Source organism: Lelliottia sp. GFLA7, from assembly GCF_056490165.1.
Genome location: NZ_JBWLAQ010000004.1, coordinates 115,344 through 173,014, shown reverse-complemented (window position 1 = coordinate 173,014; position 57,671 = coordinate 115,344). Strand labels below are relative to the sequence as shown.

Sequence of the window (57,671 nt, the reverse complement as noted above, 5' to 3'; positions counted from 1 at the left end):
GACTGGATCCCTCCAGCCTTTGGCGGTCATCTCACATTCTTAAAGATGAGCAGGATCAGCATGGTAGAAATAACGTAACCGAATAGAGAAACTTCAAACAGTCTGTCGTAATACAGATCAAATTCAGCAACCACAGCATTACAGGCTTCAATGGTGATCGTCTTTTCGCTGAGTATGTCAGTGTATTTTCTCGTTATCCCATAATCTAATACACTGACCAAAATGGATGCTATGTAAACGAAAGAGATCGTGATTATGCTTCCCCAGCGGACGAAACATTTTGATCTACTTGTTAAGGTCATATGAGCCTCCTAAGAATCCCCCGACCGTACCGCCAGAATAACCTGAAGCTGAACCTAATGTTGAGGCTCCCGCCGCAAGGTTTTTCTCCATAGCGTTTTCTTCACCAGCAGTGTAATTGTCAATGTTTGGATACTGCACTTTGAATTCACTCGTAACTTCAGTTACTTGCATTGCATTTAGGCTACTGCTTTTGCGCATAAGGAAATTTTGCAGAGATAAAGGCACAGCAAAATCTTCCTTGCCTTCTATCGGTAATTGCGTTGCAGTGGATGTAAAGCTTGTTTCGAAAATATTTGAGCCCGATTTACGAATTACCTGAACAGTATGAGTTGTACAGTTGCTACCCGTCAGGTCATAGACGTCAATCACTCTCCCCCTGCGTTTGGTTCTTTCACCCATGTTTTCAGTAGGGATCGGCTTTGCTCCTGAGCTCCAAAGGTTTTCGAACAATGAGCGAGTCTCCACTATGGATGCATCATCAATCATGAATACCCGAGCATTAACTTTATAAAGTTCTTCACGATAGTAGCTACGAGCATCCTCTCCGATAAATAAGTTAAGTATTCCATCTCCAGTTAAGTTAGCTGGTCCTCTTCGACCAAAGCGCCCGTAGGTGTAAACGTAGATCGAGTTATTCTCATGCACAGAAACGAAAGCATGTCCTGCATCAGTGATTTCAGTCCAGATGTAAACGCCGTTCAATAACGGGTTATCTTCTGGCTTGCAGGTGTCAGCAAAGCTGTTTTGCTTTTTCGTTGCCTGGGCGTGCTGATCTGGTTCTGACTCAATCGGGCCAGGCAAAACAGGAAAATCTACCTTTTGATAATAGTCTGTGGCTGTTGTTGACTGGCTCTCAAGTTCATAATCATCAACGAAGTTTGAAGGAACGAATTTCGATTTGCATGGGCAGGAACTATAGCTGTGCAGCGTACCGGCAACCCTTTTTCCATGTATGTCGTCGTTATTAAGACCGCCACAAATACGGTAATACCCTGGATGTTTACCACAGGTCACTTTATGGCCTTCACAGGCCATGTCTTTATCAAAAAACTGGTGATCGGTACATCCTTCAAGGATTCTGCCACCGCAAACAGTCTTATCACCCCGGAACAGATAATTACCCTTGGCTCCCATCAGTGCATACTCCCTGGCATGATCAGAAATCCTTCCGGGAGAGTGTCACTTTCACGGAATACCAGTCGGTTGCTAAATTGTGGCGTTGAGATTATTTCATCGTCGTTATAAAGCATACTTCCAACCAGTGCAGCGGATTTGCCCTGCATTATATGTGCTTCGCCAGCACCTGAAATAATTGTGGTCTCACTGCCATCAGAATACATGACCTTATCACCAACCCGCTCCACCTGAAGCCCTACGGCGGAACTCTTTTCCGATGATTTTTGAAGTATGCCGCCGTTACGGGTACGGCTTCCGACTGTTGCTACCTTGAACATATATTTAGCAGGGCGGGTGACTACTTTGGTGATCATTTCTAATACTTCATGCTGCACGCTATCGTTAAAAGTGGCGATGTCTTCTGGGGTAAAGGGTGGTTGAGCACATGTTTTTATAATTTCAGTAGTTAGATCATTGGTATAATTTTTCATAAATCCATTTATTTATTGTGTGTATAGTCGGTGAGGTCATTTTACAAGCAATCACCACATGCGCAATAAGTGACGGGCTTAAGTGAAACTTCTTTTCGTAACAGGTGGTTATCCTGGAAATTATTGACTCTTACTCTTCTCAAAACCTCAGGCAGGGGATGCTATGCAAGATATGTTGGCAAGCACGGTTACGATCCGTTTTAGTATTAAGACTTTGACCGCTTGTGTTTCTGCGGATCGACGTATGGTCGTTGAGACTAAAGACAAATAAAACTTTGAGTGAATACAAAGGTCGGCATTTCGGTGATCGTTTTATATCTATTCTCATCCGGTATCAATCGGTTGAAATATCATATCTATTTTCTGTAAGCCGGCCTCATTTCTATCTTTAGAATACTGCTGGTGGACCATCGCCAGATGTCCAAATTCGGCGGAGATGCATAGAGACGTTATTAACGCCGCTTATTTTGCTTACTCGCAAATTTCAGCGCTATGCTTATTGGCGTAATGATAAAAAGAACCGAGGCAATGTCATGGATCAAGCGTTACTGGATGCCGGTTATCGAGCCTATACCGGTGAGAATATTGATGTCTACTTCAACACTGCGATCTGCAAACATTCAGGAAATTGCGTGCGCGGCAGCGCTCAGCTCTTTGATCTGAAACGTAAGCCGTGGATTATTCCCGATAAAGTGGATGTCGAAACGGTGATAAAAGTGATCGATACCTGCCCGAGCGGTGCCCTGAAATATCGCCAAAAATAAGCGAGGAACCATGGATATTCTGGAAGGCCATAACAAATTTTACGTTAACGATGCGCAGGGCAATCAGGTGGCTGAGATAGTCTATGTCCCCACGGGCGACAATCTCAGTATTATCGAGCACACGGATGTCGATCCGAGTCTGAAAGGACAGGGCGTTGGCAAACAGCTGGTGGCGAAAGTCGTTGAGAAAATGCGCGGTGAGAACCGCAAAATCATCCCGCTTTGCCCGTTTGCTAAACATGAGTTTGATACCACGCGCGAATACGATGATATCCGGGCTTAAGCCTGATAACAGGGACGTTATGATTGAAACACCACGATTGATTCTTCGGCAATGGATGCCAGCTGATTTGGCTCCTTTTGCGGCGCTCAACGCCGATCCAGACGTCATGCGATTCTTTCCGGCTCCGCTTACCCGAAAGGAAAGCGACAATCTCGCCGCCCGATTTAGCGACGGAATAACCGAAAGGGGCTGGGGATTTTGGGCTGTTGAGGCGAAAGAAAATCATGCTTTTATCGGATGCGTGGGGTTGCACCCGCAGCCTGACCGATTTGCCTTTTCTCCCTGTACCGAGATCGGCTGGCGTCTGGGCAAGGCATTCTGGCATCAGGGGATAGCGAAAGAGGCGGCCACGGCGGCGCTGAACTATGCGTTTGAGGTTCTGGCCCTGGATGAAATCGTCTCGTTCACCGCAGTTTTGAACACGCCATCAGAGAATCTGATGAAGCGACTAGGAATGAAACGGGCCGGGGAGTTTGCCCATCCGGCACTAGCGCCTGACGATCGGCTTTCACAACACGTTCTGTATCAAATTCGACGCCCAGCGTGAGACCGGGCGTCCTCGGTTTACCCCACAAACATCACCGATACGCACAACACGCCAACAATCAGCGTGATCAGGCTGCCGATGGAGCGATACGGTTTGAGTGCCGGAATTAAATACGTGGAGAGCGTTGGCATGATAAACAGAATCATGGCAATCAGCGGACCACTGATCGCATAAATCATCGAAATAGCGTTCGGGTTAATGCAACACACCACGAAGGTAATGAACGAGACGGCCATTATCGACAGCGCGCGGTTAAAGGCGCGGCTTTTCTTGATTCCCACCTGATTCAGCGATGACTTCACGATCTCCGTCGCTCCCTCAATCACCCCAAAATAGGTGCCGAGAAACGATTTCGACATCGCCACAATGGCTACGATGATGCCAGAAATACCCAGCCAGGCTGGAGAAGATGGCATCATTGAAAGCGCAGACAAAATGGTCACACCTTCTTCTTTTGCCGCCACAATATACGACGGCGGAATCGACAGCAGACAGCTGAAGACAAAGAACAGCACGCTCAGACAAATAATCAGGTACGCGACTTTCATGATTTTTTTGCATTTACCCATGGCCGCATCGCCATACTTTTCTCGTCGGTCGACGGCAAAAGTTGAGATGATCGGAGTATGGCTAAAAGCGAAAACCATCACTGGAATAGAAATCCATACCTGGTGCAGCGTGTGTTGATTCACCGCCATCTGGCTGGTGAGCAATGACGGCTGCCAGCTGGCGGTAAGATATAGCGAAACAAACAAAAAGTAGGCGATCAGCGGAAAGACCAGGAAACCCATCACCTTGATGGTGATATGGCGACCCGTCAAAAAGATCAGGTTTAATACCATCACCACGCCCAGACTCACCATGATCCGCACGGTGGTGTCGACCGTCAGACGCTTGGCGAGCTGTTCGGTTATCGAGTTAGTGATCGCTACAGCATAGATCAGTACCACCACGAAAAAGGCGACAAAGTAGAGCGTGGTAATCAGGTTGCCGATTTTTTTCCCGTAATAGTGAGTGACCGCGCTGGTGATCCCTTCGCTACCTTTGGCATTCGACGAAAGGATAAATTGTGCGAGCGCTCTGTGCGGCCAGTAGGTTAACGGATACGCCACAAGGGCGGTTACGAGCAGGACGATAGCGCCTGCGGAACCGAGCTGAATAGGCAAGAACAGCGTTCCTGCGCCCACGGCAGTGCCGTAAAGGGCGAAACTCCAGAGAGTCTCTTCTTTTGACCAAATTTTCGACATTAGAGCAACGTATCAACTATAAAACGAACAAAAAGAAGTGCAATTTACCATAGTTATGGTTTTAGGGCGCAGTTGACGTGATCGTTAAGGGCCGGAAGGGCTTCCGGCCCATGCAGGTATTAGTTGGCCAGGGCGCGTCGTTGCTGGCGACGTTTGATATTTTTCTCGCGCAATTTATCGTACGCCCAGTTATAGAACATGGTGTACGGCAGGAAGAACAGGAAGAAACCTATTTCTAATGTAAATGCCTCAAGCAGCGTGACGCCGAGGACCGCGGCGACAATGGACACGCCGATTACGATAAAGCCACACTCAAAGCCCAGCGCATGCAGCGCGCGGACTTTTGCGGTACGGGTGACGCGTTGAACCGGCCAGAAACGGTCAAATCCAAAGTTATAAATAATGTTCCAGAGCATCGCCGTAGTCGCCAGAATAATGGTTAATCCGCCCATTTCAACCACCGAGCGCTGCATCAGCCAGGCGGCCGTTGGCGCCAGAATGGCGGTGGCAATCCCTTCGAAGCAAACCGCGTGAAAAATGCGCTCCGGCAATTTGCGGTGATGTACATCGTGTTGCATAACCTGAACCTCATTAATTCGCCGTGATAGGCGTTGATGGGCTCTATTTTCATCGTTAAAGATGATATATAAAAGATAGTAACCATCGATAAAGTAGATAGATCATGCGCTATTCTCCCGAAGCCCTTAATGCGTTTGTCGAAACCGTCGCCACGGGGTCTTTTTCCGCCGCGGCGCGCCGTCTGCGCAAAAGCCAGTCCACTATCAGCACTGCGATTGCCCATTTTGAGGCGGATTTAGGTTTTGCGCTTTTCGATCGTTCAGCGAGGCAGCCAGTGCTGACCTCGCAGGGAAAACAGGTTTTGGGCTACGTGCAGTCGATTCTGGCTGCAAGCGCGCGACTGGATGAACTTGCCGTGTCGCTGACCGCGCAGACCGAAGCGCGGCTGGCGTTTGTGCTGTCGGATACGCTGCACCCGGACGTGCTGGAAGATCTGATGATCCAATTCGACAAACGTTTTCCCCATACCGAATTTGAGTGTCTGATTGGTGAAGACGAAGATGTCGTCGATCTGGTGCAAAAAGAGCGGGCGCAAATCGGGCTGATCGAAGCCCGCGAAAGCTATCCCACGGATATCGGCGTAGTACGCCTGCCGCTGCAAACGCGCATGGCAATTTATGTCGCGCAGGCGCACCCGCTGGTATCACAAAATGTGGTCGAACGGGACGAACTGCAGGGCTGGCGCGAATTACGGCTCAATACTTACCTTGAACGCGAGCCGACGCTGACGGCAGGCCCAGTGTGGTCTGCGCCGAACTATTTGCTGTTGCTCAGTATGGCGGTTCAAGGTTTCGGCTGGTGCGAGCTGCCCGTCGCGCTGGTGGAAGAGTTTTCCGCAGCGAAAACACTCACCCAACTGAATGTTCCCGGCTGGCCACGCTCGATTGCCATTGACCTGTTATGGAACAAACGGACGCCGCCGGGTGTGGCCGGAAGTTGGCTACGTGAGTTTTTGCAGGAGAAGCACTGATCCTTTGTGATTAAACTCACTTATTTTAAACAATTACGTTAATAGTTGATAACAATGCCTCTACTATCAGCGCTGATAATTTGCGCTGAGGTAGTGATGAAAGATGTCGTGATAGTGGGTGCGTTACGTACGGCTATCGGCTGTTTTCAGGGGGCGCTGGCACGGCATTCTGCGGTGGATCTGGGCAGTGTGGTGCTTAAAGCTCTGGTAGAGCGCAGTGGAATTGCCGCACATGAAATCGACGAAGTGATTTTGGGCCAAGTGCTGACGGCAGGCGCCGGGCAAAACCCTGCGCGTCAGGCCGCACTCAAAGGCGGGTTACCCAATACGGTGTCGGCCATTACGATTAACGATGTTTGCGGATCGGGTCTAAAAGCGCTGCATCTGGCGACACAGGCGATCCAGTGCGGTGAAGCAGATGTCATCATTGCAGGCGGCCAGGAAAACATGAGCCGTGCCCCGCACGTTCTCACCGACAGCCGTACCGGCGCGCAGCTCGGCAACAGTCAGCTTCTGGACAGCCTGGTGCACGATGGTTTATGGGACGCTTTCAATGATTATCACATGGGCGTAACGGCCGAAAACCTGGCCCGCGAATACGGCATCAGCCGCGAATTACAGGATGATTACGCGCTCAATTCGCAGCACAAAGCGCGCGCCGCAATCGACTCCGGTCGCTTTCGTGATGAAATTGTCCCGGTAAAAACCGCGCGTCAAAATGGCGAACCGCTGATTGTAGACACCGACGAACAACCGCGCACGGATGCCAGCGCAGAAGGGCTGGCGAAACTGAATCCTGCGTTTGAGACGCTGGGCTCGGTGACGGCGGGAAACGCCTCTTCTATTAACGACGGCGCAGCTGCCGTGATGATGATGAGCGAAAGCAAAGCGGAAGAACTGAATCTGCCGGTGCTGGCACGTATCAAAGCCTTTGCCAGCGTCGGGGTCGATCCGGCTCTGATGGGCATCGCGCCGGTTTACGCCACGCGTCGTTGTCTGGAACGTGCGGGCTGGCAGCTTGGCGATGTCGATCTGATTGAAGTCAACGAGGCGTTTGCCGCTCAGGCTTTATCCGTGGGGAAAATGCTGGAGTGGGATCCTCGCCGTGTGAACGTCAACGGCGGGGCGATTGCCCTCGGCCACCCAATTGGTGCCTCCGGCTGCCGTATTTTAGTTTCACTGGTTCATGAAATGATCAAGCGCGATGCACGGAAAGGTCTGGCGACGCTGTGTATTGGCGGCGGTCAGGGTGTGGCATTAGCCATCGAAAGATAAGTTCCATTCAATCTATTTCCTGAAAAAAGGCTTCCCTTGAGGAGCCTTTTTTTGTGTGAGCGAAATCATATTTTTATTCCCTTAAGTTAATTCTAAAGCGACAAATTTAGCGCGCCCAAAATACATCCCTTCGCAATATAATTTTTATGTGATCTCAATCCTGAAATTTACCCTTAATCTTCTGTGTTTGTTGATGCCTGTCACGTCGATTCTTGCCAAAAAAAATGAAACAAATAATTACGATCCCGATCACTAAAATATTGTTACATTAAAAATAAAATGCAGTTCCATAAAAACGAAATGACATTTTAATTGAGGGTTTTTTCATGTTAAAGAAATCTCTGGTCCTTGCGTCTCTTGTTGGTGCGTCGTTCGCAGCTCAGGCTGTTACTGTTGATTTACGTCACGAATACATCGATAGCGGTTCCAACGCCGATCGCGTTGCTGTCTCGCATCGCTTTGCAAATGGTTTTGGATTCTCCGTTGAAGCTAAATGGAAATCAGGCGGCGACAAAGCTGACCGCCCATTCTCAGATATGGTAGGTAATGGTCACGAAGATCAAATTAGCTGGCGCTGGAAAGCAACAGATAATATCTCGCTGACACCAGGTTTTACTCTTGAGAGTAATGACAGCCGCACCATTTATAAACCTTTCTTGCATGCGCAATATAGCTTTGATAATGGCTTCTATGTAGCCGCGCGTTATCGTTATGATTATACCCGCTACCCTTCAAGCGCTGAGAAAGATGACGATAAAGTCAACCGTGGTGATGCATGGTTAGGTTGGGTAATGGGCGATTTCCGTACCGAGCTGAATTATGTCTATGCGAAAAGTTCAGAAGGAACCATTCGTAGTAATAACAAAGATTACTCCGAAGAATATAACGCGAAGCTGGCGTACAAAATTGATAAAAACTGGTCTCCGTATGTTGAAGTAGGTAATGTGAACGGCAGTAAAACAACCGACGAGCGTCAAACGCGTTTCCGTTTAGGTGTAGCATATTCATTCTAATATCAGTATCTCCGGGTAAAAACAGCCGGCTCATTCGAGCCGGTTTTTTTATATCTGTATTATTTGGCAGAATTCCACGCAAAAAAAGCCCTCCACAGGGGAGGGCAAGGCCAGTTACAGAAACACTAACTCAAATCATGCTTGCAACATTTCAGGTTGCTCGGGGAGTTTCGCGATATAGAGGGCAGGTTTGCCGTCTTTATCGGAACTGAACAGAACCGCTTTATCATCCGGGGTAAAGGATGGATGCGGGTGGGTTACCTGACGGCTGTTCGCCACGGTTGCCCAGGAGGTGTCGTGACGGGCGATGCGGAAGTGCGCCTTTTTCGCCACATCAAATGCGTACAGGTAAGGATCGTTATCGATCGTATACCCGCTGATATCTTTCACGTCTACCGGGGTGCCGGAGCCATCACCCACAAACAGCGAACCGTCAAAGTTGCTCATCAAATGCGAACAGGCTGGCATCTGCATCACTGCTTCGTTCACGCCGGTATCCGGATTGAAGCTGTAAATGGTACGGCCCTGCTGACCTTTCAAATAAGAGACGTAAACCAGAGCGGAGCCGTTTGGCACCCAGAACTCATGCGTGCAGCTTTCGCCTTCGGCGTGTTCTTTCACTTTACGCACATTGCTGCCGTCTTCATTCACCATCCACATGCGCGCATCAACCAGGTCGTGCGGGCCTTCATGGCAGAACGCGACGGTGTTGTCGTCGAAGGGGCGGTAGATCGGATGACCCAGCCAGTTCTTCTCTTCATGAATCGTTGCGCTTTCGCCCGTTTTCAAATCGACGCGCAGCAGGCGGCAGTGCGGCCCTTTATGGAAGAAGTCGTGGAAAATTTTCCAGTCGTTGAGCGGCGTCCAGTCACTTTTCGCGATTTCGATACCGACCAGTTTGGTGCAATCACTGTTGGCAACCCAAGTTCCGTAACCGACCCAGTCATCCGCAACACGGTAGACTTCGCGCTCGGCCAGCGTTTCCAGATTTACTTCCAGCAGCGTGCGATCGTTCTTCACGTAATAAAGAGACTTATCGTCCGGCGACAGGAAGCCGCCAAAGGTGTTGTCGCCTGCGCCTTCTGTCAACTGCACGGCTTCTGCTTTGTTCAGGTCCAGCAGGTAATAATTCCAGTGACCGTCGAACTCCCCTGCGAACAGCAAATGGCTGCCGTCATTAAAGAAGCACTTCTGATAGAAGTAGTTTCGGTGACACGTTACTTCCGGTGGAGTCAGGCGGGTGATTTCCACGCCTGTATCCGGATCGCGGCTGACCTCATAGTTCAGCTTGACCCGCATACCTTTAGCCATGATGCGCTCCTTTGTATCGACGGCTGGACACAGTTCCGGCAGTCAGATCTCAATGTGAAATAAGTTAAAAGCCAAGTGTTAAATTATCAAAACGACGTTTCAATGTGTGTGACTGATGGCGCACTTTGTGAGATTCATTACGCAGAATGATGATTATCTTTGATTTTTAACGCTGAATGAAATTTATACGGTCAAATCTTCAAGGTTTTATAATCGATTGTTTACTATGATAAATCTGATTTCCATATTTTGACGCGTTAGCCACTCCTTTGCCGTCAACTCTCAACAATCGTGATCCGAACTGCATTTCTGTCATTAAGATGCAGGAAAACTGAAACAACGTTTTAAATGTAATTGAAAACCCATTTCGCAGCGGATACTATGTGCCCATAAAGAAATCGGAACATTGTTTCGTTAATTTTCCAGGCCTTCGGGCACGATCATTTGGAGGTAAATGTGGACGTCAGACAAAGCATCCACAGCGCGCACGCTAAAACGCTGGATACTCAGCAGCTGCGCAATGAATTTTTGGTTGAGAAAGTGTTTGTTGCCGATGAGTACACCATGGTGTACAGCCACATTGATCGCATCATTGTCGGCGGCATCATGCCGGTTGCAAAAACGGTGTCAGTGGGTGGCGAAGTGGGCAAACAGCTCGGCGTCAGCTATTTCCTGGAACGCCGCGAACTGGGTGTGATCAATATTGGCGGCCCAGGCACCATTACGGTTGACGGTCAGTGCTTTGAGATTGGCCATCGCGATGCGCTGTACGTCGGCAAAGGCGCGCAGGAAGTGGTGTTTGCCAGCGTAGAGAGCAGCAAGCCTGCGAAGTTCTACTACAACTGCGCACCTGCCCACATGAACTATCCGACCAAAAAAGTCACCCCTGCAGACGTTTCGCCGGTCACGCTGGGCGACAACCTCACCAGCAACCGTCGCACCATCAACAAATACTTCGTTCCGGATGTGCTGGAAACCTGCCAGCTCAGTATGGGTCTGACCGAGCTGGATCCGGGCAACCTGTGGAACACCATGCCGTGCCATACCCATGAACGCCGCATGGAAGTGTACTTCTATTTCAACATGGACGAAGACGCCTGCGTTTTCCACATGATGGGACAACCCCAGGAAACTCGCCATCTTGTGATGCACAACGAGCAAGCTGTGATTTCACCAAGCTGGTCGATTCACTCAGGCGTTGGAACCAAAGCCTATACCTTCATTTGGGGTATGGTCGGTGAAAACCAGGTCTTCGATGACATGGACCACGTCGCTGTTAAAGATCTGCGCTAGTCGCGGGCAGTTAAGCATAACCCTGCCTGTTCGTGACAGGCGCTGAAAGATTAAGGAATAAAAATGATTCTGGATGCATTTTCTCTGCAAGGTAAAGTTGCGGTTGTGACCGGCTGTGACACTGGTCTTGGCCAGGGTATGGCGTTAGGTCTGGCTGAAGCGGGCTGCGACATCGTCGGTATTAACATCGTTGAGCCGACTGAAACTATCGAGCGCGTTACCGCGCTGGGCCGTCGCTTCCTGAGCCTGACTGCCGATCTGCGTAAAATCGACGCAATCCCTGAGCTGCTGGATCGTGCGGTGGCAGAGTTTGGTCATATCGATGTGCTGGTTAACAACGCGGGTCTGATTCGTCGTGAAGACGCAATCAACTTCAGCGAGCGTGACTGGGACGACGTTATGAACCTGAACATTAAGAGCGTGTTCTTTATGTCCCAGGCGGCGGCGAAGCACTTTATCGCGCAGGGTAATGGCGGCAAGATCATCAACATCGCTTCTATGCTCTCCTTCCAGGGTGGCATCCGCGTGCCGTCATACACCGCTTCCAAAAGCGCAGTCATGGGCGTGACCCGTCTGCTGGCGAACGAGTGGGCGCAGCACAATATCAACGTCAACGCGATTGCACCGGGTTACATGGCAACAAACAACACCCAGCAACTGCGTGCCGATGAAGAGCGTAGCGCGGCCATTCTGGAGCGTATCCCAGCGGGCCGTTGGGGTCTGCCAAGCGATCTGATGGGACCGATTGTGTTCCTGGCGTCTCCAGCGTCCGACTATATCAACGGTTATACCGTTGCTGTCGATGGTGGCTGGCTGGCGCGTTAATCGTCGCGTTCATCGAAAAACCTCTGCCTGGTGCGGAGGTTTTTTTTGTCTCAATTTCGGCATTGTCCATATTGCGAAAATAAGAAAATCCATAGCAATATCCCGTATGATGATAGCGATCACATTTATATTGCTTGTAAATTAACTATTTAATATTAAATGATGATTATTCATTAAAAGTTTAAATTGGAATATCCATCACAGAACGATGTCTTACAACCCAATAATCCATATCTTCGCGTTATAAGACCTGACACTTTCTCTCGCTTTCTCGTAATTTCAGTAAACGTCTTACGCTGTTATGGCTGGAAATAATGACATCATTTAATGACTCACTCTTAATGCCCCGCGCGCTGCGCGATACCCGCAGAATGAACCAGTTCGTCTCGATTTCTGCAGCGGTAGCGGGTTTGCTGTTTGGCCTGGATATCGGCGTGATTGCCGGTGCGTTACCGTTTATTACCGATCACTTTACGCTCAGTAACCGCCTGCAGGAGTGGGTGGTGAGCAGTATGATGCTGGGCGCGGCGCTGGGTGCGCTGTTCAACGGCTGGCTCTCGTTCAAACTGGGCCGAAAATACAGCCTGATGGTAGGGGCGATTCTGTTTGTCGCCGGATCGTTAGGCTCGGCGTTTGCGACAGGCATTGAAGCCCTGTTGCTGTCGCGCGTGTTGCTTGGCGTGGCCGTTGGGATTGCGTCGTACACGGCACCGCTTTATCTCTCTGAGATGGCGAGCGAAAATGTGCGCGGCAAAATGATCAGCATGTACCAACTGATGGTCACGCTCGGGATTGTGCTGGCGTTCCTGTCGGACACGTATTTCAGCTATAGCGGCAACTGGCGCGCGATGCTTGGCGTACTGGCGCTTCCCGCTGTATTGCTGATGGTGCTGGTGATTTTTTTACCGAACAGTCCGCGCTGGCTGGCGCAAAAAGGGCGTCACGTTGAGGCGGAAGAAGTGCTGCGGATGCTGCGCGACACCTCCGAGAAAGCGCGTGAAGAGCTGAATGAAATTCGCGAAAGCCTGAAGCTAAAGCAGGGTGGTTTTGCACTGTTTAAGGCGAATCGTAATGTGCGCCGCGCCGTGTTCCTCGGCATGTTGTTGCAGGCAATGCAGCAGTTTACCGGTATGAATATCATCATGTATTACGCGCCGCGCATCTTCAAAATGGCCGGGTTCACCACCACTGAGCAGCAGATGATCGCCACGCTGGTAGTGGGGCTGACCTTTATGTTCGCGACCTTTATCGCGGTCTTTACCGTGGATAAAGCCGGGCGTAAACCGGCGCTGAAAATTGGCTTTAGCGTCATGGCGATCGGTACATTAATTCTCGGCTACTGCCTGATGCAGTTTGATAATGGCACGGCGTCGAGCAGTCTTTCCTGGCTCTCCGTTGGGATGACGATGATGTGTATTGCGGGTTATGCGATGAGCGCCGCGCCGGTGGTATGGATCTTGTGTTCTGAAATTCAGCCGCTCAAGTGCCGCGACTTTGGCATCACCTGTTCGACGACCACCAACTGGGTGTCGAATATGATTATCGGCGCCACTTTCCTGACCTTGCTCGATGTTATTGGCGCAGCGGGAACGTTTTGGCTCTATACCGCACTCAACGTGGTGTTTATTGGGATCACGTTCTGGTTAATTCCTGAAACCAAAAACGTCACGCTGGAACATATCGAGCGCAGGCTGATGTCTGGGGAAAAACTACGCAATATCGGCGTGTAATTTTCCGTTCATTCGCACAAGGTAAACGCAAAAACGGCAACGTCGGTTGCCGTTTTTGTGTTTTCTCCCTCTCCCGTGGGAGAGGGGTGGGGTGAAAGCATCAGACCGCACCAACCAAAAGAAAATGGCAACGTCGGTTGCCGTTTTGTGTTTCTCCCTCTCCTGTGGGAGAGGGCCGGGGTGAGGGCATCAGACCGCACCAACTAAAAGAAAACGGCAACGTCGGTGGCCGTTTTTGTGTTTTGTCCCTCTCCCGTGGGAGAGGGTTGGGGTGAGGGCATCAGACCGCACCAACCAAAAGAAAATGACAACGTCGGTTGCCGTTTTTGTGTTTTGTCCCTCTCCCCGTGGGAGGGGTTGGGGTGAGGGCATCAGACCGCACTAACCAAAAGAAAATGGCAACGTCGGTTGCCGTTTTGTGTTTTCTCCCTCTCACGTGGGAGAGGGCCGGGGTGAGGGCATCAAACCGCACCAACCAAAAGAAAATGGCAACGTCGGTTGCCGTTTTGTGTTTTCCCCCTCTCCTGTGGGAGAGGGTTGGGGTGAGGGCATCAGACCGCGCAGAGATAAAGCGCCGGCATCCCTTCTTCATCCGACGTATACAGAACCCACTTATTGTCCGGTGAAAACGACGGGTGTGGATGCGTTACTTGGCGATCGCCATCCAACACTTTCCAGCTCGTGTTGTGCTGACAAATAGCTGTTTGCGTTCCGGCCGCAATATCAAACACCCAGATAAACGGGTCATTCAGATTGATATCGCCGGTGTTGTGCAGTGCGCCATCGCCGACAATCAGCGACCCGTCGAAATTACTCATCAGATGTGAGCACGGCGGGATCGCCATCAGCTGGCGATTGTCGAGAGAGTGAGGGTCGGCGCTAAACAGATAGCGCTGCGGATCGTTTTCTTTATGCGCCACGTAATACAGCGCGGAACCGTCCGGCACCCAGAATTCATGAGTAAAGCTTTCACCCGGCGCATGCTGGCGCACCTTACGCAGATTGCTACCATCTTCGTTGATCAACCACATACGGGCGTCAATCGCATCGCGCGGTCCTTCATGACAAAACGCGACGGTATTGTCATCGAACGGGCGATAAATCGGATGCCCCAGCCAGCGCTTTTCTTGCAAAATCACGCGCGGTTCGCCCGTGCATAAATCGATGTTGATGAGGCGGCATTCCGGTTGGGTGAAGTAAAACGCGCGGAACTTGCTCCAGTCGGTCAGCGGCTGCCAGTCGCTCTTTTTAATCTCGATCCCGACCAGTTTTGTGCAATCAGAATTCGCGACCCAGGTGCCGTACGCCACCCACTCGTCATCCACTTCATACACCACATGCTCTTCGAAACTCTCGAGATCAACCCGGCGCAACTCACGGCTGTTTTTCACATACCACAGCGATTTATCATCATCAGATAAAAACCCGCCAAAGGTATTATCGCCAGCCCCTTCAGTCAGTTGGGTAGCGTGTTGTTTTTCAATATCTAACAGGTAGTAATTCCAGTGGCCTTCGAATGCGCCACCAAAAATGATCTTGCTGCCGTCCTGCGTAAAACACTTTTGATAGAAGTAGTTGCGGTGACAAATGATGTGCGGGGGCGTCATCCGTATCACCTCGTGTCCCGTTTCAGTATCCAGGCGCGAGCGAAAATTCAGTGGGATGATTTTGCCTTTCATAGGGTTCTCCAGATAAAAAAATACCCTGCCACCGAAGTGACAGGGTAGGGATCGGACGGAAAAATTAGCGCATTGCGCGTTTCAGGATACGTTCAGCCTGACGCTGGAAGTCTGTCGCGGTCTCTTCCACGGTTTTCTGACCGTAGTCGATGTACTGCAGGGAGGTACCAAACTGCGCCACGATCTGTGGATCGTCAAAGTATGGTGACACGGAGAGTTTGGCTGGCAGAGACTGCGCCATGCGCAGACCCGCAACAGACGGATCGCTCTCTTTGATGGTGCCATCTTCGGTCAGGTACTGAACCGCGACTTTGCTCAATGGTACGCCGCGCTCCAGGCCCAGAGTCTGCACGCCTTCTTTGCTGTTCAGCAGGAAGTTAATCACTTTTGCAGCCGCTTCTGGGTTTTTGGTGGTTTTACCGATAGAGAGCATCTGTGCTGGTTTGAAGAACAGACCCGCATCGGTGGCACCTGGCAGCATTGGGTAGTTACCCAGCTCCAGTTTCGCTGGTGGCTTCAGGTTATCGGAATATTTTTTGATGGTGGAGTTCCACATGTAGGTACCGCCCCATTCACCCTCGATCCACGGTTTCATTTCGTACATGTTGCTCTTACCAAACGACGCGTAGTACTTGGTGTCCGGCATCACGTGGCTATCAACCAGTGATTTGTAGGTCTGGAAGACCTCAACCCACTGCTCTTTGCTCCAGGCGAGTTTTTTCGCTTTCTCGTCAACCGCAGGGACGTTGTACTTCTGAATCATGTAGGAGTTCAGCAGCGCCAGCGTATCCTGGTGTTCCAGCACCACCGGATAGTACTGTTTGCCCAACTTGCTTTCGAAGGCCTTACCGGCAGCTTTCAGCTCATCCCAGGTTTTCGGGTACTCGACGCCCGCTTTTTTCCACACTTCATCGTTGAAGTAGAACACACGCGCCGTTACGGAGATTGGGATCCCGTTCAGCTTGCCGTTAACCGTGGTGGACTGCAGCTCTTTCGGATCAAACTGAGATAAGTCGATCACGTCTTTCATTTTATTCAGATCGTAGAAGCCGTCGCCATTTTTCGAGAAAATTGGCAGCCAGTTCCAGTTGGTCTGCATCACGTCCGGCTCCGTGCCGCCCGCGATTTGCGTGGTCAGACGGGACAAGTGACCGTCCCAACCGGTGTATTCTGCTTTGACGTTGATGTCAGGGTTCTGTTTATGGAACTCTTCTAACGCTTTCAGCGTCACCTGATGGCGGCCATTGCCGCCCCACCAGGACATACGTAAATCAACATCTTGCGCCATGGATGGCAGCGCGGTAAGGCCCAGGGTAGCGGAGATTGCTGCGCTTAAAAGCACTTTTTTCATTTTTATAACTCCAGTTAGAGAGAGATGTTCTGTTCAGTTTTCGCGTCAAAGATATGACACTTATGCATGTCGAACTTAAAATACACCTTACGGTGAAGGCCCTTGTTAATCAGAGGTTTAGCTTCATCGGAAGGAATTCGGGCAGTCAGTTCGTACTCGCCAACTTTCAGGTAAACGAAGAATTCGTGTCCCATGTTTTCAGCGCGAACCATCTCGCCGCTGCAGCCTCCCTCCGCGAATGGCTCATCGGAGATCGACACAAAGTCCGGGCGAATGCCGTAGAACATGTCTTTATCGGCGTAGCTGGCGACTTTCTCTTTCAGCTCTGCGCTTAACGGCATGGTCTGGTTGCCAATGGTCAGAGACAGCTGACCGTCCTGTTGCACCAGTTTGCTGGCGCGGATGTTCATTTCTGGCGAGCCAATAAAGCCGGCAACGAACATATTTTTTGGTCTGTGGTACAGGTTATCCGGGGTATCCACCTGCATGATATGGCCGAGCTTCATCACGCAGATGCGGTCGCCCATGGTCATGGCTTCGGTCTGGTCGTGTGTGACGTACACCGTGGTGGCTGGCTTGCCGGAAGCCTTCAGCTGCTTGTGCAGGTCAGAGATACGGATACGCATTGAGGCGCGCAGCTTGGCATCCAGGTTCGACAGCGGTTCATCGAACAGGAACACGTCTGGCTTTTTCACAATCGCACGGCCTACGGCCACACGCTGCGCCTGACCGCCGGAGAGCTGGCGCGGCAGACGATCCAGCAGCTCATCCAGCTCAAGGATTTTTGCCGCTTCGTTAACCTGCGCTTCGATCTGCGCTTTTGGCAGCTTGCTCAGCTTCAAGCCAAAGGCCAGGTTTTCACGCACGGTCATGTGCGGATACAGCGCGTAGTTCTGGAACACCATCGCAATCCCGCGTTCTTTTGGCGCGAGGTTGTTCACGATTTTCTCACCGATGCGAACTTCGCCACCGCTGATGGTCTCAAGCCCAGCCAGCATGCGCAGGGTCGTCGATTTGGCGCAGCCGGATGGACCGACAATCACCATGAATTCCCCTTCAGCGATTTTCAGGTCGATAGCATGTACCGCTTTGAAGCCGTTGGAGTAAACCTTTTCCAGTTTGTTGAAAATAACTTCAGCCATGATATTTCCCTCTTAACCTTTAATTCCGCTGCTGGTTACGCCCTGTACGAAGTAGCGCTGTGCCAGGAAGAAGACAATGATAGATGGCAGAATGGAGATGCTCGCCATTGCCAGAATTTCGTTCCACGGCGCACCTTCGGTGACGTCGATGGACATTTTCAGAGCCAGTGCAATCGGGTATTTATCCACGCTGTAGACATAAATCAGCGGCCCGATAAAGTCGTTCATTGACCACATGAACTGGAACAATGCGACGGAGATAATGGCCGGTTTCAGAATCGGCACGACCACATACCACAGCACTTGTATGGAGTTACAGCCATCGATCTGTGCGGCTTCTTCCATGTCACGCGGTACGCCGCGCAGGAACTGAATCAGCATGAACACGAAGAACCCTTGGGTGGCAAACGCCAGCGGCAGGTACAGCGGCATATAGCTGTTCAGCATGCCCATTTCGCGGAACATCAGGTACTGAGGAATCAGCAGTACGGTGCTCGGCAGCAGCATGGTCGTGATGAGCGTGGCGAACCAGAATTTCTTCCAGGGGATCTCGAAGCGGGCAAAGCCGTATGCCACGATAGTGGAAGAGATAATGGTCAGAATAACTTTCGGGATCACATACTTGAACGTGTTCAGCATGTAATGGCCGAAGTTGTATTCCGTCCCGGTTTTCCAGCCGTTCACAAAGCCGTCCCAGGTTGCGTTTGTAGGCCACAGGCTCAGCGTGGTGAAGATCTCGTGGTTCGGCTTAAACGACGCCGAGAACATCCACACCAGCGGGTAGAGCATCAACAGGCCAACGAACAGCAGGATTACGTAGCGAATGCTGGCGTTGATTTTCTCTTTGCGCATGGTGCGCGCGACTTCACGTTCCGCGATGCTTCTCGCCGTGGAAAGTTCTTGAATATCAGCCATTTTTGCCTCCCTTATCGGCGGAGTAGAACACCCAGTATTTCGAAGACTTAAAGGCGATAGCGGCAAAGACAGCGACTACCAGGAACAGGATCCAGGCCAGCGCAGCGCCGTAACCCATGTCAAAGTACTTGAATGCGGTGTCGTAGATGTACAGCGAGAACAGATACGTGGAGTAAGTTGGTCCGCCGCCCGTGATGACGTAAGGTCCCGTAAATTCCTGGAACGCCTGGGTGGTTTGCATGATGAAGTTGAAGAAAATAACCGGCGTAATCAGCGGCACGGTGACTTTCGTGAACATCTGCCATTTCGACGCACCGTCGATCATTGCCGCTTCATACTGAGATTGCGGAACGTTCTGCAGGGCGGCCAGGAAGATAACCATCGCTGAGCCAAACTGCCAGACGCGAAGCAGCGTGACGGACATCAGTGCCAGAGAAGGCTCGCCGAGCCAGTTCACCGCGTCAAAACCAAATACGCCAATGAAGCTATTCAGCAGGCCATCAATCGCAAACAGCGCACGCCACAAAACGGCAATCGCGACAGAGCTGCCGAGGATGGACGGAATATAGTAAGCAGTTCGGAAGAATCCTATGCCACGTAATTTAAAGTTCAGGACAAACGCAATTCCCAGTGCAAATGCAAGTTTCAATGGGATGGTCAAAAATACATACGCAAAGGTCACGCCCATGGATTTCCAGAAGAGCGCATCTTCGGTAAACATGTAGCGATAGTTTTCGATGCCGTTAAATACCGGCGGACTCATCAAATCGTAATCAGTAAAACTGAGAAAGAAAGATGAAACAAAGGGGAATGCGGTAAAGAGTATCAACCCGATGATATAGGGTGATATCCACGCAAGCCCCAGCATTTTGTTTTCATTCATACATACCTACCTGGCAATCAATGGTTTAAATCGGAATCTGCTGGTGATGCAGCTGCCCGCGCATTTTTTACGAGACGGGGAAGCGAGTGTTCTGTGTGCGACTCAAAGTGGTGGTTCCTTTTACCTCTGATTAATAAGAACTTTCATGCGTTTTTCTCGACGCGCCCTGTCTGAGTTTTAAAACACGTGAACTGCTGTTCTTGATTTGTAAAACGGCGTTTTAATTTATTCTATTGCTATTTATTTCTGCGTCATTCGGTAAATGATGGAAATGTGATCGCCGTCGAAACGCTGTTTCAATAAAGTGAAGTCACTGGCAATTTTGACTTAAATGAGAAGGCCTTATTAAGAAATATGAGAGGGGTAAGAAGTTGATGGTTCCACCATGCAACTTTAAGTAACGCTTTAGTCACAACTACCAAATATCATAGTGTTGCCTTGATTTAAGTTAATTTTGAGTTCAGATAATTCCTAGGTTCAAGTATTATCACCTTCCCCCGGTACGCCTCAGCAGGATTTAACTGCGGTCTAAATAGAAGAATTGGTATGTCAGCGATGGATTTCAAAAAGAACACGGATCTGGATTTTGCCAGCTATTCACACCCCACGCGTCAGCAAAATGAGATCGATCTCATCGGCTTAATAGAGGTCCTGTTCGCTGCGAGGAAGCGCATCATCGCGATCATTATTGCCTTTGCGATTATGGGTGCGGTGGTTTCATTTCTGATGCCGCAAAAATGGGTCAGTAAAGCCGTCGTTACCCCTGCAGAGCAGACGCAGTGGAACGATGTAGAGCAAATGCTGGTGGCCTTACAGGTGCTTGATGTCGACTTCAATATCAAGCGTGTAGAGACCTTTGAGCTCTTCATAAAGAAATTCCAGTCGCAATCGTTGTTTCAGGAATATATGAAATCATCGCCCTATGTGATGGATCAGCTAAAAGGCACGAATATCGATCCGCTGGAACTGCATCGCGCGATAGTGGGAATCTCGGAAAGAATGACGGCTCAGGATAATGCGGCGGTAAAAAATGCGCCGACCATGCCTTACACCGCCTGGACACTGAGTTTTAGTGCGCCAAAAGCGCAGGATGCACAGCTCGTACTTGAGGGATACATTAAGTACGTTTCTGCCATCGTTGAGAAAGAGACCATGCAAAATGTGCGCAACGCGCTCGCGCTGAAAACCCGCATGATGAAGGAACGTCTGGAACTGGATCGTGTGCGACTAACCAATTTGCACAATATTAATATTCATCGTCTGAATTATTCACTGGAAGTGGCAAATGCCGCAGGGATTAAAAAACCTGTCTTCAGCAATGGTCAGGCGGTCAAAGACGATCCTGATTACTCAGTGGCGCTGGGGGCTGACGGTATCGCGCAAAAGCTGGCGATAGAAAAATCGTTAAAAGATGTGGCCGAGCTGAATGCGGATTTTCAGAATCGCGAACATCATCTTGCTCAGCTTGAGAAACTGTCTATTGCGAATGTGAGTTTCGAACCGTTCAAATATCAGCTTCAGCCGTCATTACCGATGAAAAAAGAGGGTCCCGGCAAAGCGTTGATTATTATCCTTGCTGCGCTGATAGGCGGTATTGTGGCCTGCGCAAGTGTGCTGCTTCGCGAGGCCATGTACTCTCGCTCAGTGTTGTCCGAGCCAGTTACAGCCTAAGCAAAACGACATTAAAAAAGGGCGAATGAAAATTCGCCCTTTTTTTACGTTAGGAGATTACTTGAGGAAATCTTCACGCACTGGCGTAAAGGTATCCAGCAGCGTACCAGGCTTCAGGCAAACGCAGCCGTGCATCACGTGCGGCTCTTTATAGAGGGTATCGCCCGCCGTCACCACATGCTTTTCTTCGCCGATGGTAAATTCGAACTCCCCGGACAGCACATAAGTCAGCTGTTCGTGCGGGTGATTGTGCATCGGGCCGACAGCGCCTTCTTCAAAATTGACCTCAACCGCCATCATTTTTCCGTTATGCGCCAGAATGCGGCGCGTGACGCCATTGCCCAGATCGTCAAGCGTTGTCTCTTTATGGAATCTAAACATTTTTATGTCCTGCTAAGTAGTGAAACATTGTTTTAATTAATTTATCGCACTGCGGGTTAAAAGGAAACGGCAAGCCAAATAACTGGAAACACGATCACAAGTTTGCTTCACTGGAAGAAACATAAAGGAGCGAATATGAAAACGATCGGCCTGATAGGGGGAATGAGCTGGGAATCGACCATTCCTTATTACCGCCTGATTAACGAAGGCATCAAACAGCGTCTTGGCGGTCTGCATTCTGCAAGCCTGCTGCTGCACAGCGTGGATTTTCATGAAATCGAAGCCTGTCAGGCCAGCGGTGAATGGGATAAAGCGGGTGACATCCTGGCGCAGGCGGCGTTAGGACTGGAACGTGCCGGCGCGCAAGGCATTCTGCTGTGTACCAATACCATGCACAAAGTCGCATCGCATATTGAAACGCGCTGTTCACTGCCGTTCCTGCATATTGCGGATGCGACCGGAAGGGCGATTGCGGCGACCGGCATGCAACGCGTGGCGCTGTTAGGTACGCGTTACACCATGGAGCAGGATTTTTACCGTGGGCGTCTGGAGACGCAATTCGGAATTGAAAGCATCGTACCGGATGAAGCGGACCGCGCACGCATCAACCAAATTATCTTTGAAGAGCTGTGCCTGGGCACGTTTAGCGACGCTTCACGCCACTATTATCTGGGCGTGATTGATAAGCTGGCGAAGCAGGGCGCGGAAGGGGTGATCTTTGGCTGCACCGAAATCGGCCTGTTAGTTCCGGGGGAAGAAAGCCCGATCCCGGTGTTTGATACCACAGCCATTCATGCCGCGGACGCGGTGGAGTTTATGCTCTCGTAACGTGTTCTACACCTTTAGTAGATCGGGTAAGCGGTGCGCTATCTGAAGCGAATGCCCGGTTAAATGTGTCGAAAAAGCCTCGACCAGCGCTGAGGCAGGACGATGCAGCGGCCTGATCAGACTGACGGTGAACGGCACTGAAATGCTGAAACGACGAATTACAATCCCGCTATCGGCGTAATCCAGCGCCGTTAACGGGTTAACCACCGCGATACCGACGCCTGCCCGAACCATGGCGCAAATGGAGGCTGCGCTGTGCGTTTCCACAACCATTCGGCGTTTAACCTGATGGTCCGCGAATAAAGAATCAAGTAAATGTCGATAACTGTCTGCTTGCGACAGGCTGATGTAATTCTCGCCGTGAAAATCGGCAGGCGTCAGTACACTTTTACTGGCCAGCGGATGCCCTTTGGGCAACACACACACTTCGTCCAGCGAGAGCAATTCTGTGCGTTCAGTGCCCGCGGGCGTGGCGAGCGTTTCGGTCAGGCCCAAATCGTGGCGCTGCGCGGAGAGCCACTCTTCAAGCAACGGCGACTCTTGCGGCACAATGGTGAGATTGACGTCAGGGTAGCGCGCCAGGAACGGCTGAATAAGCTGCGGCAGGAAGGATTGAGAAAAAACAGGCAGACAGACAATCGATAACTCGCCCTGGCGGAACTCCCGCAGGCTCTCCGCCGCGCTGACGATGCGGTCCAGACCGTACCAGGATCGCTGAACTTCCTCGAACAACCGCAACCCTTGCACCGTCGCGTGAAGCCTGCCACGGGAACGTTCAAACAGCGTTAATCCCAACACTTTTTCAAAGCGTGCTAATTCACGGCTGACCGTGGGCTGCGAGGTGTGCAGCATCTGCGCGGCTTCGGTCAGATTTCCGGTGGTCATCACCGCATGAAAAATTTCAATGTGACGCAAGTTAACGGCGGGCATAAGACACCTTTTATTAGCGGTTATCCATATCATTTTTGCATAGACTCGCGATAAAACGATATTTTTTATTGTCTGTAAGCTGTGGCGTAATGTTAAAAAATGCCGTTATCTGGAGAACACCATGCCACGCCCACTCAACAATACAGAAACTGATCTGAACGCTGAGAATTTGCTGCGACTGCCTGCCGAATTCGGCTGCCCGGTCTGGGTTTACGATGCGCAGATCGTTCGCGAAAAGATCGCCGCCCTGCATCAGTTTGACGTGGTGCGTTTCGCCCAGAAGGCGTGCTCAAATATTCATATTCTGCGTCTGATGCGTGAGCAGGGCGTTAAAGTTGATTCTGTTTCGTTGGGCGAAATTGAACGTGCGTTGGCAGCCGGATACGATCCACAGGCCGACAGCGATGCGATTGTCTTTACCGCAGACCTGATTGATAGCGCCACGCTGTCGCGCGTGCATGAACTGCAGATTCCGGTAAATGCCGGTTCTGTGGATATGCTGGAACAGCTTGGGCAGGTTTCGCCGGGTCATCGCGTGTGGTTGCGCGTCAATCCAGGTTTTGGTCATGGTCACAGTCAAAAAACCAATACCGGTGGGGAAAACAGCAAACACGGCATCTGGTATGCCGATCTGCCTGCCGCGCTGGCGGTATTGCAGCGCTACAATCTGACACTTGTCGGCATTCACATGCATATCGGTTCTGGCGTTGATTACACGCATCTGGAGCAAGTGTGCGGTGCTATGGTGAATCAGGTGATCGAATTCGGTCAGGATCTGGAGGCGATCTCGGCGGGCGGCGGCTTGTCGATCCCGTATCGCGAAGGCGAAGAGGCGATCGATACCGATCACTATTACGGTCTGTGGAGTGCCGCGCGCGACAAAATTGCTGCTCATCTTGGGCATGCGGTCAAACTGGAAATTGAACCGGGTCGTTTCCTGGTGGCGGAATCGGGCGTGCTGGTGGCGCAGGTCCGCAGCGTCAAAGCGATGGGCAGCCGTCATTTTGTGTTGATCGACGCAGGTTTTAACGATCTGATGCGACCGTCAATGTATGGCAGCTATCACCACATTTCGGCGCTGGCAGCGGACGGGCGCGATTTAACGCAGTCCCCGCTGGTGGATACCGTTGTGGCGGGGCCGCTGTGCGAATCGGGTGATGTGTTCACCCAGCAGGAAGGCGGCAAAGTCGAAACCCGCGCGCTGCCTGTTGTTCAGCCTGGTGACTATCTGGTGCTGCACGATACCGGCGCGTACGGCGCGTCGATGTCGTCTAATTACAACAGTCGTCCGCTGCTGCCAGAAGTGCTGTTTGATCACGGCGTGGCGCGACTGATTCGTCGTCGCCAGACCATTCAGGAGCTGCTCGCGCTCGAGCTATTTTGAGACGAAATACGGCCCTGTCGTCACCGAATCACGCAAAACCAGCGTACCGGTAAACGGTGGGATCGTTTCGACCGGCTGGTTATTTGCCAGCCGGATCGCCTGATCGATGGCCGTGACAATCATGCTGTCGATCGGCAAATAAACCGATGAGAGCGCAGGCTCCAGCCATTTTGCGCAGGGCGCATCATCGAAGCCAAACAGCGAAATATCCTGTGGAATACGCAGCCCCGCCTGATGCAACGCCTTTGATGCCCCAAGCGCCATGTCGTCGTTACAGGCAAACAGTGCGCTAAACGGCGCGTTCTCACTGAGCAATTCCCGACACAGTTCATATCCCTGCGTCATGCCCGCATCGCCGTACTTCACACGACGATCGTCCCAAACAATTCCATGCTTTTCCAGCGCCTTACGATACCCCATCAGGCGTGCTTTACCCGTTGGTGTATGAATTGGCACGGTCATACAGGCGATCTCGCGATGACCCTGACTGATTAAATAATCAACCGCTTTAAAGGCCGCGTCTTGTTGTTCAAAGAACACGCAGCGATCCGCCGCCTGAGCGACTTCGCGGTTAATCACCACCAGCGGGGTTTGCACGGTGTGGATCAGCTTCATGATCGCTTTTTCGCTCATGTAGCGGGTGTAAAGCACGATAGCGTCGCACCGGCGATCCGCCAGCATTTGCACCGCTTGTTCTTCTTGCTCAGGTGCATCATGGCCGTCGGTGACAATCAGCTGTTTGCCGTGGGTTTCCGTCTGTCGCGACGCCTGTTGCAGCAGGCGACCAAAATAGAACCCGTCAAATGTCGACACCACCAGACCAATGCTGTTGCTGGTCTGGTTCGCCAGTGATTGCGCGAGAAAGTTCGGACGATAGCCTAGCTCCTCCATCGCTTTAAACACTTGCTGACGCGTACTCTCTTTTACCTGACCTGTGCCGTTCAGCACGCGCGAAACGGTCGCTTTCGAGACACCCGCGCGTAATGAGACATCCAGCATTGTTGCCATTAGAAATTCCTGCTCTCACGTAATCGTCATGAGTTTATCACACAGAGTGAAAGGGATAAGCGGGACGGGGGAGCGAAAAGCCCTATCAGGATCACGCTTTCTGGCAACGGTTCGCCACTTCAGCATAAAACCGGGTAAGTGGTATGCCAAAGTGGTGAAAAATCATGATTTGGAATACCTCTTAGCGCAGTGAGAGCTCAATCACAGAACGATCCGGCGTGGGCGACTATTTTTGGTATGCCAATAGTATCCGGCTGTACACCTTATTCTATAAAAGCCCTTTTACTGAGGTATTACCCTATGGCTTTACAGGAAAAACTGATCAACTCTCTGGGCAGTTTCGCCACCACCTTCAATAGCTTTCGCTACATCATGGCGATCAAATCCGCCTTCATTACCCTCATGCCCGTCATCATCGTTGGGGCATTTTCGGTACTGATTTCCAACATGGTTCTGGATCCAAAAAACGGGTTAGCCAGCTTTGAATCGCTCTCTTTTCTGGCCGCATTAAAGCCGATAACCAGCGCCCTGAACTACGCCACGCTGAACTTCCTGAATATCGGCGCGGTGTTTCTTATTGGTATTGAGCTGGGGCGTATTAACGGAATTAAATCGTTATTCCCAGGCCTTTTGGCAGTGATCTGCTTTATTTGCGTCACGCCAACCACCGTCGAAATGCTGGTGGATGGTGAAATGCACGTGGTGAAAGACGTGCTGCTGCGCCAGTTCTCTGACACCCGCAGCCTGTTTCTCGGCATGTTCATCGCCATTCTTTCCGTTGAGGTTTACTGCTGGTTGGAGAATCGCAACGGCCTGAAAATCAAAATGCCGGACACCGTGCCGCCTAACGTGGCGGCGTCGTTTTCCGCGCTGATTCCGGCCATTATCACCACCGCCGCGATTGCCACATTTGGCTTTGTTTTCCACCAAATCACCGGCATGTACCTTTACGACGCGGTTTATCAGGTGGTTCAGCAGCCGCTGGAACGTGTGGTGCAAAGCTTGCCGGGCATCCTGCTGCTGATGTTTGTGGCGCAGCTTTTCTGGGTGATCGGGATCCACGGCAATCAGATGATCAAGCCGATCCGCGAGCCGCTGCTGCTGGGAGCGATCACCGTCAACATGACGGCATTTGAGCAGGGCAAAGAGATCCCGAACATTATCACCATGCCGTTCTGGGATGTGTATATGAGCATCGGCGGATCGGGGCTAACCATCGGCCTGCTGATCGCGGTGATGATCGGCACCAAGCGCAAAGAGATGCGTGAGATTGCCAAGCTCTCGATCGGCCCTGGGATCTTCAACATCAACGAGCCCGTGATCTTCGGGATGCCGATCATGCTGAACCCGATTCTGGCCATTCCCTTCATCATCACGCCGCTGGTGACCGGTTCGATTGGCTATTTCGCTACGGTGACCGGTTTCGCGGGTAAAGCCGTGGTGATGGTGCCCTGGACGACACCGCCGCTGATTAACGCCTGGCTGTCAACGGCAGGCTCGATGGGCGCTGTGGTCACGCAATTTATCTGCATCATCACCGCTGTGCTGATCTATTTGCCGTTTGTGAGAATCGCCTCGCGCCGCGCGGAACAAGCGGCCCTGCTGGCGCAAAGCCAGCAAGCGACCAACAACGCATGAGGATGTCATGAGCATAAAAAGTATTGCGATACCGCCGGATTTTATTCTGGGTGCAGCAGCGTCCGCCTGGCAGACGGAAGGCTGGAGCGGAAAAAAAGAGGGTCAGGATTCGTGGATCGATCTCTGGTACAAAAACGATCGTCACGTCTGGCATAACGGTTTTGGACCGGCGGTCGCGACCGATTTCATCAATCGCTTTCGTGAGGACGTGGCGCTGATGAAGCAGGCCGGACTCACGCACTACCGCACGTCAATCAACTGGTCACGTTTTCTGACGGACTATGAAAACGCGACCGTTGATGAAGAGTACGCCGCGTATTACGACGCGCTGTTCGACGAAATGCACCGGCAGGGCATCGAACCGATGATCTGCCTCGAGCATTACGAACTGCCTGGCGTTTTGCTGGAAACCTACGGGGGCTGGGCGTCGAAACATGTCGTCGAGCTGTTTGTACGTTATGCGGAAAAGGTGTTTGAACGCTACCACGCAAAAGTCACGCGCTGGTTTACCTTCAACGAGCCAATCGTTGTGCAAACGCGGGTCTATCTGGATGCGCTGCGTTGGCCCTACGAACAGAACACTCACACCTGGATGCAGTGGAATCACCACAAAGTGCTGGCGACGGCGAAAGTGGTGAAGCTTTTTCACGAGAAGGGCTATCACGGAACGGTGGGCTGTATTCTCAATCCAGAAGTCACCTATCCGCGCTCTCAGGAAGCGCATGATGTACGCGCCGCTGAACGCTACGATCTCTTTTACAACCGCGTTTTCCTCGATCCGTTTGTGCACGGGCGCTATCCGCAGGAGCTGTTCACGCTGCTGGAGCAGCATCAGGTGCAGTGGGAATACACGGCGGAAGAGCTGGCGATCATCGCGGAAAACACCGTCGATGAGCTGGGGATCAATCTTTATTATCCCCATCGCGTTAAGGCGCCGTCGCGGGCGTGGCATCCCGAGACGCCTTTCCATCCGGCATATTATTACGAGCCCTTCGAACTGCCGGGACGCAGGATGAATAAATCCCGTGGCTGGGAGATTTATCCGCGCATTATTTACGACATGGCGATGCGCATTAAAAACGAGTATCGCAACATTCCGTGGTTTGTAGCGGAGAGCGGCATGGGCGTGGAAAACGAAGCGCAGTTCCGCAACCGTGACGGCGTGATTGAAGACGATTACCGCATTGATTTTATCAGCGAGCATCTCTATTACACGCTGTTGGCACGGGAAGAGGGGGCAAACTGTCACGGCTATATGCTGTGGGCCTTTACCGATAATGTTTCACCAATGAACGCCTTTAAAAATCGCTACGGGCTGATTGAAATCGACCTGGAAAATAATCGCGCGCGCCGGGCGAAAAAATCCGCATCGTGGTTCCGGCAGCTTCGCGATGAGCGCAGGCTGACGCTCACTGTCGAAGATGAATGGAAATAGGCTCTCTCGGCGAGGGTTCTGGTAAAATAGCGTCCAGAGTGGCCGGGGAAGGATGCCCGGCCTGAGTATTCATTCCTAAGTAAGTGCAGGTGATATTGTGGAGAAGGCCGTTGTTCCGCCGGAAAAAAAGCAGTACCAGGAAATTGGCGAAGATTTACGCACGCAAATCATTCAGGGGCACTATCCTGTTGGCTCGCGTCTGCCACCTGAGCGCAATATTGCCGAGACTTACGGCGTAAGCCGCACGATTGTGCGTGAAGCACTTCTGATGCTGGAACTACAAGGAACGGTGGATATTCGCCAGGGTTCCGGCGTCTACGTAATGCGTATTCCCGAAGAACACGAAAACGAAGAAGAGCGTTTTTTAAGTAGCGATGTCGGCCCGTTCGAGATTTTACAGGCACGTCAGTTGCTTGAAAGTAATATTGCCGCCTTTGCGGCGAAGATGGCGACGCGCGCGGATATCGACAATTTGCGCCGCATTATTGAACAAGAGCAGCGCGCGATTGCCGCCAACGATAATAGCCAGGACAACAATAAAATGTTCCACCTGGTGTTGGCGGGCGCTACGCAAAACCAGATGCTGCTCGCAACCGTGGAAAGCGTCTGGCATCACATGGACAGCAGCCCGCTGTGGCAGCAGTTTAACGTCCACATCGCCAGCCGCGCGTATCGGCTGAAATGGCTGGGTGACCGGCAAACTATTCTGGCGGCGCTGCGTCGTCGCGACGTGATGGGGGCGTGGCAGGCCATGTTCCAGCATCTCGAAAACGTTAAAAAGAGCCTGCTTGAACTGTCCGATGAAGACGCACCGGATTTTGACGGCTATCTCTTCGAATCTGTCCCCCTGTTCCAGGGAAAAATGGTATGACGATTCTGCCGCTGTATGCCGTTGCACATCACGCAGAGCAAGTGACCGACTGGATCTGGCAGGCTTTCGGCGACGGTTTACCCCGCGAATTTTTTGCCAGTATCGTCACCCATAGCCAACAGCCAGATGCACTTCCCATCACGTTTGTGGCTGTTGAGGGCGAACAGCTGTTAGGCACGGTGGGGCTTTGGCGCTGTGATTTAATCACGCGCCAGGATCTTTATCCGTGGCTGGCCGCGCTGTATGTCGATGAATCGGCGCGGGGAAGAGGGCTGGCGGGGAAATTACAGGAATATGTGATGGCTTATGCCGCTCGCGCCGGCTATTCCGAGCTGCATCTTTGGTCAGCCTGCCGTAACTTTTATGAGCGTTACGGCTGGCATGACATCGGTGATGCGCTGGAATATCCGAATAAAACGGTCCATCTCTATCGTTATTCGCTGACGGGATCCGCTGGGCTTACAACGGAGTGACGGCGCACCAGCGTCGGGCTGAACAAGTGCGTAATATCCGGCAGAGGGCGTTGATCGGCGAGCGCGAGCGCCAGTTCAGCCGCCTGGGTTGCCATGGTCACTATCGGATAGCGCACAGTGGTTAAACGCGGACGAACGTAGCGCGCAACCAACACATCATCGAAACCAATCAACGAAATTTCGGCTGGCACATCAATGCCATTATCGTTGAGTACGCCCATGGCACCCGCGGCCATCGAGTCGTTATAGGAGGCCACGGCGGTAAAGTTGCGCCCGCGCCCTAAAAGCTCGGTCATCGCATGTTCACCGCCGCTCTCATCCGGTTCACCATAGGCGACCAGCCGATCGTTACAGGGCAGGCCGCTTTCGCGCAACGCATCGTAGTAACCGCGCAGACGGTCTTCTGCATCTGAAATCTGGTGATTGGAACAGAGATAGCCGATGCGGGTATGGCCTTGCTGAATGAGATGACGCGTGGCGAGCCAGGCACCGTAACGGTCGTCAAGCGCAACGCAGCGTTGCTCATAGCCAGGAATAATGCGGTTGATGAGCACCATGCCAGGGATTTGCTTCATAAGATGCAGCAGTTCAGCATCGGGCAGGACTTTGGCGTGGACTACCAGCGCCGCACAGCGATGGCGAATCAGCTGTTCAATGGCCTTGCGTTCTTTTTCTTCGTTGTGATAGCCATTACCGATCAGTAAAAAATTGCCCGTCTGGTAAGCCACCTGCTCGACGGCTTTGACCATCGCGCCGAAAAACGGGTCAGATACGTCACCCACCACCAGGCCAACCGTCTCAGTCGATTGCTGCGCAAGCGCGCGGGCATTGGCGTTGGGATGATAATTCAGCGTTTCCATTGCGCTCTGCACTGCCTGGCGGGAAGCGTCGCTGGCTTTCGGTGAGTCGTTAATGACGCGCGAGACAGTCGCGACGGAAACACCGGACAGACGGGCCACATCCTTTATTGTCGCCATTTAATACCTTCTTTTGGGGGGTAAGCGTTTACACACTCATCAGTGTTGCGGAAAAGCGAGGTGCATTCAAGGGCTGTGCGTGAAAGGCCGTCGCAAACGTGATGCAGAACATGAGAAATCGGTGTAATCGTTACATGGCCAGACGTATCAGAATAATATTAAACGGAACCTTTAGTTACACTTTGCGGCACGCTGTTGCGATTGTCCGCTGGCGGTGATTATCAGCGTATTGCTACAGTCGAGATCCCAGAGGTATTGATAGGTGAAATCAGCTCCGGTTGATTAACACGATTTGCACCAACCTGCGTCCATACGCAGGTTTTTTTTGCCTGTAACTTCAATATGTAACAGCAATCGATAATTTTCACACCTGGTTGCACTTAGGCTCATTCACTTGCGTTTTCCCACTGGCAAAGCGCGGGGCTAACAACCACAATCAAGATCCCAGAGGTATTGATTGGTGAGAATTCTAAGTACGGAATCGTACTCATCTCTTGCACCAGCCTGCGCAGATGCGCAGGTTTTTTTTCGCCCCGAATAAGCTGTCGCCCCTCCTGCACTTCTCGTGTAATCTGCCACAATTTAGCGTAACGCCAATTATTGACAGGCAAAGGGAGTTGAAATGCTATTTGGGTTCTTCCGTACCTTATTTCGTATCCTCTTTCGCATCCGCCTGACGGGTGATACCCAGTCACTGCAAGGCGATCGCGTCCTTATCACCCCAAACCATGTTTCCTTTATCGACGGGATCCTGCTGGCCCTTTTCCTGCCTGGACGTCCGGTGTTTGCGGTGTACAGCTCTATCAGCCAGAAGTGGTTTATGCGCTGGCTTGCGCCGCTGGTTGACCTTGTCCCGCTCGACCCCACAAAACCGATGATGATTAAGCATCTGGTTCGCCTGATTGAACAGGGGCGGCCGGTGGTGATATTCCCGGAAGGCCGTATCTCAGTGACGGGTTCACTGATGAAAATCTACGACGGTGCCGGTTTTGTTGCGGCCAAGTCGAAAGCGACAGTTGTTCCGTTGCGTATTGAAGGCGCTGAACTGACCTATTTCAGCCGCCTGAAAGGGCTAGTGAAGCAACGGCTGTTCCCGCAAATTACGCTCCACATTCTGCCGCCAACAACGCTGCCCATGCCTGACGCCCCGCGCGCTCGCGACCGCCGTAAAATAGCAGGGGAAATGCTTCATCAAATTATGATGGAAGCCCGCATGGCGGTGCGTCCGCGTGAAACGTTATATGAAGCGTTACTCTCCGCTCAGGACCGCTATGGCACGCGAAAAAACTGCGTCGAAGATATCAATTTCACACCGGATACGTATCGCAAACTGCTCACCAAGACCCTGTTTGTCGGACGAATTCTTGAGAAATACAGCCAAAAGGGCGAGAAAATTGGGCTGATGCTGCCCAACGCCGGTATCAGCGCGGCGGTGATTTTTGGTGCCGTTTCACGCGGGCGAATTCCGGCAATGATGAACTACACAGCGGGCGTCAAAGGGTTGACCAGCGCCATTACGGCGGCAGAGATCAAAACGGTCTTCACGTCACGCCAGTTCCTCGATAAGGGCAAACTCTGGCATTTGCCGGAGCAGCTCAAGCAGGTGCGCTGGGTTTTCCTCGAAGATCTCAAAGCCGACGTCACAACGGCGGATAAGCTGTGGATTTTCGCCCATCTGCTGGTCCCGCATCTGGCGCAAGTTAAACAGCAGCCGGAAGATGCGGCGATGATTCTTTTTACCTCGGGGTCGGAAGGTCATCCAAAGGGCGTGGTTCACAGCCATAAAAGCATTCTGGCGAACGTTGAGCAGATCAAAACGATCGCTGACTTTACCGCCAAAGATCGGTTTATGTCGGCGCTGCCGCTTTTCCACTCGTTCGGCCTGACGGTCGGGCTTTTTACGCCGTTATTCACGGGTGCGGAAGTCTTTCTGTATCCCAGCCCGCTGCACTATCGGGTGGTGCCGGAACTGGTTTATGACCGCAATTGTACGGTGCTTTTCGGTACGTCGACCTTCCTGGGGCATTACGCGCGCTTTGCCAATCCGTATGATTTCTTCCGCGTACGCTACGTGGTGGCCGGGGCCGAAAAACTGCAGGACAGCACCCGCGAAATTTGGCAGGACAAGTTTGGTCTGCGCATCCTCGAAGGCTATGGCGTAACGGAATGCGCGCCCGTCGTGTCGATCAACGTGCCGATGGCCGCCAGACCGGGCACGGTGGGCCGAATCCTACCCGGAATGGACGCGCGCCTGCTGGCGGTGCCTGGTATTGAAGAGGGCGGTCGTCTGCAGCTCAAAGGGCCAAACGTGATGAACGGCTACCTGCGCGTTGAAAATCCGGGCGTGCTTGAAGCGCCGACGGCGGAAAATGCGGCTGGCGAAGTGGAAACCGGCTGGTATGACACCGGCGATATCGTGCGTTTTGATGAGCACGGGTTCGTGCAAATTCAGGGCCGTGCGAAGCGCTTTGCCAAGATCGCTGGGGAAATGGTGTCGCTGGAAATGGTGGAACAGCTCGCCAATGCTCTTTCTCCCGAGAAGATGCACGCAACGGCGATTAAAAGTGACGCCAGTAAAGGCGAGGCCCTGGTGCTCTTCACCACGGATAGCGAGCTCAAGCGTGAACAACTGCTGCATTACGCCCGTGAACATGGTGTGCCAGAACTGGCCGTGCCGCGCGACATTCGTTACCTGAAGCAGCTACCTGTTTTGGGCAGCGGTAAACCCGATTTTGTGGCGCTGAAAGGCATGGTTGAAGAGGAAGAACATCACGATGCGTGAGTCAGCACACACTAACACTTCGCTCTGGTCGAAGGGCATGATGGCGGTAACGTCCGCCCAGTTCCTGTCGGCCTTTGGCGATAATGCCTTGCTCTTTGCCACCCTCGCACTACTGAAAGCAGAATTCTACCCTGACTGGAGTCAGCCTATTCTGCAAATGGTGTTTGTGGGCGCTTACATTCTTTTTGCCCCGTTCGTCGGGCAGGTTGCGGACAGCTTCCCGAAAGGACGGGTGATGATGTTTGCCAACAGCCTTAAGTTGTTGGGTGCGGCAAGTATCTGTTTCGGCTTCAATCCTTTTATAGGCTACACGCTGGTGGGTATTGGGGCAGCGGCTTATTCGCCTGCCAAATACGGCATTCTGGGTGAGCTAACCACGGGCGATAAGTTGGTCAAAGCCAATGGTCTGATGGAATCTTCGACGATTGCCGCGATTTTCCTCGGTTCTGTTGCCGGTGGTGTGCTGGCAGACTGGCACGTTCTGGCGGCGTTGGGCATTTGCGCCGTGGTATACGCAGGCGCCGTAGTCGCAAACCTGTTTATCCCGACGCTCCCCGTGGCGCGTCCGGGGCAATCCTGGCGATTCACCCCCATGACCTCCAGTTTCTTCAACGCCTGTCGGGTGCTGTGGCGCGATGGCGAAACGCGTTTTTCGTTGATTGGAACCAGCATGTTCTGGGGCGCTGGCGTGACGCTGCGCTTCCTGCTGGTGTTGTGGGTCCCGACAGCGTTGGGGATTACTGACAACGCGACGCCAACGTATCTGAATGCCATGGTCGCTGTCGGGATCGTGGTGGGGGCGGGAGCGGCGGCGAAACTGGTGACGCTGGAAACGGTGAGGCGCTGTATGCCTGCCGGGATTTTGATTGGCGTGGGCGTGCTGTTCTTCTCCCTGCAGCATGCGCTCTTACCCGCTTATGGATTGCTGATCCTGATTGGTATTTTGGGCGGTTTCTTTATCGTGCCGCTCAATGCGTTATTGCAGGAGCGCGGCAAGCATACCGTCGGGGCGGGCAACGCCATTGCCGTGCAGAATCTGGGTGAGAACACCGCGATGCTGCTGATGCTGGGGCTTTACTCGCTGGCTGTCAAAGCGGGGTTGCCGGTGGTGGGCATTGGCGTGGGGTTTGGCGCGCTCTTTGCGCTGGCGATTACCGGGCTGTGGATCTGGCAGCGTCGTCGCTAGCGTGGCGGCCTGATATCGTCATCGTGACCAGAGAGGGAAGAAACTCAAAACGGCAACAGGGTTGCCGTTTTGCTTTTATTACGGTGCAGGGTAAGTGTAAACCTGATGCACTGCTTCAATCTCTGCCAAAACGTCTTCACTCAGCTCAAGATGGAAGCTTTCAATGTTAGTTTTCAGCTGATCCATAGTCGTTGCGCCCAGTAAGGTGCTGGCGACAAACGGCTGGCGGCGTACAAAAGCTAACGCCATTTGTGCCGGGTCAAGCCCATGACGCCTCGCGATGTCGACGTAAGCCGCAACCGCCTTCTGCGTTTGCTCACCGCTGTAACGTGTAAATCGGCTAAACAACGTATTGCGTGCGCCAGCCGGTTTAGCACCATTCAGATATTTACCAGTTAACGTCCCAAAACCCAGGCAGGAATAGGCCAGCAGTTCAACGCCTTCGTACTGGGTCACTTCCGCCAGACCGACTTCATAGCTGCGATTCACCAGACTGTAGGGATTCTGAATCGTCGCAATGCGCGGCAGATCGTGTTTATCTGCCAGATGCAGATAACGCATCACCCCAAATGCCGTTTCGTTCGAGACGCCAATGTAGCGAATCTTACCGGCGCGCTGGCATTCGGTCAGTGCTTCCAGCGTTTCGAGCAGCGTCACGACAGGTGCGCCGTCGCTCCAGCTGTAACCCAGTTTACCAAAGCAGTTGGTTGGACGCTGCGGCCAGTGCACCTGATATAAATCGAGGTAGTCCGTTTGCAGGCGCTTTAAGCTGTCATCCAGCGCGGCGCGAATATTCTTGCGATCCAGAACCTGATTCTGGCGAATACCCGCATCGTTGTTGCGTGAAGGGCCACTCACTTTAGACGCAATGACCAGTTTTTCGCGATTACCGCTCTTCGCCAGCCAGTTGCCAACGTAAGTTTCGGTTAATCCTTGTGTTTCCGGGCGCGGCGGCACGGGGTACATTTCTGCAACATCAATCAGGTTAATGCCCTGGCTGACGGCGTAATCGAGTTGCGCATGGGCATCGGCTTCGCTGTTTTGTTCACCGAATGTCATCGTGCCCAACCCCAGTTGGCTGATCTCCAGAGTGCTGTGGGGGATACGGTGATAATGCATAGCCGGCTTCCTTAGTGTGACATGTAGGCTGCGTCAGGATCGGGAATGGACTCCAGACGGAGGAATATAAACATGGCAGAGGGGAGGCAAAAGGGGAAGAAAAAAATCAAAAAGGCCAGCAAGCGGCTGACCTTTATCTGTTTATCGCTCGATGATTTGCGACACATCGTCGCGATTAATCTGCATTTTATTACCCTGCTGGTCGTTATAACTCACCAGACCGGTATCGTCGTCGACTTCGGGTTTGCCGTCTGTCAGTATCATTCGGCCATCTTTAGTGGCCATGACGTAATCGCTGCTACAACCTGAAACAGCAAACGCTAAACCGACCGCCGAGATTATCACTGCCCATTTTTTCATCGTTATCATCCTCATCTGGCTCGTATCAAATCATAGTGTAGTAATAACCTGAATATGCGCTATGGGGAAGCAGTGAAATCTTAAAAAGCCGGTGATTGAGTTTGATTCACTTCAAACTTCACGTAAAAACTATGTTTTCAACAGGAAGTGGCGAGCCAGCAGGGCGCCCGTGAAGTTCTTTTTTAAATAAAAACCGCGCGGCAGCGTGAGTATCGGTTCGCCACGGGCACCGATGGCTTCGGTAAGCGCTTTGCTGTTAGCCGCTTTCGGACGTAATTGCATAACTTCGCCATGACGCGCCGTTATCCGCTCAACGTGCCCCAGAACGATCATGTCCATTAATTCTTCCCAATCCTGGCAAAGTTGTCGATCTTCCTCTTCGTCAGGGCTCCACAGCAGCGGTGCGCCAACCCGGCGCTCAGCCAACGGGATGGCTCTGTCGCCCTCAATCGGTACCCACAGTACCCGCTTCAGTTTGTGACGGACATGGCTTGTTTCCCAGGTGACGCCAGTATTTCCGGTTAAGGGAGCGACGCAAACAAACGTCGTTTCGAGCGGTTTACCCTGGCTATCGACAGGAATAGTTTTCAGCTCGACGCCCATCGCGGCGAAATCTTGTTCAGGCTTGCTGCCCGCGCTGGCGCCAAGCCACAGTTCTAGTAGTACGCCGATCCAACCCTTATCGCGTTTCAGATCCTGGGGAATTGGCAGTCCTGCCAGAGCGGCTAATTCCCCAAGGGTATGACCGGCCACGCGCTGTGCCTGGTGCAATAATTGCTCTTCGGTTGCAGGAGGAGAGCGGAGTGGACCGAGCGGAAGCATCAATATCAGCCTTTGGTTAAAAAACGAACGACAAAATGAGACCTTGTGGATAGAGTTTACCGATTTCTGAACAGATATGGCAGGGTTATGATTTGTATGTCTTTTTTATTTCAAAAAAGAGCTAAAATAAATTCGAAAACACGGTTGTTCAAAACTGGTCACTGACAATGAACAGGATCTTACACCCACTTATCCACAGAAAAGTGGGATAACTGGGTATAACCCTTACTACTGTTTCGATTTACAGCCTTGACGTGCGACGAAAATCGAATTTTCACACAAAATGTGACTAACTTATTGGCACAATCTGTGGATAAAACCGACGCTGTTCGATCTTTCATCAGCCTTACGATCCTCTCTGTGATAGCGCTCACGCTTTGGTAAGTGACGATCGTTTTTCTGTTTTTAACTTATTAATAAATAATCTTTTTATTTGTGAGTAACGGTTTTGCATTTCCACGCCACAAAATGTTGTCCATCGGTAATTCCATACTTCTTCACAAGTATATCCACAGAAAAAGTGAATAAAATCGTCCTCAATCCTGCCTGTCTGTTTATAACTTGGGTGAAAATTGTGAGTTATTCAAATGTTATTCGGTTGCAGCCCTGTAAGAGAGTGGTTTACCGCCTCACAGTAGTATGAAACAATCATTCATATATAAGGTTTAGTTTGAGGTAGTCCGGTGATTGATGACGATGGCTACCGCCCGAACGTAGGTATCGTAATTTGTAATCGTCAGGGCCAGGTCATGTGGGCAAGGCGATATGGTCAGCACTCCTGGCAATTCCCGCAAGGCGGGATAAATCCTGGAGAGTCCCCAGAACAAGCGATGTATCGGGAGCTGTTCGAAGAAGTCGGCTTAAGCCGAAAAGATGTTCGCATCCTGGCTTCGACCCGCAACTGGTTGCGTTACAAGTTACCGAAACGTTTGGTGCGTTGGGACACAAAGCCGGTTTGTATCGGCCAGAAACAGAAATGGTTTCTCCTGCAATTGGTAAGCAACGACTCTGAAATCAATATGCAAACCAGCAGTACGCCTGAATTTGATGGCTGGCGCTGGGTAAGCTACTGGTATCCTGTTCGTCAGGTCGTCTCGTTTAAGCGCGATGTTTACCGTAGGGTAATGAAAGAGTTTGCAAGTGTTGTGATAGCGTTTCAGGAGGCTCCTCCTAAACCACAAAGCGCACCTGCCTGGCGACGTAAAAGAGGTTAAGCAACGCATATCATGCTCACCCGCTTGCGAGAAATAGTCGAAAAGGTTGCCAGTGCACCGCGTCTCAATGAGGCGCTGGACATCCTGGTGACTGACATCTGTCTTGCGATGGAAACCGAAGTTTGTTCGGTGTATCTGGCCGACCATGATCGACGTTGTTACTACCTGATGGCGACCCGCGGCCTTAAAAAACCGCGTGGTCGCACCGTTGCTCTTGCGTTTGATGAGGGTATCGTCGGCCTCGTAGGTCGACTGGCGGAACCTATCAACCTGGCGGATGCGCAAAAACACCCCAGCTTCAAATATATCCCTTCCGTCAAAGAAGAACGTTTTCGCGCCTTTCTTGGGGTGCCGATTATTCAGCGCCGCCAGTTGCTTGGCATTTTGGTTGTCCAGCAGCGCGAGTTGCGTCAGTTCGATGAAAGCGAAGAGTCATTTCTCGTCACGTTAGCCACCCAAATGGCGGCGATTCTTTCCCAGTCACAATTGGCAGCACTGTTTGGTCAATATCGCCAGACGCGAATTCGCGCGCTGCCTGCATCCCCTGGCGTGGCCATTGCTGAAGGCTGGATGGATGCCACGCTACCGCTGATGGAACAGGTGTATGAGGCTTCAACGCTTGATGCTGTGCTTGAGCGAGAGCGTCTGACGGGGGCACTGGAAGAGGCTTCAAACGAATTCCGACGTTACAGCAAGCGTTTTGCTGCAGGTGCGCAAAAAGAGACGGCGGCCATTTTTGACCTCTATTCTCACCTGCTTTCCGATGCGCGTTTGCGACGTGAACTCTTTGCCGAAGTTGACAAAGGCTCAGTGGCCGAATGGGCGGTGAAGAAGGTTATCGAAAAATTTGCCGAACAGTTTGCGGCATTGACTGATGGCTATCTTAAAGAGCGCGCTGGCGATCTCCGCAGTCTCGGGCAGCGTCTGTTATTCCATCTCGATGACACCAATCAGGGTGAAAACGCCTGGCCGAAACGCTTTGTGCTGGTGGCGGACGAGCTTTCCGCGACGACGCTTGCCGAATTACCGCAGGACAGACTGGCGGGCATCGTTGTGCGCGATGGTGCTGCCAACTCTCATGCCGCCATTATGGTGCGGGCGCTGGGGATCCCTACGGTCATGGGCGCGGACATTCAGCCTGCCGTACTGCAAAGGCGCACGCTTGTTGTTGATGGTTATCGCGGTGAATTACTGGTCGATCCTGAGCCCGTTTTACTGCAGGAATACCAGCGGCTGATCAGCGAAGAAAACGAGTTAAGTAAACTTGCGGAAGATGATGTCAACCTGCCTGCGCAACTGAAAAGCGGCGAGCGGGTCAAAGTGATGCTCAATGCAGGCCTGAGTCCCGCGCATGAAGAAAAGCTCGGGAGTCGCATCGACGGTATTGGTCTGTACCGCACAGAAATCCCCTTCATGTTGCAAAGCGGATTTCCGTCCGAAGAAGAGCAGGTGGCGCAGTATCAGGGCATGTTGCAGATGTTTAACGACAAGCCGGTGACGCTGCGAACGCTGGATGTTGGCGCCGATAAACAGCTGCCGTATATGCCCATCAGCGAAGAAAATCCTTGCCTCGGGTGGCGCGGGATTCGTATTACGCTCGATCAGCCCGAAATCTTCCTGGTTCAGGTTCGCGCCATGCTGCGTGCGAATGCGGCCACGGGCAATCTCAGTATTCTTTTGCCGATGGTCACCAGCCTGGATGAGATTGACGAAGCGCGTCGTTTAATCGAACGTGCAGGCCGCGAAGTGGAGGAGATGATTGGCTACGCGATCCCGAAACCACGTATCGGGGTGATGCTCGAAGTTCCTTCGATGGTCTTCATGATGCCGCAGCTGGCAAACCGCGTCGATTTTATCTCTGTGGGTACCAACGATCTCACCCAGTACATGCTCGCGGTGGATCGTAACAATACGCGCGTTGCGAGCATTTACGATAGCCTGCATCCGGCTATGCTCCGTGCGCTGGCGATGATCGCGCGAGAAGCCGAACAGTACGATATCGATCTGCGGTTATGCGGTGAAATGGCGGGTGATTCGATGTGTGTCGCCATTCTGATTGGTCTTGGCTTCCGTCATTTATCCATGAACGGCCGCTCGGTGGCTCGCGTTAAATACCTGTTACGTCATATCGATTTTGACGAGGCGCAGGAGCTTGCCAGGCGAAGCCTTGAGGCGCAGCTCGCTATAGAAGTTCGTCACCAGGTCGCTGCTTTTATGGAGCGTCGTGGCATGGGTGGCTTGATTCGCGGCGGTCGATAACGACTTTCTTCGTTACCCCGTTCGGCGATCGCTTCGGGGTAAACAAATAAATACTCACCATACTCTATACACATCTTTTACATCTCAACCGCATCCTCCCTGCCAGCCTTATGCTATGATTCGCCACTTTGGAGCGTCGGTTAACGCCGTGCGCGATTCTCTGCCGCTGTTGATTTTCAGCGGAATAACAAGAACTTGTGGTGACAGATGAACAGTGGTTATCTGCATTTTCCGGAATTTGATCCGGTCATATTCTCTATCGGGCCCGTTGCGCTGCACTGGTATGGTCTGATGTATCTGGTTGGTTTCATCTTTGCCATGTGGCTTGCCGGGCGTCGTGCCGGTCGCCCTGGCAGTGGATGGACGAAAAATGAAGTTGAAAATCTGCTGTATGCTGGTTTTCTGGGTGTGTTCCTGGGCGGCCGTATCGGCTACGTGCTGTTCTACAACTTCCCGACATTCCTGAGCGATCCTCTGTACCTGTTCCGCGTCTGGGACGGCGGCATGTCCTTCCACGGTGGCCTGATCGGTGTCATCCTGGTGATGGTGATTTTTGCCAAACGGACCAAGCGTAACTTCTTCCAGGTCGCGGATTTCATGGCACCGCTCATTCCATTTGGTTTGGGGGCGGGTCGTCTGGGTAACTTTATCAATGGCGAGCTGTGGGGCCGCGTCGATCCGAGTGTACCGTATACCATGCTCTTCCCGGCCTCTCGTGCTGAAGACATCGCGCTCTTACCTTCGCACCCGGAATGGCAATCCATTTTCGATACCTACGGCGTGCTGCCGCGTCACATGTCTCAGCTCTATGAGCTGGCGCTTGAGGGCGTCGTGCTGTTTATCATTCTGAATCTCTTTATCCGCAAGCCGCGCCCAATGGGCTCTGTCTCCGGCCTGTTCCTGATTGGTTATGGTGCGTTCCGTATTATCGTGGAATTCTTCCGCCAGCCAGATGCTCAATTCACCGGCGAGTGGGTTCAGTACATCAGCATGGGGCAGATTCTCTCCATCCCGATGATTGTCGCGGGTATCATCATGATGATTTGGGCGTACCGTCGTCCACAGCAACAGCTCTCCTGAGGAACCATGAAACAGTATCTTGAATTGATGAAAAAAGTGCTTGATGAGGGCACGCCGAAAAACGACCGCACCGGAACGGGTACGCTCTCTATTTTTGGCCACCAGATGCGTTTCAATCTGCAAGAAGGCTTCCCACTGGTGACAACGAAGCGCTGCCATTTGCGCTCGATCATTCATGAGCTGCTCTGGTTCCTGCAAGGCGATACTAACGTTGCTTATCTGCGTGAAAACAACGTGTCTATCTGGGACGAATGGGCGGATGAAAACGGCAACCTGGGGCCGGTTTATGGTCACCAGTGGCGCGCATGGCCTACGCCTGATGGCCGTCATATTGATCAGATCACCACCGTGCTCAATCAGCTAAAAAACGATCCAGACTCGCGACGCATTATTGTGTCCGCCTGGAACGTCAGTGAGCTGGACAAAATGGCGCTAGCGCCTTGTCATGCTTTCTTCCAGTTCTACGTTGCCGATGGCAAGCTCTCTTGTCAGCTTTACCAACGCTCTTGCGATGTCTTCCTTGGTTTGCCATTCAACATTGCCAGCTATGCGTTGCTGGTGCATATGATGGCGCAGCAATGCGACCTGGAAGTGGGTGATTTTGTCTGGACAGGTGGCGATACCCATCTCTACAGCAATCACATGGAACAGACGCACCTTCAGTTGACTCGTGAACCGCGGGCTTTGCCGAAGCTGGTCATCAAGCGTAAGCCGGAGTCTATCTTCGACTATCGCTTCGAAGATTTTGAAATTGAAGGCTACGATCCGCACCCTGGCATTAAAGCGCCCGTGGCTATCTAACAAGCGACATCCTTACACAACCGGCGCTAATCAGTGCCGGTTTTTTTTTGCCTGATTTTTGGTTTTACGAGCTGCTTTCAACCCTTTTTGCAACGTCATGCAACACACAAAATAGCGTGGAAAACGCCTCGTAACTTTCAATTTCCCTCCTCGTTTTTTCTTGTCGTTCTCATCAAACTGCCGCCATGAAAACAGAACGTGGATTTACGCTCATCGAGACGATGGTGGCTGTCTCTATTGTGGTCATTCTTAGCGCGACGGGATTATTTGGCTGGCAAAGCTGGCAGCAACAGCAGCGCCTGTGGCAAACCGCACATCAGGTGCGGGACTTTCTGGTGCAATTACGCGATGACGCAAATGGACACAACCGTGACCACACCATTTTGCTTAAAAAAGACGGTCAAAGTGGGTGTCTTTTAACAACGAAAATAACGGATTGCGATACGCGCAGCGTTTTTGTTCTAAAGCCGCTATGGCCTGAAGTCACAATTGCTGAGGTGACACCCTCCCTGGCATTTTATGGGTTAAGGGATACCGCCTGGCCGGGGCATATTCGCGTCAGAAGCGATGTGGGCGAGTGGTTACTCATCGTCTCAAACGGGGGGCGTATCAGAATGTGCAACAGTACGAGCAAGGGAATATGTCAATAAATCAGCGAGGTTTCTCGTTAACGGAAGTGCTGTTAGCCATGGCGATTGGCAGTATTTTATTACTGAGCACTGCGCGTTTTCTGCCGGGTTTGCAGCGCGCCAGCCTGATGCAAGAAAGGCAGCAGGAACTGGAGGAAGAGGTATGGTTAAGAATCTCTGCAATTGGCAAGCAGCTGCAGAGGGCCGGATATTGTGCGGGTCTTTGTCAGGGGCAAGCGTTGTCAATTGGCAGGGCAGGAAGCTGCGTTATTGTTCAGTGGGATGCTAACAGCAATGGACGTTGGGAAAACGCACCACAATCAGAAACTGAGCAAACGGGCTTTCGTCTCGAAGGGGGATCGCTTGAAATACAGCGTGGAGCCACTGCCTGCGACGGAAAAGGATGGGACAAATTGACCGATCCTGCCAGTATTTTGATCAAACGATTCTCAGTGAGTAAAACGCAGACATCTGGGTTTTCACCTGAATTTACGATTGAGCTTGCGGCTTCTCGCGTCGGCCTGCAAACCGAACCTTATCAGGCAACTTATCGCGTCACCGGATTCAATCTGTGAACCGCCAGCGTGGAATGTCATCGCTCGCCCTTGTCCTGCTTCTCCTCATTATTGGGAGCTTAATTCTCACGGGGCTCAACCAACAGCTTGACGCTTTTACGCGTATTGTCAGCAGTGAGCGCCAATTGATACAGCAACAGGTTAACGCACAGTCAGCGCTGGAGTGGGGAAAGAACCAGCTATGGCCGGTGAGTCCAAATATCCAGTGCAGAAATGCCCCGCAAGGGCGAGCTTGCGTGCGTTTGCTGGGAAATGAACGTGTTTTACTGAGCGCTGGCAGTAGTGACGTCATGTTATGGCGTGGTGGGGAAATACAGAATGGGCGAATTGTCTTTTCTCCCCATGGCTGGAGCGATTTTTGTCCACTCAAGGAGGATGCGCTATGTCGGCTACCCTAAACAGACAAAAAGGATTTAGCATGGTGGAAGTCTTATTGGCAATGATGTTACTGGTGATAATTGTCGCTGCGCTGTCTGGCTATCATCGCGCATTGGCGAGCCGTTTTACGATGTTCAATCAATATCGTCAGCTCTGGCATTATGCCTGGAATCAGGCGCAATTATACTCAGATACCTTGCCGGATGGTTGGCGTACGAGCCGGGTGCAGACAACGCAGGCCGGATGTGTCAGCATCACGGTCACTATTTTTTCTCCTCTGGGGCGGCAGGGTCAAATGACACGCCTGCACTGCCCGGTTAGCAAGTAGTCGGGAGCGCGTATGTTAAGGGTCTACCATTCAAATCGTCTGGATGTGCTGGAAGCGTTGATGGAGTTTATCGTCGAGCGCGAGCATCCTCTCGATCCTTTCGAGCCTGAAATGGTGCTGGTACAAAGCACGGGCATGGCTCAATGGTTACAAATGTCCTTTGCGCAAAAATTCGGTATTGCGGCAAATATCGAATTCCCGCTTCCCGCGAGTTTTATCTGGGACATGTTTGTCCGTGTCCTGCCTGACATTCCTAAACAAAGCGCATTCAGTAAACAAAGCATGAGCTGGAAGTTGATGTCGATTCTGCCGGATATGCTTCCACGCGATGAATTCGTCATGCTCCGGCACTATCTCAGCGACGATACCGATAAACGTAAGTTGTTCCAGCTCGCCTCGCGCACAGCCGATCTGTATGACCAATATCTGGTCTATCGTTCGCAATGGTTGAACCGTTGGGAGGCTGGTGAGCTTGTTGACGGTTTACCCGATGCTCAAGTCTGGCAGGCTCCACTCTGGAAAGCGCTGGTAGAACATACTGAAAAGTTAGGGCAACCGCAGTGGCATCGTGCCAATCTCTACGATCGTTTTATTGCGACGCTTGAAGCTGCTTCACAGCGACCGGAAGGGTTACCCTCGCGCGTGTTTATCTGCGGAATCTCAGCGTTACCGCCCGTATATCTCAATGCACTTAAAGCGTTGGGCAAGCATGTCGATATCCACATTTTGTTTACTAACCCTTGTCGAGAATATTGGGGTGATATCCAGGATCCACGAACGATCGCTCGCTTTGTTACCAGGCAAAGGCGTCGGCTATTCGAAGACCGTTCTATCCCGCTTTTTAAAGACAGTGCTGGTGCCGCTCAACGTTTCAATGAAGAAGGTATTCAGGATTTGCCGAATCCACTGCTCGCATCGTGGGGGAAACTGGGGCGAGATTATGTGCATATGCTTTCCGATATCACCTCTTCGGGTGAAGGTGACGTCGACGCGTTTGCGGACATCAATCCTGATAGCCTCTTACACAATATCCAGTCGGATATTCTTGATCTGGAAAATTGCGCAATAGCGGGAATCACGGCTGAAGAATTTGCCCGTAGCGACAAGAAACGCAAACTGGATCCTGACGATCGCAGCCTGACCATTCACATGTGTCATAGCCCGCAGCGCGAAGTAGAAGTACTTCACGATAAACTCCTGGCGCTGCTGCAGGACGATCCTGAACTCACCCCGCGCGACATCGTTGTGATGGTCGCGGATATAGACAGCTACAGCCCCTTTATCCAGGCGGTATTTGGCAGCGCAACAGGCGAGCGTTATCTCCCCTATGCTGTTTCTGACCGACGGGCACGCCAGTCTCATCCTGCTTTGCAGGCTTTTATTAGCTTGCTCTCTTTGCCGGATAGTCGCTTTATTTCTGAAGATGTGCTGGCGTTGTTGGACGTTCCCGTTCTTGCCGCCCGTTTTGATATTGATGAAGAAGGGCTGCGCTATTTGCGCCAATGGGTTAACGAGTCGGGCGTTCGTTGGGGGATTGACGATGACAACGTCCAGGAGTTTTCCCTTCCGCCGACAGGTCAACACACATGGGCGTTTGGCCTGACACGTATGCTACTGGGCTATGCCATGGAAAGCAGTCAGGGGGAGTGGAATGACGTCTTACCCTATGACGAGTCGACAGGACTGATTGCGGAACTGGTTGGGCACCTGGCGTCACTTCTGATGCAGCTCAATCGCTGGAAGCGTGAGTTGATGCAGCCCCGTCCGCTAGACGCGTGGCTGCCAATATGTCGTGAAATGTTGAAAGATTTCTTCCTGCCGGACAGCGACACCGAAGCGGCAATGGCGCTGATCGAGCAGCAGTGGCAGGCGATAATAGATGAAGGAATTTCATCGCATTACGATCAGCCTGTCCCGCTGTCCCTCCTGCGAGATGAGCTCACACAACGCCTCGATCAGGAACGTATTAGTCAGCGTTTTCTCGCCGGGCCTGTCAACATTTGTACCTTGATGCCTATGCGTTCGATTCCGTTTAAAGTTGTCTGCTTGCTGGGGATGAATGACGGCGTTTATCCACGCGCGCTCGCCCCGTTGGGCTTTGATCTGATGAGCCAGCAGCCGCAGCGTGGCGATCGCAGCCGACGCGATGATGACCGATATCTCTTCCTTGAGGCGTTAATCTCTGCCCAGCAAATGCTCTATATCAGCTACATCGGGCATTCTATTCAGGATAACAGCGAACGTTTCCCGTCGGTTCTGGTGCAGGAACTCGTTGATTACATCGGTCAGAGCCACTATTTACCTGGCGATGAAGTACTGAATTGCGACAAGAGTGAGCAGAAGGTAAAAGCGCACATCACACATTGTCACAGCCGCATGCCGTTTGATCCGACAAATTACGTGGAAAACGAGCAGCAAAGCTATGCGCGGGAATGGCTTCCCGCCGCGAAGAATTCAGGCATAGCGCATTCTGATTTTATTCAGGAACTTGAGCCGCGACCCATTGAAACACTGACCTTTGAGCAATTGCAGCGCTTTTGGGCACACCCGGTACGTGCCTTTTTCCAGCAGCGTTTGCAGGTGAACTTCCGCTCTGAAGACAGCGAAATCCCTGATTCAGAACCGTTTACGCTCGACGGATTAAGCCGCTATCAACTGAACCAGCAATTACTCAATGCTCTGGTCGAACAAGAAAATGCACAAATGCTCTTCCGGCGTTATCGCGCTGCGGGGCAGCTTCCTTTTGGCGCCTTTGGAGAAATTGTCTGGGACGCACAGTGTCAGGAAATGCAGGCCTTGGCCGATCGCGTTATTGAGAACCGTCAGCCGGGAAAAAGCCTTGAAATTGACCTGAACTGTAATGGTATCCAACTGACAGGGTGGCTTCAGCATGTGCAGCCTGATGGACTGCTACGCTGGCGTCCTGCGATGCTCAGTGTTTCGCAGGGCTTGCAACTCTGGCTCGAACATCTTGTCTACAGTGCGGGCGGGAATGACGGCGAAAGCCGGTTGTTTGTGCGTAAAGATGGCGAATGGCGTTTCCCGCCAATATCCTCAGAACAGGCGTTAGCGTATCTGACGCTGTTTGTTGAGGGTTATCGAGAGGGTATGAACAAACCTTTGCTGTTGCTCCCAGAAAGTGGGGGCGCATGGATAAAAACCTGTTACGACGCACAGAATGATGCCATGTTAATGGATGAGGCGACTTTGCAAAAAGCGCGCAGCAAGTTTATGCAGGCGTGCGAAGGAAACATGATGGTTCGGGGCGAAGGGGATGATGTTTGGTATCAACGGTTATGGCGAACGCTGGAACCAGAGTACTTCGATGCGATTACGGTTGAAGCTCAACGCTACCTGTTACCGATGTTTAGATTTAATCAGTCCTGACGACTGTATAAAAATTGCACAGGATAGGGCGTTCAATTATCATGCCCGAGTTGTCACGGACTGATGTAAACAGAAAGAGATGCTGGCGTGTCCAGCACGCAGTTGATTAATGATGTAGCCGTGATGAAGAGGTAGTGAATGCCAGGCAGCACCTTATTTAAAGCGTTTGTATTGTTTGTCGCCCTTTGGGCACCCGTCACTCAGGCAGACTCCGGTTGGCAACCCGTAAAGGAAACAATCCGTAAAAGCGATAAAGACGCCCGACAGTATCAGGCGATTACGCTTGATAACGGGATGACTGTGCTGCTGGTATCTGACCCGCAGGCGGTGAAGTCACTTTCTGCCCTTGTGGTGCCGGTGGGATCGCTTGAAGATCCTGACTCTCATCAGGGCCTTGCGCACTATCTTGAACATATGACGCTGATGGGCTCTAAAAAATACCCGCAGGCGGACAGCCTTTCTGAATTTCTCAAAATGCACGGTGGCAGCCACAACGCCAGCACCGCGCCGTACCGTACCGCTTATTATCTTGAAGTCGAAAATGATGCGCTGGAGCCTGCGGTAGACCGTTTGGCGGATGCCATCGCATCACCTTTGCTGGATAAAAAATATGCAGACCGTGAGCGTAATGCCGTCAATGCTGAACTGACGATGGCGCGCACGCGAGACGGTATGCGAATGGCGCAAGTCAGCGCTGAAACCATCAACCCCGCGCACCCTGGTTCGCGTTTTTCCGGCGGCAATCTCGATACGCTGAGCGATAAAGCGGGGAGTCCGGTGCTGGATGCACTGCACGCGTTCCGTGATACGTATTATTCCGCTAACCTGATGAAAGCCGTGGTGTACAGCAACAAACCACTGCCTGAACTGGCACGTATCGCTGCGCAAACCTATGGTCGGGTTCCGAACAAAAATATCGAACGTCCTGAAATCACGGTTCCCGTTGTTACCGATGAACAAAAAGGGATCGTTATCCACTACGTCCCTGCGCTGCCGCGTAAGGTGCTGCGTGTCGAATTCCGTATTGATAACAATACCGCCCAATTCCGCAGTAAAACGGATGAACTGGTCACCTATCTTATTGGGAACCGGAGTCCGGGTACGCTCTCCGACTGGTTGCAAAACCAAGGCCTGGTAGAAGGTATTCGCGCCGACTCCGACCCGGTTGTGAATGGTAACAGCGGTGTTCTCGCCATTTCGGCGACATTAACCGATAAAGGTCTCGCACACCGCGACGAAGTCGTTGCCGCCATTTTTAGCTATCTGTCGCTGCTGCGCGAAAAGGGCGTGGATAAACGCTACTTTGACGAACTGGCGCACGTGCTGGATCTCGATTTCCGTTATCCCTCCATCACACGTGACATGGACTACGTTGAATGGCTGGCCGATACCATGCTCCGCGTTCCGGTAGAACATACTCTGGATGCCGTGAATATTGCCGATCGCTATGATGCTGAAGCCATAAAAGCGCGTCTGGCGATGATGACCCCGCAAAATGCCCGTATCTGGTATATCAGTCCGCATGAGCCCCATAACAAAATGGCGTATTTTGTTGATGCGCCTTATCAGGTCAACAAAATCAGCGAGCAAACATTCGCTGACTGGCAGAAAAAGTCGAATGACATTGACCTCAAATTGCCTGAACTGAACCCGTACATTCCGGATGATTTCACGCTGATTAAGCCTTCGAAAAAATACCCGCACCCGGAGCTGATTGTTGACGAGCCGACGCTGCGCGTGGTGTACACCCCAAGCCGTTATTTTGCCAGCGAGCCCAAAGCAGACGTGAGCGTCATCCTGCGCAATCCGCAGGCTATGGATAGCGCGAAAAATCAGGTGATGTTCGCCCTGAATGACTATCTCGCGGGAATTGCGCTGGATCAGCTCAGTAATCAGGCCGCAGTAGGGGGCATCAGTTTCTCGACGAATGCTAACAATGGTTTGATGGTGAACGCCAACGGCTACACTCAGCGTCTGCCACAGCTTTTCCAGGCTCTACTGGACGGTTATTTCAGCTACACCCCGACTGAGGAGCAACTGGAGCAGGCCAAATCCTGGTACGCGCAAATGATGGATTCGGCAGAGAAAGGCAAGGCCTTCGAACAGGCAATAATGCCCGTGCAGATGCTGTCCCAGATCCCGTATTTCCAGCGCGAAACGCGTCGGGCATTACTGCCGTCTATCACGCTTAAAGAGGTGATGGATTATCGCACTGCGTTGAAGACCCATTCACGCCCAGAGTTTCTGATTGTCGGGAACATGAGCGAAGAACAATCGAAAACGCTCGCGCAAAATGTTCGCAAACAATTGGGTGCTAACGGTAACGAGTGGTGCCGTAATCAGGATGTGCTGGTTGAGAAACAGCAAAATGTGATCTTTGAAAAAGCAGGCAGCAGCACGGACTCTGCGCTGGCCGCTGTCTTTGTCCCAACGGGTTACGATGAGTTTGCCGGTTCTGCGTACAGCGCGGTGCTGGGGCAAATTATTCAGCCGTGGTTCTACAGTCAGTTGCGTACCGAAGAGCAGCTTGGCTATGCGGTATTTGCTTTCTCCATGAGCGTGGGCCGTCAGTGGGGCCTGGGCTTCTTGCTGCAAAGCAACGATAAACAGCCCGCGTATCTTTGGCAGCGTTACCAGGCTTTCTTCCCGCAGGCAGAAGAGAAACTGCGCAAGATGAAGCCCGAAGAGTTCGCTCAAATCCAGCAGGCGGTTATCGCCCAGATGCAGCAAGCCCCACAAACGTTAGGCGAAGAAGCCTCACAGCTGAGCAAAGATTTTGACAGGGGCAATCTGACGTTTGATTCGCGTGATAAAATAGTGGCCGAGATAAAATTGCTGACGCCTGAAAAGGTAGCTGATTTCTTCCACCAGGCGGTGGTGAAGCCGCAAGGTATGGCATGCTTATCCCAGGTTTCAGGCAGCCAGAATGGAAAGGCGGATTATGTTAATCCGCAGGGCTGGAAAGTTTGGGAAAGCGTCAGCGCATTACAGAAATCTATGCCCTGGAGCAAAAAAGAATGACCGAAACCGCTGAGTCCCTTGATCCCTTACGTTTACCGCTACAAGGTGAACGATTGATTGAAGCCTCAGCGGGAACGGGAAAAACGTACACCATTGCCGCTCTCTATCTGCGTTTGCTTTTAGGGCTGGGTGGCAATGCGGCATTTTCACGTCCCCTTAGCGTGGAACAGCTGTTGGTCGTGACGTTTACCGAGGCTGCGACTGCTGAGTTGCGCGGGCGCATACGTTCAAATATTCATGAACTGCGTATCGCCTGTCTGCGCCAGACTACTGACAACCCTCTCTATCTTCGCCTGCTTGAAGAGATCGACGACAAGCAGCAAGCGGCACAGTGGCTGTTGCTGGCCGAGCGGCAAATGGACGAAGCTGCCGTCTTTACCATTCACGGTTTTTGTCAGCGCATGCTGAGTTTGAATGCGTTTGAATCCGGCATGCTCTTTGAGCAACAGCTCATCGAAGATGAATCGGAACTTCGTTACCAGGCCTGCGCTGATTACTGGCGGCGTCATTGCTATCCGTTGCCGCGCGATATTGCCGAAGCGGTGCATGCGTTATGGAAAGGGCCAGAGGATCTTCTGCGCGCTATCGATCGCTATCTTCAAGGTGAAGCGCCCGTCATCAAATCCCCGCCTCGGGCAGATGAAACGCTTGCTGAGCGGCACGAGGCTATAGTGTCGTTGATTGCCACCCTGAAGCAAAAATGGTGCGATTCGGTGGGGGAAATCGACAGCATTATTGAAAACTCGGGCATCGATCGACGTAAGTTTAACCGTGGCAATCAGGCGAAATGGATCGAAAAAATCAGCGCTTGGGCGCAGGAAGAAACGCGCGGCTACCAGTTACCCGATGCGCTTGAAAAATTTGCACAGAATTTTCTGGCGGAGCGCACCAAAGCAGACGGCATTGTGCCGGAACACCCCCTGTTTGTTGCCATCGAAACCCTGTTATCACAGCAGCTCACCCTGAATGACCTGATGATCACGCGCGCCATGGCAGAGATCCGTGAAGCGGTCGCGCGTGAGAAAAATCGTCGGGGAGAACTCGGTTTCGACGATATGCTGAGCCGACTGGATGCAGCATTGAGCAGCGAAAACGGTGAGGCGCTGGCTGCTGCGATTCGCGCCCGATTCCCGGTGGCGATGATTGATGAATTCCAGGATACCGACCCACAGCAATATCGTATTTTCCGGCGTATCTGGCGTAAGCAGCCGGATACCGCGCTGCTCCTGATTGGTGACCCCAAACAGGCGATTTATGCGTTTCGCGGCGCGGATATTTTCACCTACATGAAGGCGCGTAGCGAGGTCGAAGCGCACTACACCCTCGACACCAACTGGCGTTCAGCGCCCGGTATGGTCGCCAGCGTAAATACGCTTTTTGAGCGTATGGACGCGGCCTTTATGTTCAAGGAAATACCGTTCTCTCCCGTTAAGTCCGCACCGCAAAATCACGCCCTTCGCTTTGAATATCAGGGAAAAACCCAACCGGCCATGAATTTCTGGCTGATGAATGGCGAAGGCTGTGGCGTCAGCGACTACCAGAACGCGATGGCTCAGCAATGCGCAGCGCAGATTCGCGATTGGCTAAGCGCGGGCGTGCGTGGCGAGGCGTTACTGTGGAAAGGCGAAAAGGCAAAATCGGTCAGCGCATCAGACATTACCGTGCTGGTCCGCAGTCGGCAGGAGGCGTCGCTGATTCGTGACGCTCTCACTTCGCTTGATATTCCCTCGGTGTATTTATCCAATCGCGACAGCGTTTTTGAGACCCTTGAGGCACAGGAGATGCTGTGGCTGCTGCAGGCTGTGTTAACGCCTGAGCGCGAGAGTACGCTGCGTAGCGCGCTGGCCAGCTCCATGTTGGGCCTCAACGCGCGGGACATTGATGCGCTGAATAATGATGAAACGAAATGGGATGCGGTTGTCGAAGAATTTGTCCATTACCGCGAGCGCTGGTTAAAGCGCGGCGTGATGGCCATGCTGCGTGAACTGATGTCTCAGCGCCACGTCGCTGAAAATATGCTGGCGACATCCGGTGGTGAGCGGCGTCTGACTGACATTTTGCACATCAGCGAACTGTTGCAGGAGGTCGGTTCGCAACTGGAAAGTGAACACGCGCTGGTGCGCTGGTTGTCGCAGCATATTGCCGATCCAAACAGTAATGCAGCAAGTCAGCAGATGCGACTCGAAAGCGATAAGCATCTGGTGAAAATTGTCACTATTCACAAGTCGAAAGGGCTGGAATATCCGCTGGTTTGCCTGCCGTTTATCGCGAATTATCGCGCACAGGATCAGGCTTTTTATCACGATCGTGACTCGTTTGAAGCGATTCTTGATCTCAGCCGAGCGGACGTGAGTATTGAACTCGCGGAGGCTGAACGTCTGGCAGAAGATTTGCGCCTGCTCTACGTGGCGTTAACGCGATCTGTATGGCATTGCAGTCTGGGCGTTGCGCCGCTTTTACGTCGTCGTGGTGAGAAAACCGGTGAAAGCGATTTTCATCAAAGCGCACTTGGACGCCTGATACAGCAAGGTGAGCCAAAAGATGCCGCAGGGCTGAAGCAGTGCCTTGAGGCGCTGTGCGATGAGAATATCGCGCTTCAAATCTCGGGGCCGATTGATTCGACACGCTGGAAGATGCCGGAGATCTCCGCGCCTGATTTAAGCGCACGGCAAATTACGCGTGGGCTGGTGGATGACTGGCGCGTGACGAGCTATTCCGGGTTGCAGCAACATGGACAGAATTTTGCGCAAGAATTAATGCCTAAACTTGACGTGGATGCGTCGGGAGTCGGCGAGATGATTGAGCAACCTGAGCTTACGCCGCATCAATTTCCGCGTGGCGCATCGCCGGGAACATTCCTGCACAGCCTGTTTGAAGAGCTGGATTTTACGCAACCTGTTTCGCCAGAATGGGTGTCTGAGATGCTGCAAAAAGGCGGCTACGATGCACACTGGCAGCCAGTCCTGACGGAGTGGGTCACCTCGATTTTGCAGGCGCCGCTCACGGAATCGGGTATATCCCTGAGCCACCTCACCGCCAAAGAAAAACAGGTTGAGATGGAATTTTATATTCCTATCGCCGGCCCGTTGACGGCCAGTGCGCTGGATGGGCTTATCCGCGAATATGATCCGCTGTCGAAAGCGTGTCCGGCGCTGAATTTCCGCCAGGTGAGCGGCATGCTAAAGGGCTTTATCGATCTTGTTTTCCGCCATGACGGGCGCTATTACCTGCTGGATTACAAATCCAACTGGCTGGGAGATAACAGCGAGGCGTATACCCAAGAGGCGATGGCCGCGGCGATGCAGTCCCACCGCTATGATTTGCAGTATCAGCTTTATACGTTGGCGCTCCATCGATATCTGCGTCATCGCATCGCGGATTACGCCTATGAGCAGCATTTTGGTGGCGTGATTTATCTGTTTTTACGGGGTGTTGACGCGAACGATCCGCACTCTGGAATTTTTACAACGCGCCCTGACATTGCGCTGGTGAATAAAATGGACATGCTGTTTGCGGCGAGCACGGAAGAGGTGGCTGAATGACGATGCAAGCGTTACTGCTCGAGGCCGTCGAACAACGTGTTCTGCGCCGACTTGATGCACAGTTTGCCATGATGGTAGCGGGCAACGACCAGCCAGCCGTTATGCTGGCCGCCGCCATTCTCAGTAGGGATGCGGGTGAAGGGCATGTATGTTTACCGCTCTCGCGTCTGGTGGTCGACGATAAAACCCCGGCCCCCTTACAAGCGTGTTTTGCGCTAGTGGGCGAAGCGATTAACTGGCAGGATGTCCTGTTGCAATCCCATGGTGTTAGTACCGGCGATCTGCCGACGCCACTCATCCTGTGCGCTGAACGGCTCTATCTCAATCGCATGTGGCGAAATGAGCTGGCGATTGCCCGCTTCTTCAATGAGTCAAATCAACCGCTGCCTTATGATCCTCCCCAGTTACATCAAACGCTGAATGCTTTATTTGATGACAGTGGGTCGGTGAACTGGCAAAAAGTGGCGGCCGCGGTTGCGCTAACGCGCCGTATCTCCGTGATTTCGGGCGGACCAGGAACGGGTAAAACCACCACGGTGGCAAAATTGTTGGCCGCTCTGATTCAAATGGCGGGTGAACAAAAATGCCGGATTCGTCTGGCTGCGCCGACAGGAAAAGCCGCTGCGCGACTGACCGAATCGCTGGGCGGGGCGTTGCAAAAACTCCCGCTCAATGATGCGCAACGCACCTTGTTCCCGAATGAAGCCAGCACGTTGCACCGTTTACTGGGTGCCCAGCCGGGCAGTCAGCGTCTGCGTTATCACGCGGGCAACCCGCTGCATCTGGATGTGCTGGTGGTGGATGAAGCCTCCATGATCGATCTGACGATGATGTCGCGTTTGATTGATGCCTTGCCGCCCCATGCCAGAGTGATTTTCCTCGGCGATCGCGATCAGCTCGCCTCGGTTGAAGCGGGCGCGGTGCTGGGTGATATCTGTCATTACGCCAGTGCGGGCTATACGTTACCGCGCGCGCAGGAGTTGTCGGAACTCACTGGGTGTTCGATTGAAGGCACATCCGACCCGGTAGCGGGGGCGTTACGCGACAGTCTCTGTTTACTGCAAAAAAGCTATCGATTCGGCAGTGATTCCGGGATCGGGCAGCTTGCCGCGGCGGTGAATCGCGGCGACCGAAATGCCATCCGCGCGGTGTTTAACGGTGATTTTCAAGACATAGAAAAAAAGCCGCTGCAAACGGGCGAAGAGTATCTGGCGATGCTTGAAGATGCGGTGCAGGGTTATCAGCGTTTTCTGCACTGCGTGCACCAGCAGGAATCGCCGGAAGCGGTTATCGCTGCTTTTGGCGAATATCAACTCCTGTGCGCGCTTCGTGAGGGGCCGTTCGGCGTGACAGGGCTTAATGAACGACTGGAGCAGACGCTTTCTCAGAAACGTAAAATCATCCGCCAGCCGCATTCGCGCTGGTATGAAGGGCGGCCTGTGATGATTTCACGCAACGACAGCGCTCTCGGCCTGTTCAACGGTGATATTGGTATTGCCCTCGATCGCGGGCAGGGGCTTCGCGTGTGGTTCCAGATGCCGGATGGTAGCGTGAAATCGGTCCAGCCAAGCCGTTTGCCGGAACACGAAACGGCATGGGCGATGACGGTGCATAAATCGCAAGGCTCTGAGTTTGATCACGCGGTGTTGATTCTGCCTGCGCAGATGTCGCCAGTCATTACGCGTGAACTGGTTTATACCGCTATCACCCGCGCCCGTAAGCGCTTGTCGCTCTACGTCGATGACCGCGTGCTGGCGCAGGCGGTCACGACGCGCATTGAGCGTCGCAGTGGGTTAAGTGCCATTTTTGAGTCAGTCTGAAACTCGCCCTCTCCCAATGGGAAAGGGCGTTTAGTTCACAGGTTTACCCCAGATCTGCCATCAGCACTTTTGAACGCCGCTGATAGTTGTACATCTCTTTTTTACTCTCAGGCAGTGAATCAATATCCACCGGCGTAAAGCCGCGTTCCTGGAACCAGTGAATGCTGCGCGTCGTGAGCACAAACAGCTTACTCAATCCAATTTGCCTCGCCTGGGCTGCAACACGTTCGAGCAGAACTTCACCTCGCGACGAGCTGCGGTAATCGGGATGCACGGCCACGCAGGCCATCTCGCCGATTTTTTCTTCCGGGAAAGGATAAAGTGCCGCACAGGCGATGGTCAGATTATCGCGCTGGATGATGGTGAACTTGTCGATTTCCATCTCCAGTTGCTCTCGGGAGCGGCGCACCAAAATGCCCTGTTGCTCCAGCGGGCGAATCAGCTCCAGAATGCCGCCAATATCGTTGATGGTGGCGCGGCGAATTTGCTCCGCACTCTCCATCACGATCTGCGTGCCGATACCGTCGCGTGAGAACAACTCTTGCAACAATGCACCGTCTTCCTGATAGCTGATGAGATGGCTGCGACGTACGCCGCTGCGACAAGCTTTAACCGCGCCGCGCAGGAAACGCACTGTTCCGGAGTGATAATCGCCTTCGGCTTCGAGCGTTTCGACGCGCGCCTGGGCTTCGTTAGGAAAGAGTTCAGAAACGATGTTCCCTTGTTCATCAAACACGCCCTGCGATGAACAGAATCCAATCATCTTTTCTGCTTTCAGTTTAATCGCCAGCTGTGTGGCGACCTCTTCAGAGGTGAGGTTGAAGCTCTCGCCCGTCACGGAAACGGCCACTGGCCCCATCAAGACAATCGCGCCACTGTCCAGTTGACGATGAATCGCTTCTTCATCAATACGACGAATACGCCCGCTGTGACAGTAATCCACACCGTCATCCACGCCCAGCGGCTGGGAGATGATGAAATTGCCGCTGACCACGTTAATATGCGCGCCCTGCAACGGCGTATTGTTGAGGCTCATCGACAGGCGTGCGGTAATA

General features: G+C 52.3%; 48 protein-coding genes and 1 pseudogene (1 of these 49 only partly in view). 30 read left to right on the top strand and 19 right to left on the bottom strand.

Annotated elements, in window-relative coordinates:
• Positions 1-285: 285 nt before the first annotated feature.
• Both AC07RN_RS13840 and AC07RN_RS13835 read right to left on the bottom strand, forming a co-directional pair.
• Positions 286-1,437, bottom strand: coding sequence for a PAAR domain-containing protein (locus AC07RN_RS13840; RefSeq protein ID WP_478336631.1), 1,152 nt, complete (start codon positions 1,435-1,437; stop codon positions 286-288).
• Positions 1,437-1,910: a PAAR domain-containing protein gene (locus tag AC07RN_RS13835; protein ID WP_478336630.1), complete on the bottom strand. Its 474-nt coding sequence runs from the start codon at positions 1,908-1,910 to the stop codon at positions 1,437-1,439. The genes AC07RN_RS13840 and AC07RN_RS13835 overlap by 1 nt, the downstream gene beginning before the upstream one ends.
• A 533-nt stretch (positions 1,911-2,443) precedes the next feature.
• Here AC07RN_RS13835 and yjdI point away from each other — a divergent pair.
• Genes yjdI through AC07RN_RS13820 form a run of 3 tightly spaced genes read left to right on the top strand, consistent with a single transcriptional unit; the run spans position 2,444 to position 3,504 of the window.
• Positions 2,444-2,674, top strand: a complete 231-nt coding sequence (yjdI, locus tag AC07RN_RS13830) for a 4Fe-4S mono-cluster protein YjdI (RefSeq protein WP_478336629.1) — start codon at positions 2,444-2,446, stop codon at positions 2,672-2,674.
• 10 nt (positions 2,675-2,684) lie between these two features.
• On the top strand, positions 2,685-2,957 hold the full coding sequence (locus tag AC07RN_RS13825) for a GNAT family N-acetyltransferase (protein ID WP_015960296.1): 273 nt from the start codon (positions 2,685-2,687) through the stop codon (positions 2,955-2,957).
• Between the two features lie 19 nt (positions 2,958-2,976).
• A complete protein-coding gene (locus AC07RN_RS13820; RefSeq protein ID WP_449553928.1) occupies positions 2,977-3,504 on the top strand; it encodes a GNAT family N-acetyltransferase in 528 nt (175 codons plus the stop codon).
• A gap of 17 nt (positions 3,505-3,521) precedes the next feature.
• Here AC07RN_RS13820 and AC07RN_RS13815 read toward each other — a convergent pair whose 3' ends face one another.
• On the bottom strand, positions 3,522-4,751 hold the full coding sequence (locus tag AC07RN_RS13815; protein WP_015960294.1) for an amino acid permease: 1,230 nt from the start codon (positions 4,749-4,751) through the stop codon (positions 3,522-3,524).
• A 119-nt stretch (positions 4,752-4,870) separates the two neighbouring features.
• Positions 4,871-5,329, bottom strand: coding sequence for a multidrug/biocide efflux PACE transporter (locus AC07RN_RS13810; protein ID WP_478336628.1), 459 nt, complete (start codon positions 5,327-5,329; stop codon positions 4,871-4,873).
• Positions 5,330-5,433: 104 nt separating this feature from the next.
• Between AC07RN_RS13810 and AC07RN_RS13805 the strand changes: the two genes are divergently transcribed.
• From AC07RN_RS13805 to AC07RN_RS13795, 3 genes are all read left to right on the top strand, one after another.
• Positions 5,434-6,300: a LysR family transcriptional regulator gene (locus AC07RN_RS13805; RefSeq protein WP_235133993.1), complete on the top strand. Its 867-nt coding sequence runs from the start codon at positions 5,434-5,436 to the stop codon at positions 6,298-6,300.
• A 96-nt stretch (positions 6,301-6,396) separates the two neighbouring features.
• Positions 6,397-7,575, top strand: a complete 1,179-nt coding sequence (locus tag AC07RN_RS13800; RefSeq protein ID WP_449553926.1) for an acetyl-CoA C-acetyltransferase — start codon at positions 6,397-6,399, stop codon at positions 7,573-7,575.
• A 326-nt stretch (positions 7,576-7,901) separates the two neighbouring features.
• The gene (locus AC07RN_RS13795; RefSeq protein ID WP_015960290.1) at positions 7,902-8,588 is read left to right on the top strand and encodes an oligogalacturonate-specific porin KdgM family protein; all 687 of its coding nucleotides are present in this window, start codon (positions 7,902-7,904) and stop codon (positions 8,586-8,588) included.
• 135 nt (positions 8,589-8,723) lie between these two features.
• Here the strand turns inward: AC07RN_RS13795 and AC07RN_RS13790 are convergent, their stop codons facing one another.
• The gene (locus AC07RN_RS13790; protein ID WP_478336627.1) at positions 8,724-9,899 is read right to left on the bottom strand and encodes an oligogalacturonate lyase family protein; all 1,176 of its coding nucleotides are present in this window, start codon (positions 9,897-9,899) and stop codon (positions 8,724-8,726) included.
• A gap of 456 nt (positions 9,900-10,355) precedes the next feature.
• On the opposite strand from AC07RN_RS13790, the gene kduI reads away from it, so the two are divergent.
• The 3 genes from kduI to araE all read left to right on the top strand — a co-directional run bounded on the left by kduI (position 10,356) and on the right by araE (position 13,747).
• Complete coding sequence (kduI, locus tag AC07RN_RS13785) at positions 10,356-11,192, top strand: 5-dehydro-4-deoxy-D-glucuronate isomerase (protein ID WP_478336626.1); 837 nt, start codon at positions 10,356-10,358, stop codon at positions 11,190-11,192.
• Positions 11,193-11,255: 63 nt separating this feature from the next.
• Complete coding sequence (gene kduD / locus AC07RN_RS13780) at positions 11,256-12,017, top strand: 2-dehydro-3-deoxy-D-gluconate 5-dehydrogenase KduD (protein WP_015960287.1); 762 nt, start codon at positions 11,256-11,258, stop codon at positions 12,015-12,017.
• A 314-nt stretch (positions 12,018-12,331) separates the two neighbouring features.
• Positions 12,332-13,747 (top strand): arabinose-proton symporter AraE, encoded by a 1,416-nt coding sequence (gene araE / locus AC07RN_RS13775; protein ID WP_015960286.1) that lies wholly within the window; start codon positions 12,332-12,334, stop codon positions 13,745-13,747.
• A 551-nt stretch (positions 13,748-14,298) separates the two neighbouring features.
• On the opposite strand, the gene AC07RN_RS13770 is transcribed toward araE, so the two are convergent.
• The 5 genes from AC07RN_RS13770 to AC07RN_RS13750 all read right to left on the bottom strand — a co-directional run bounded on the left by AC07RN_RS13770 (position 14,299) and on the right by AC07RN_RS13750 (position 19,717).
• Positions 14,299-15,426 (bottom strand): oligogalacturonate lyase family protein, encoded by a 1,128-nt coding sequence (locus tag AC07RN_RS13770; RefSeq protein WP_478336625.1) that lies wholly within the window; start codon positions 15,424-15,426, stop codon positions 14,299-14,301.
• A gap of 64 nt (positions 15,427-15,490) precedes the next feature.
• Positions 15,491-16,777, bottom strand: coding sequence for an ABC transporter substrate-binding protein (locus AC07RN_RS13765; RefSeq protein ID WP_015960284.1), 1,287 nt, complete (start codon positions 16,775-16,777; stop codon positions 15,491-15,493).
• Between the two features lie 14 nt (positions 16,778-16,791).
• Positions 16,792-17,919, bottom strand: coding sequence for an ABC transporter ATP-binding protein (locus AC07RN_RS13760; RefSeq protein ID WP_015960283.1), 1,128 nt, complete (start codon positions 17,917-17,919; stop codon positions 16,792-16,794).
• A 12-nt stretch (positions 17,920-17,931) separates the two neighbouring features.
• Positions 17,932-18,834, bottom strand: a complete 903-nt coding sequence (locus tag AC07RN_RS13755; RefSeq protein WP_478336624.1) for a carbohydrate ABC transporter permease — start codon at positions 18,832-18,834, stop codon at positions 17,932-17,934.
• Positions 18,827-19,717: a carbohydrate ABC transporter permease gene (locus tag AC07RN_RS13750; protein ID WP_015960281.1), complete on the bottom strand. Its 891-nt coding sequence runs from the start codon at positions 19,715-19,717 to the stop codon at positions 18,827-18,829. Before AC07RN_RS13750 ends, AC07RN_RS13755 begins: the two co-directional genes overlap by 8 nt.
• 546 nt (positions 19,718-20,263) lie before the next feature.
• Here AC07RN_RS13750 and wzz(fepE) point away from each other — a divergent pair.
• A complete protein-coding gene (wzz(fepE), locus tag AC07RN_RS13745) occupies positions 20,264-21,388 on the top strand; it encodes an LPS O-antigen length regulator Wzz(fepE) (RefSeq protein WP_478336623.1) in 1,125 nt (374 codons plus the stop codon).
• Between the two features lie 57 nt (positions 21,389-21,445).
• Here the strand turns inward: wzz(fepE) and AC07RN_RS13740 are convergent, their stop codons facing one another.
• Positions 21,446-21,769, bottom strand: a complete 324-nt coding sequence (locus tag AC07RN_RS13740; protein WP_015960280.1) for a cupin domain-containing protein — start codon at positions 21,767-21,769, stop codon at positions 21,446-21,448.
• 135 nt (positions 21,770-21,904) lie between these two features.
• On the opposite strand from AC07RN_RS13740, the gene AC07RN_RS13735 reads away from it, so the two are divergent.
• Entirely contained in the window at positions 21,905-22,597 is a 693-nt protein-coding gene (locus tag AC07RN_RS13735; protein WP_478336622.1) for an aspartate/glutamate racemase, read from the top strand.
• Positions 22,598-22,603: 6 nt separating this feature from the next.
• Here AC07RN_RS13735 and AC07RN_RS13730 read toward each other — a convergent pair whose 3' ends face one another.
• On the bottom strand, positions 22,604-23,527 hold the full coding sequence (locus AC07RN_RS13730) for a LysR family transcriptional regulator (RefSeq protein WP_478336621.1): 924 nt from the start codon (positions 23,525-23,527) through the stop codon (positions 22,604-22,606).
• Between the two features lie 121 nt (positions 23,528-23,648).
• Between AC07RN_RS13730 and lysA the strand changes: the two genes are divergently transcribed.
• Positions 23,649-24,911 carry a diaminopimelate decarboxylase gene (gene lysA / locus AC07RN_RS13725; protein ID WP_478336620.1) on the top strand — a complete coding sequence of 421 codons (1,263 nt, stop codon included), beginning with the start codon at positions 23,649-23,651 and terminating at the stop codon, positions 24,909-24,911.
• On the opposite strand, the gene AC07RN_RS13720 is transcribed toward lysA, so the two are convergent.
• On the bottom strand, positions 24,903-25,919 hold the full coding sequence (locus AC07RN_RS13720; protein ID WP_235133986.1) for a LacI family DNA-binding transcriptional regulator: 1,017 nt from the start codon (positions 25,917-25,919) through the stop codon (positions 24,903-24,905). The genes lysA and AC07RN_RS13720 overlap by 9 nt on opposite strands.
• Before the next feature lie 300 nt (positions 25,920-26,219).
• Here AC07RN_RS13720 and AC07RN_RS13715 point away from each other — a divergent pair, with 300 nt between their 5' ends.
• The 4 genes from AC07RN_RS13715 (at position 26,220) to AC07RN_RS13700 (ending at position 30,336) form a co-directional block, all read left to right on the top strand.
• The gene (locus AC07RN_RS13715; protein ID WP_478336619.1) at positions 26,220-27,557 is read left to right on the top strand and encodes a PTS sugar transporter subunit IIC; all 1,338 of its coding nucleotides are present in this window, start codon (positions 26,220-26,222) and stop codon (positions 27,555-27,557) included.
• Positions 27,558-27,564: 7 nt separating this feature from the next.
• Entirely contained in the window at positions 27,565-28,992 is a 1,428-nt protein-coding gene (locus tag AC07RN_RS13710) for a glycoside hydrolase family 1 protein (RefSeq protein ID WP_478336618.1), read from the top strand.
• Between the two features lie 97 nt (positions 28,993-29,089).
• Complete coding sequence (locus AC07RN_RS13705) at positions 29,090-29,863, top strand: GntR family transcriptional regulator (RefSeq protein ID WP_133631306.1); 774 nt, start codon at positions 29,090-29,092, stop codon at positions 29,861-29,863.
• Positions 29,860-30,336 carry a GNAT family N-acetyltransferase gene (locus AC07RN_RS13700; RefSeq protein ID WP_407439372.1) on the top strand — a complete coding sequence of 159 codons (477 nt, stop codon included), beginning with the start codon at positions 29,860-29,862 and terminating at the stop codon, positions 30,334-30,336. The genes AC07RN_RS13705 and AC07RN_RS13700 overlap by 4 nt, the downstream gene beginning before the upstream one ends.
• Here the strand turns inward: AC07RN_RS13700 and galR are convergent.
• Complete coding sequence (gene galR, locus AC07RN_RS13695; protein ID WP_478336617.1) at positions 30,297-31,313, bottom strand: HTH-type transcriptional regulator GalR; 1,017 nt, start codon at positions 31,311-31,313, stop codon at positions 30,297-30,299. The genes AC07RN_RS13700 and galR overlap by 40 nt on opposite strands.
• Before the next feature lie 622 nt (positions 31,314-31,935).
• Here galR and aas point away from each other — a divergent pair.
• Both aas and lplT read left to right on the top strand, forming a co-directional pair.
• Positions 31,936-34,095 carry a bifunctional acyl-ACP--phospholipid O-acyltransferase/long-chain-fatty-acid--ACP ligase gene (aas, locus tag AC07RN_RS13690; protein WP_478336616.1) on the top strand — a complete coding sequence of 720 codons (2,160 nt, stop codon included), beginning with the start codon at positions 31,936-31,938 and terminating at the stop codon, positions 34,093-34,095.
• Entirely contained in the window at positions 34,088-35,281 is a 1,194-nt protein-coding gene (gene lplT / locus AC07RN_RS13685; RefSeq protein WP_478336615.1) for a lysophospholipid transporter LplT, read from the top strand. The genes aas and lplT overlap by 8 nt, the downstream gene beginning before the upstream one ends.
• A gap of 78 nt (positions 35,282-35,359) precedes the next feature.
• On the opposite strand, the gene AC07RN_RS13680 is transcribed toward lplT, so the two are convergent.
• From AC07RN_RS13680 to AC07RN_RS13665, 4 genes and pseudogenes are all read right to left on the bottom strand, one after another.
• Positions 35,360-36,400, bottom strand: a complete 1,041-nt coding sequence (locus AC07RN_RS13680; protein ID WP_478336614.1) for an NADP(H)-dependent aldo-keto reductase — start codon at positions 36,398-36,400, stop codon at positions 35,360-35,362.
• A 141-nt stretch (positions 36,401-36,541) separates the two neighbouring features.
• Entirely contained in the window at positions 36,542-36,760 is a 219-nt protein-coding gene (gene ygdR / locus AC07RN_RS13675) for a lipoprotein YgdR (protein WP_015960267.1), read from the bottom strand.
• Positions 36,761-36,889: 129 nt separating this feature from the next.
• Entirely contained in the window at positions 36,890-37,582 is a 693-nt protein-coding gene (gene mutH / locus AC07RN_RS13670; RefSeq protein WP_478336613.1) for a DNA mismatch repair endonuclease MutH, read from the bottom strand.
• Positions 37,583-37,733: 151 nt separating this feature from the next.
• Positions 37,734-37,823 (bottom strand): annotated as a pseudogene (locus AC07RN_RS13665) (hypothetical protein); the annotation flags it as partial.
• A 442-nt stretch (positions 37,824-38,265) separates the two neighbouring features.
• On the opposite strand from AC07RN_RS13665, the gene rppH reads away from it, so the two are divergent.
• The 12 genes from rppH (at position 38,266) to recD (ending at position 56,616) form a co-directional block, all read left to right on the top strand.
• The gene (gene rppH / locus AC07RN_RS13660; protein WP_015960265.1) at positions 38,266-38,796 is read left to right on the top strand and encodes an RNA pyrophosphohydrolase; all 531 of its coding nucleotides are present in this window, start codon (positions 38,266-38,268) and stop codon (positions 38,794-38,796) included.
• 12 nt (positions 38,797-38,808) lie between these two features.
• Positions 38,809-41,055: a phosphoenolpyruvate--protein phosphotransferase gene (gene ptsP / locus AC07RN_RS13655; RefSeq protein WP_015960264.1), complete on the top strand. Its 2,247-nt coding sequence runs from the start codon at positions 38,809-38,811 to the stop codon at positions 41,053-41,055.
• Positions 41,056-41,262: 207 nt separating this feature from the next.
• The gene (gene lgt / locus AC07RN_RS13650) at positions 41,263-42,135 is read left to right on the top strand and encodes a prolipoprotein diacylglyceryl transferase (protein WP_015960263.1); all 873 of its coding nucleotides are present in this window, start codon (positions 41,263-41,265) and stop codon (positions 42,133-42,135) included.
• 6 nt (positions 42,136-42,141) lie between these two features.
• A complete protein-coding gene (gene thyA, locus AC07RN_RS13645; RefSeq protein WP_478336612.1) occupies positions 42,142-42,936 on the top strand; it encodes a thymidylate synthase in 795 nt (264 codons plus the stop codon).
• A gap of 185 nt (positions 42,937-43,121) precedes the next feature.
• Positions 43,122-43,586 (top strand): prepilin peptidase-dependent protein, encoded by a 465-nt coding sequence (locus AC07RN_RS13640; protein WP_478336611.1) that lies wholly within the window; start codon positions 43,122-43,124, stop codon positions 43,584-43,586.
• Positions 43,577-44,140, top strand: a complete 564-nt coding sequence (locus AC07RN_RS13635) for a prepilin peptidase-dependent protein (RefSeq protein WP_015960260.1) — start codon at positions 43,577-43,579, stop codon at positions 44,138-44,140. The genes AC07RN_RS13640 and AC07RN_RS13635 overlap by 10 nt, the downstream gene beginning before the upstream one ends.
• Positions 44,137-44,538, top strand: coding sequence for a DUF2509 family protein (locus AC07RN_RS13630; protein ID WP_449553910.1), 402 nt, complete (start codon positions 44,137-44,139; stop codon positions 44,536-44,538). Before AC07RN_RS13635 ends, AC07RN_RS13630 begins: the two co-directional genes overlap by 4 nt.
• Positions 44,523-44,846: a prepilin-type N-terminal cleavage/methylation domain-containing protein gene (locus tag AC07RN_RS13625; protein WP_478336610.1), complete on the top strand. Its 324-nt coding sequence runs from the start codon at positions 44,523-44,525 to the stop codon at positions 44,844-44,846. The genes AC07RN_RS13630 and AC07RN_RS13625 overlap by 16 nt, the downstream gene beginning before the upstream one ends.
• A 12-nt stretch (positions 44,847-44,858) precedes the next feature.
• Complete coding sequence (gene recC / locus AC07RN_RS13620) at positions 44,859-48,233, top strand: exodeoxyribonuclease V subunit gamma (RefSeq protein ID WP_478336609.1); 3,375 nt, start codon at positions 44,859-44,861, stop codon at positions 48,231-48,233.
• 138 nt (positions 48,234-48,371) lie between these two features.
• Entirely contained in the window at positions 48,372-51,254 is a 2,883-nt protein-coding gene (gene ptrA / locus AC07RN_RS13615; protein ID WP_478336608.1) for a pitrilysin, read from the top strand.
• Positions 51,251-54,796 carry an exodeoxyribonuclease V subunit beta gene (gene recB / locus AC07RN_RS13610; RefSeq protein ID WP_478336607.1) on the top strand — a complete coding sequence of 1,182 codons (3,546 nt, stop codon included), beginning with the start codon at positions 51,251-51,253 and terminating at the stop codon, positions 54,794-54,796. Before ptrA ends, recB begins: the two co-directional genes overlap by 4 nt.
• Entirely contained in the window at positions 54,793-56,616 is a 1,824-nt protein-coding gene (gene recD / locus AC07RN_RS13605) for an exodeoxyribonuclease V subunit alpha (protein WP_478336606.1), read from the top strand. The genes recB and recD overlap by 4 nt, the downstream gene beginning before the upstream one ends.
• 43 nt (positions 56,617-56,659) lie before the next feature.
• On the opposite strand, the gene argA is transcribed toward recD, so the two are convergent.
• A protein-coding gene (gene argA, locus AC07RN_RS13600) for an amino-acid N-acetyltransferase (protein WP_015960254.1) crosses the window boundary here: on the bottom strand, positions 56,660-57,671 show its 3' portion. Its footprint extends 320 nt past the window's final position; the window shows 1,012 of its 1,332 coding nt (coding positions 321-1,332); its start codon lies beyond the right edge, outside the window — the gene reads right to left on this strand; its stop codon occupies positions 56,660-56,662.

Bases quoted from the DNA above. Each gene is read 5' to 3' on its own strand.
- AC07RN_RS13840 (WP_478336631.1), bottom strand. From the start codon at position 1,437: ATGGGAGCCAAGGGTAATTATCTGTTCCGGGGTGATAAGACTGTTTGC.
- AC07RN_RS13835 (WP_478336630.1), bottom strand. From the start codon at position 1,910: ATGAAAAATTATACCAATGATCTAACTACTGAAATTATAAAAACATGT.
- yjdI (WP_478336629.1), top strand. From the start codon at position 2,444: ATGGATCAAGCGTTACTGGATGCCGGTTATCGAGCCTATACCGGTGAG.
- AC07RN_RS13825 (WP_015960296.1), top strand. From the start codon at position 2,685: ATGGATATTCTGGAAGGCCATAACAAATTTTACGTTAACGATGCGCAG.
- AC07RN_RS13820 (WP_449553928.1), top strand. From the start codon at position 2,977: ATGATTGAAACACCACGATTGATTCTTCGGCAATGGATGCCAGCTGAT.
- AC07RN_RS13815 (WP_015960294.1), bottom strand. From the start codon at position 4,751: ATGTCGAAAATTTGGTCAAAAGAAGAGACTCTCTGGAGTTTCGCCCTT.
- AC07RN_RS13810 (WP_478336628.1), bottom strand. From the start codon at position 5,329: ATGCAACACGATGTACATCACCGCAAATTGCCGGAGCGCATTTTTCAC.
- AC07RN_RS13805 (WP_235133993.1), top strand. From the start codon at position 5,434: ATGCGCTATTCTCCCGAAGCCCTTAATGCGTTTGTCGAAACCGTCGCC.
- AC07RN_RS13800 (WP_449553926.1), top strand. From the start codon at position 6,397: ATGAAAGATGTCGTGATAGTGGGTGCGTTACGTACGGCTATCGGCTGT.
- AC07RN_RS13795 (WP_015960290.1), top strand. From the start codon at position 7,902: ATGTTAAAGAAATCTCTGGTCCTTGCGTCTCTTGTTGGTGCGTCGTTC.
- AC07RN_RS13790 (WP_478336627.1), bottom strand. From the start codon at position 9,899: ATGGCTAAAGGTATGCGGGTCAAGCTGAACTATGAGGTCAGCCGCGAT.
- kduD (WP_015960287.1), top strand. From the start codon at position 11,256: ATGATTCTGGATGCATTTTCTCTGCAAGGTAAAGTTGCGGTTGTGACC.
- araE (WP_015960286.1), top strand. From the start codon at position 12,332: ATGACATCATTTAATGACTCACTCTTAATGCCCCGCGCGCTGCGCGAT.
- AC07RN_RS13770 (WP_478336625.1), bottom strand. From the start codon at position 15,426: ATGAAAGGCAAAATCATCCCACTGAATTTTCGCTCGCGCCTGGATACT.
- AC07RN_RS13765 (WP_015960284.1), bottom strand. From the start codon at position 16,777: ATGAAAAAAGTGCTTTTAAGCGCAGCAATCTCCGCTACCCTGGGCCTT.
- AC07RN_RS13760 (WP_015960283.1), bottom strand. From the start codon at position 17,919: ATGGCTGAAGTTATTTTCAACAAACTGGAAAAGGTTTACTCCAACGGC.
- AC07RN_RS13755 (WP_478336624.1), bottom strand. From the start codon at position 18,834: ATGGCTGATATTCAAGAACTTTCCACGGCGAGAAGCATCGCGGAACGT.
- AC07RN_RS13750 (WP_015960281.1), bottom strand. From the start codon at position 19,717: ATGAATGAAAACAAAATGCTGGGGCTTGCGTGGATATCACCCTATATC.
- AC07RN_RS13740 (WP_015960280.1), bottom strand. From the start codon at position 21,769: ATGTTTAGATTCCATAAAGAGACAACGCTTGACGATCTGGGCAATGGC.
- AC07RN_RS13735 (WP_478336622.1), top strand. From the start codon at position 21,905: ATGAAAACGATCGGCCTGATAGGGGGAATGAGCTGGGAATCGACCATT.
- AC07RN_RS13730 (WP_478336621.1), bottom strand. From the start codon at position 23,527: ATGCCCGCCGTTAACTTGCGTCACATTGAAATTTTTCATGCGGTGATG.
- lysA (WP_478336620.1), top strand. From the start codon at position 23,649: ATGCCACGCCCACTCAACAATACAGAAACTGATCTGAACGCTGAGAAT.
- AC07RN_RS13720 (WP_235133986.1), bottom strand. From the start codon at position 25,919: ATGGCAACAATGCTGGATGTCTCATTACGCGCGGGTGTCTCGAAAGCG.
- AC07RN_RS13715 (WP_478336619.1), top strand. From the start codon at position 26,220: ATGGCTTTACAGGAAAAACTGATCAACTCTCTGGGCAGTTTCGCCACC.
- AC07RN_RS13710 (WP_478336618.1), top strand. From the start codon at position 27,565: ATGAGCATAAAAAGTATTGCGATACCGCCGGATTTTATTCTGGGTGCA.
- AC07RN_RS13700 (WP_407439372.1), top strand. From the start codon at position 29,860: ATGACGATTCTGCCGCTGTATGCCGTTGCACATCACGCAGAGCAAGTG.
- galR (WP_478336617.1), bottom strand. From the start codon at position 31,313: ATGGCGACAATAAAGGATGTGGCCCGTCTGTCCGGTGTTTCCGTCGCG.
- aas (WP_478336616.1), top strand. From the start codon at position 31,936: ATGCTATTTGGGTTCTTCCGTACCTTATTTCGTATCCTCTTTCGCATC.
- lplT (WP_478336615.1), top strand. From the start codon at position 34,088: ATGCGTGAGTCAGCACACACTAACACTTCGCTCTGGTCGAAGGGCATG.
- AC07RN_RS13680 (WP_478336614.1), bottom strand. From the start codon at position 36,400: ATGCATTATCACCGTATCCCCCACAGCACTCTGGAGATCAGCCAACTG.
- ygdR (WP_015960267.1), bottom strand. From the start codon at position 36,760: ATGAAAAAATGGGCAGTGATAATCTCGGCGGTCGGTTTAGCGTTTGCT.
- mutH (WP_478336613.1), bottom strand. From the start codon at position 37,582: ATGCTTCCGCTCGGTCCACTCCGCTCTCCTCCTGCAACCGAAGAGCAA.
- ptsP (WP_015960264.1), top strand. From the start codon at position 38,809: ATGCTCACCCGCTTGCGAGAAATAGTCGAAAAGGTTGCCAGTGCACCG.
- lgt (WP_015960263.1), top strand. From the start codon at position 41,263: ATGAACAGTGGTTATCTGCATTTTCCGGAATTTGATCCGGTCATATTC.
- thyA (WP_478336612.1), top strand. From the start codon at position 42,142: ATGAAACAGTATCTTGAATTGATGAAAAAAGTGCTTGATGAGGGCACG.
- AC07RN_RS13640 (WP_478336611.1), top strand. From the start codon at position 43,122: ATGAAAACAGAACGTGGATTTACGCTCATCGAGACGATGGTGGCTGTC.
- AC07RN_RS13635 (WP_015960260.1), top strand. From the start codon at position 43,577: ATGTCAATAAATCAGCGAGGTTTCTCGTTAACGGAAGTGCTGTTAGCC.
- AC07RN_RS13625 (WP_478336610.1), top strand. From the start codon at position 44,523: ATGTCGGCTACCCTAAACAGACAAAAAGGATTTAGCATGGTGGAAGTC.
- recC (WP_478336609.1), top strand. From the start codon at position 44,859: ATGTTAAGGGTCTACCATTCAAATCGTCTGGATGTGCTGGAAGCGTTG.
- ptrA (WP_478336608.1), top strand. From the start codon at position 48,372: ATGCCAGGCAGCACCTTATTTAAAGCGTTTGTATTGTTTGTCGCCCTT.
- recB (WP_478336607.1), top strand. From the start codon at position 51,251: ATGACCGAAACCGCTGAGTCCCTTGATCCCTTACGTTTACCGCTACAA.
- recD (WP_478336606.1), top strand. From the start codon at position 54,793: ATGACGATGCAAGCGTTACTGCTCGAGGCCGTCGAACAACGTGTTCTG.